Annotated in this window: 57 protein-coding genes; 28 read left to right on the forward strand and 29 right to left on the reverse strand. The window is 48.0% G+C overall.

Translation table 11 applies throughout. The features are described 5' to 3' along the window. Positions 1 to 92: 92 nt before the first annotated feature. Together C8R14_RS09365 and C8R14_RS09370 are read right to left on the reverse strand one after the other, a co-directional pair. Positions 93 to 452, reverse strand: a complete 360-nt coding sequence (locus C8R14_RS09365) for an SPW repeat domain-containing protein (protein ID WP_011630677.1) — start codon at positions 450 to 452, stop codon at positions 93 to 95. 106 nt (positions 453 to 558) lie between these two features. After that, positions 559 to 1,218: a Crp/Fnr family transcriptional regulator gene (locus C8R14_RS09370; RefSeq protein WP_011630678.1), complete on the reverse strand. Its 660-nt coding sequence runs from the start codon at positions 1,216 to 1,218 to the stop codon at positions 559 to 561. A 570-nt stretch (positions 1,219 to 1,788) separates the two neighbouring features. Between C8R14_RS09370 and C8R14_RS09380 the strand changes: the two genes are divergently transcribed. Both C8R14_RS09380 and C8R14_RS09385 read left to right on the forward strand, forming a co-directional pair. Then, entirely contained in the window at positions 1,789 to 2,403 is a 615-nt protein-coding gene (locus C8R14_RS09380) for a recombinase family protein (protein ID WP_011630679.1), read from the forward strand. A gap of 84 nt (positions 2,404 to 2,487) precedes the next feature. Further along, positions 2,488 to 3,126 carry an SOS response-associated peptidase gene (locus tag C8R14_RS09385; protein ID WP_011630680.1) on the forward strand — a complete coding sequence of 213 codons (639 nt, stop codon included), beginning with the start codon at positions 2,488 to 2,490 and terminating at the stop codon, positions 3,124 to 3,126. Positions 3,127 to 3,305: 179 nt separating this feature from the next. Here C8R14_RS09385 and C8R14_RS09390 read toward each other — a convergent pair whose 3' ends face one another. Next, positions 3,306 to 4,364, reverse strand: a complete 1,059-nt coding sequence (locus C8R14_RS09390) for an endonuclease (protein WP_011630681.1) — start codon at positions 4,362 to 4,364, stop codon at positions 3,306 to 3,308. Between C8R14_RS09390 and C8R14_RS14420 the strand changes: the two genes are divergently transcribed. The 6 genes from C8R14_RS14420 to C8R14_RS09415 all read left to right on the forward strand — a co-directional run bounded on the left by C8R14_RS14420 (position 4,304) and on the right by C8R14_RS09415 (position 7,865). Next, the gene (locus C8R14_RS14420; RefSeq protein WP_373605813.1) at positions 4,304 to 4,486 is read left to right on the forward strand and encodes a DUF4158 domain-containing protein; all 183 of its coding nucleotides are present in this window, start codon (positions 4,304 to 4,306) and stop codon (positions 4,484 to 4,486) included. The genes C8R14_RS09390 and C8R14_RS14420 overlap by 61 nt on opposite strands. 51 nt (positions 4,487 to 4,537) lie before the next feature. Beyond that, a complete protein-coding gene (locus C8R14_RS09395; protein ID WP_258333071.1) occupies positions 4,538 to 4,882 on the forward strand; it encodes a type II toxin-antitoxin system RelE/ParE family toxin in 345 nt (114 codons plus the stop codon). Between the two features lie 10 nt (positions 4,883 to 4,892). Beyond that, a complete protein-coding gene (locus C8R14_RS09400; RefSeq protein WP_041353920.1) occupies positions 4,893 to 5,207 on the forward strand; it encodes a HigA family addiction module antitoxin in 315 nt (104 codons plus the stop codon). A 273-nt stretch (positions 5,208 to 5,480) separates the two neighbouring features. Further along, positions 5,481 to 5,798 carry a ParC family partition-associated protein gene (gene parC / locus C8R14_RS09405; protein WP_242500257.1) on the forward strand — a complete coding sequence of 106 codons (318 nt, stop codon included), beginning with the start codon at positions 5,481 to 5,483 and terminating at the stop codon, positions 5,796 to 5,798. 184 nt (positions 5,799 to 5,982) lie between these two features. Next, positions 5,983 to 7,341 (forward strand): hypothetical protein, encoded by a 1,359-nt coding sequence (locus C8R14_RS09410; RefSeq protein WP_011630685.1) that lies wholly within the window; start codon positions 5,983 to 5,985, stop codon positions 7,339 to 7,341. 218 nt (positions 7,342 to 7,559) lie between these two features. Continuing rightward, a complete protein-coding gene (locus C8R14_RS09415) occupies positions 7,560 to 7,865 on the forward strand; it encodes a hypothetical protein (RefSeq protein WP_011630686.1) in 306 nt (101 codons plus the stop codon). A 440-nt stretch (positions 7,866 to 8,305) separates the two neighbouring features. Here C8R14_RS09415 and gapS1 read toward each other — a convergent pair whose 3' ends face one another. Then, a complete protein-coding gene (gapS1, locus tag C8R14_RS09420; RefSeq protein ID WP_166485037.1) occupies positions 8,306 to 9,832 on the reverse strand; it encodes a GapS1 family protein in 1,527 nt (508 codons plus the stop codon). A 566-nt stretch (positions 9,833 to 10,398) separates the two neighbouring features. Next, entirely contained in the window at positions 10,399 to 10,656 is a 258-nt protein-coding gene (locus C8R14_RS13370) for a hypothetical protein (RefSeq protein ID WP_146208368.1), read from the reverse strand. A 195-nt stretch (positions 10,657 to 10,851) separates the two neighbouring features. On the opposite strand from C8R14_RS13370, the gene C8R14_RS09425 reads away from it, so the two are divergent. Beyond that, the gene (locus tag C8R14_RS09425; protein ID WP_011630688.1) at positions 10,852 to 11,286 is read left to right on the forward strand and encodes a hypothetical protein; all 435 of its coding nucleotides are present in this window, start codon (positions 10,852 to 10,854) and stop codon (positions 11,284 to 11,286) included. A gap of 180 nt (positions 11,287 to 11,466) precedes the next feature. On the opposite strand, the gene C8R14_RS09430 is transcribed toward C8R14_RS09425, so the two are convergent. The 4 genes from C8R14_RS09430 to C8R14_RS09445 form a co-directional block, all read right to left on the reverse strand. After that, positions 11,467 to 12,762 carry a Y-family DNA polymerase gene (locus tag C8R14_RS09430; protein ID WP_011630689.1) on the reverse strand — a complete coding sequence of 432 codons (1,296 nt, stop codon included), beginning with the start codon at positions 12,760 to 12,762 and terminating at the stop codon, positions 11,467 to 11,469. A 31-nt stretch (positions 12,763 to 12,793) separates the two neighbouring features. Continuing rightward, positions 12,794 to 13,147: a hypothetical protein gene (locus tag C8R14_RS09435; RefSeq protein ID WP_041353921.1), complete on the reverse strand. Its 354-nt coding sequence runs from the start codon at positions 13,145 to 13,147 to the stop codon at positions 12,794 to 12,796. A 46-nt stretch (positions 13,148 to 13,193) separates the two neighbouring features. After that, positions 13,194 to 13,598, reverse strand: coding sequence for a LexA family protein (locus tag C8R14_RS09440; RefSeq protein WP_011630691.1), 405 nt, complete (start codon positions 13,596 to 13,598; stop codon positions 13,194 to 13,196). A 236-nt stretch (positions 13,599 to 13,834) separates the two neighbouring features. After that, entirely contained in the window at positions 13,835 to 14,023 is a 189-nt protein-coding gene (locus tag C8R14_RS09445) for a hypothetical protein (protein WP_041353918.1), read from the reverse strand. A 125-nt stretch (positions 14,024 to 14,148) separates the two neighbouring features. Here C8R14_RS09445 and C8R14_RS09450 point away from each other — a divergent pair, with 125 nt between their 5' ends. Beyond that, positions 14,149 to 14,493 (forward strand): hypothetical protein, encoded by a 345-nt coding sequence (locus tag C8R14_RS09450; RefSeq protein WP_011630692.1) that lies wholly within the window; start codon positions 14,149 to 14,151, stop codon positions 14,491 to 14,493. Positions 14,494 to 14,742: 249 nt separating this feature from the next. On the opposite strand, the gene C8R14_RS09455 is transcribed toward C8R14_RS09450, so the two are convergent. From C8R14_RS09455 to C8R14_RS09540, 18 genes are all read right to left on the reverse strand, one after another. Then, positions 14,743 to 15,873 (reverse strand): KfrB domain-containing protein, encoded by a 1,131-nt coding sequence (locus C8R14_RS09455; RefSeq protein WP_011630693.1) that lies wholly within the window; start codon positions 15,871 to 15,873, stop codon positions 14,743 to 14,745. 72 nt (positions 15,874 to 15,945) lie between these two features. Beyond that, entirely contained in the window at positions 15,946 to 16,188 is a 243-nt protein-coding gene (locus tag C8R14_RS09460; protein WP_011630694.1) for a hypothetical protein, read from the reverse strand. A gap of 26 nt (positions 16,189 to 16,214) precedes the next feature. After that, the gene (locus C8R14_RS09465) at positions 16,215 to 18,215 is read right to left on the reverse strand and encodes a type IV secretory system conjugative DNA transfer family protein (RefSeq protein ID WP_011630695.1); all 2,001 of its coding nucleotides are present in this window, start codon (positions 18,213 to 18,215) and stop codon (positions 16,215 to 16,217) included. Then, positions 18,208 to 19,326 carry a P-type DNA transfer ATPase VirB11 gene (virB11, locus tag C8R14_RS09470; protein WP_011630696.1) on the reverse strand — a complete coding sequence of 373 codons (1,119 nt, stop codon included), beginning with the start codon at positions 19,324 to 19,326 and terminating at the stop codon, positions 18,208 to 18,210. Before virB11 ends, C8R14_RS09465 begins: the two co-directional genes overlap by 8 nt. A 3-nt stretch (positions 19,327 to 19,329) precedes the next feature. Continuing rightward, positions 19,330 to 20,460: a type IV secretion system protein VirB10 gene (virB10, locus tag C8R14_RS09475; RefSeq protein WP_011630697.1), complete on the reverse strand. Its 1,131-nt coding sequence runs from the start codon at positions 20,458 to 20,460 to the stop codon at positions 19,330 to 19,332. Next, positions 20,457 to 21,212, reverse strand: a complete 756-nt coding sequence (locus tag C8R14_RS09480) for a TrbG/VirB9 family P-type conjugative transfer protein (protein WP_011630698.1) — start codon at positions 21,210 to 21,212, stop codon at positions 20,457 to 20,459. The genes virB10 and C8R14_RS09480 overlap by 4 nt, the downstream gene beginning before the upstream one ends. After that, positions 21,209 to 21,919 (reverse strand): VirB8 family type IV secretion system protein, encoded by a 711-nt coding sequence (locus C8R14_RS09485; protein ID WP_011630699.1) that lies wholly within the window; start codon positions 21,917 to 21,919, stop codon positions 21,209 to 21,211. Before C8R14_RS09485 ends, C8R14_RS09480 begins: the two co-directional genes overlap by 4 nt. 76 nt (positions 21,920 to 21,995) lie before the next feature. Beyond that, complete coding sequence (locus tag C8R14_RS13375; protein ID WP_146208369.1) at positions 21,996 to 22,229, reverse strand: hypothetical protein; 234 nt, start codon at positions 22,227 to 22,229, stop codon at positions 21,996 to 21,998. A gap of 51 nt (positions 22,230 to 22,280) precedes the next feature. Further along, a complete protein-coding gene (locus C8R14_RS09495; protein WP_011630700.1) occupies positions 22,281 to 23,447 on the reverse strand; it encodes a TrbL/VirB6 family protein in 1,167 nt (388 codons plus the stop codon). An 11-nt stretch (positions 23,448 to 23,458) separates the two neighbouring features. Next, complete coding sequence (locus C8R14_RS09500) at positions 23,459 to 23,788, reverse strand: hypothetical protein (protein ID WP_011630701.1); 330 nt, start codon at positions 23,786 to 23,788, stop codon at positions 23,459 to 23,461. After that, a complete protein-coding gene (locus C8R14_RS09505; protein ID WP_011630702.1) occupies positions 23,785 to 24,498 on the reverse strand; it encodes a type IV secretion system protein in 714 nt (237 codons plus the stop codon). Before C8R14_RS09505 ends, C8R14_RS09500 begins: the two co-directional genes overlap by 4 nt. Next, positions 24,495 to 26,915, reverse strand: a complete 2,421-nt coding sequence (locus tag C8R14_RS09510; RefSeq protein ID WP_011630703.1) for a VirB4 family type IV secretion/conjugal transfer ATPase — start codon at positions 26,913 to 26,915, stop codon at positions 24,495 to 24,497. The genes C8R14_RS09505 and C8R14_RS09510 overlap by 4 nt, the downstream gene beginning before the upstream one ends. Before the next feature lies 1 nt (position 26,916). Continuing rightward, entirely contained in the window at positions 26,917 to 27,237 is a 321-nt protein-coding gene (locus tag C8R14_RS09515; protein WP_011630704.1) for a VirB3 family type IV secretion system protein, read from the reverse strand. 4 nt (positions 27,238 to 27,241) lie between these two features. Next, on the reverse strand, positions 27,242 to 27,541 hold the full coding sequence (locus C8R14_RS09520; protein ID WP_011630705.1) for a TrbC/VirB2 family protein: 300 nt from the start codon (positions 27,539 to 27,541) through the stop codon (positions 27,242 to 27,244). Next, positions 27,534 to 28,211 (reverse strand): lytic transglycosylase domain-containing protein, encoded by a 678-nt coding sequence (locus tag C8R14_RS09525; protein WP_011630706.1) that lies wholly within the window; start codon positions 28,209 to 28,211, stop codon positions 27,534 to 27,536. Before C8R14_RS09525 ends, C8R14_RS09520 begins: the two co-directional genes overlap by 8 nt. A gap of 251 nt (positions 28,212 to 28,462) precedes the next feature. Beyond that, positions 28,463 to 28,870, reverse strand: coding sequence for a hypothetical protein (locus C8R14_RS09530; protein WP_011630707.1), 408 nt, complete (start codon positions 28,868 to 28,870; stop codon positions 28,463 to 28,465). Then, positions 28,863 to 29,567, reverse strand: a complete 705-nt coding sequence (gene stbB / locus C8R14_RS09535) for a StbB family protein (protein WP_011630708.1) — start codon at positions 29,565 to 29,567, stop codon at positions 28,863 to 28,865. The genes C8R14_RS09530 and stbB overlap by 8 nt, the downstream gene beginning before the upstream one ends. Continuing rightward, a complete protein-coding gene (locus C8R14_RS09540; RefSeq protein ID WP_110332607.1) occupies positions 29,545 to 30,015 on the reverse strand; it encodes a hypothetical protein in 471 nt (156 codons plus the stop codon). Before C8R14_RS09540 ends, stbB begins: the two co-directional genes overlap by 23 nt. 445 nt (positions 30,016 to 30,460) lie before the next feature. Between C8R14_RS09540 and C8R14_RS09545 the strand changes: the two genes are divergently transcribed. The 3 genes from C8R14_RS09545 to C8R14_RS09555 are packed head-to-tail and all read left to right on the forward strand — an operon-like array spanning position 30,461 to position 33,778. Further along, positions 30,461 to 30,823, forward strand: coding sequence for a plasmid mobilization protein (locus C8R14_RS09545; RefSeq protein ID WP_011630663.1), 363 nt, complete (start codon positions 30,461 to 30,463; stop codon positions 30,821 to 30,823). Continuing rightward, positions 30,807 to 33,569: an LPD7 domain-containing protein gene (locus C8R14_RS09550; RefSeq protein WP_011630664.1), complete on the forward strand. Its 2,763-nt coding sequence runs from the start codon at positions 30,807 to 30,809 to the stop codon at positions 33,567 to 33,569. Before C8R14_RS09545 ends, C8R14_RS09550 begins: the two co-directional genes overlap by 17 nt. 14 nt (positions 33,570 to 33,583) lie before the next feature. Further along, complete coding sequence (locus tag C8R14_RS09555) at positions 33,584 to 33,778, forward strand: hypothetical protein (RefSeq protein WP_041353914.1); 195 nt, start codon at positions 33,584 to 33,586, stop codon at positions 33,776 to 33,778. 82 nt (positions 33,779 to 33,860) lie between these two features. Here C8R14_RS09555 and C8R14_RS09560 read toward each other — a convergent pair whose 3' ends face one another. Next, on the reverse strand, positions 33,861 to 34,490 hold the full coding sequence (locus C8R14_RS09560) for a TrbM/KikA/MpfK family conjugal transfer protein (RefSeq protein ID WP_082211284.1): 630 nt from the start codon (positions 34,488 to 34,490) through the stop codon (positions 33,861 to 33,863). Positions 34,491 to 34,657: 167 nt separating this feature from the next. Between C8R14_RS09560 and C8R14_RS09565 the strand changes: the two genes are divergently transcribed. The 14 genes from C8R14_RS09565 to C8R14_RS09625 all read left to right on the forward strand — a co-directional run bounded on the left by C8R14_RS09565 (position 34,658) and on the right by C8R14_RS09625 (position 42,163). Then, entirely contained in the window at positions 34,658 to 35,464 is an 807-nt protein-coding gene (locus C8R14_RS09565) for a ParA family protein (RefSeq protein ID WP_011630666.1), read from the forward strand. Further along, a complete protein-coding gene (locus tag C8R14_RS09570; RefSeq protein WP_011630667.1) occupies positions 35,461 to 35,832 on the forward strand; it encodes a DUF7673 family protein in 372 nt (123 codons plus the stop codon). Before C8R14_RS09565 ends, C8R14_RS09570 begins: the two co-directional genes overlap by 4 nt. Before the next feature lie 24 nt (positions 35,833 to 35,856). Then, entirely contained in the window at positions 35,857 to 37,014 is a 1,158-nt protein-coding gene (locus C8R14_RS09575) for a ParB/RepB/Spo0J family partition protein (protein WP_011630668.1), read from the forward strand. A 132-nt stretch (positions 37,015 to 37,146) separates the two neighbouring features. Continuing rightward, the gene (locus C8R14_RS09580) at positions 37,147 to 37,689 is read left to right on the forward strand and encodes a hypothetical protein (protein ID WP_146208370.1); all 543 of its coding nucleotides are present in this window, start codon (positions 37,147 to 37,149) and stop codon (positions 37,687 to 37,689) included. A 531-nt stretch (positions 37,690 to 38,220) separates the two neighbouring features. Further along, positions 38,221 to 38,481 (forward strand): hypothetical protein, encoded by a 261-nt coding sequence (locus tag C8R14_RS09585; RefSeq protein ID WP_011630670.1) that lies wholly within the window; start codon positions 38,221 to 38,223, stop codon positions 38,479 to 38,481. A 130-nt stretch (positions 38,482 to 38,611) separates the two neighbouring features. Next, positions 38,612 to 38,890, forward strand: coding sequence for a DUF6573 family protein (locus C8R14_RS09590; RefSeq protein WP_041353915.1), 279 nt, complete (start codon positions 38,612 to 38,614; stop codon positions 38,888 to 38,890). Beyond that, positions 38,887 to 39,432: a hypothetical protein gene (locus tag C8R14_RS09595; protein WP_011630671.1), complete on the forward strand. Its 546-nt coding sequence runs from the start codon at positions 38,887 to 38,889 to the stop codon at positions 39,430 to 39,432. The genes C8R14_RS09590 and C8R14_RS09595 overlap by 4 nt, the downstream gene beginning before the upstream one ends. A 142-nt stretch (positions 39,433 to 39,574) precedes the next feature. Next, positions 39,575 to 40,006, forward strand: a complete 432-nt coding sequence (locus C8R14_RS09600) for a hypothetical protein (RefSeq protein ID WP_011630672.1) — start codon at positions 39,575 to 39,577, stop codon at positions 40,004 to 40,006. A 21-nt stretch (positions 40,007 to 40,027) separates the two neighbouring features. Continuing rightward, a complete protein-coding gene (locus C8R14_RS14135; protein WP_258333072.1) occupies positions 40,028 to 40,162 on the forward strand; it encodes a hypothetical protein in 135 nt (44 codons plus the stop codon). Further along, positions 40,159 to 40,455 (forward strand): hypothetical protein, encoded by a 297-nt coding sequence (locus C8R14_RS09605; protein WP_011630673.1) that lies wholly within the window; start codon positions 40,159 to 40,161, stop codon positions 40,453 to 40,455. The genes C8R14_RS14135 and C8R14_RS09605 overlap by 4 nt, the downstream gene beginning before the upstream one ends. A gap of 33 nt (positions 40,456 to 40,488) precedes the next feature. Next, positions 40,489 to 40,722, forward strand: coding sequence for a hypothetical protein (locus tag C8R14_RS09610; RefSeq protein ID WP_041353916.1), 234 nt, complete (start codon positions 40,489 to 40,491; stop codon positions 40,720 to 40,722). A gap of 94 nt (positions 40,723 to 40,816) precedes the next feature. Then, positions 40,817 to 41,227: a DUF192 domain-containing protein gene (locus C8R14_RS09615; protein WP_049753170.1), complete on the forward strand. Its 411-nt coding sequence runs from the start codon at positions 40,817 to 40,819 to the stop codon at positions 41,225 to 41,227. A 19-nt stretch (positions 41,228 to 41,246) separates the two neighbouring features. After that, entirely contained in the window at positions 41,247 to 41,471 is a 225-nt protein-coding gene (locus C8R14_RS09620) for a hypothetical protein (RefSeq protein ID WP_041353917.1), read from the forward strand. Positions 41,472 to 41,641: 170 nt separating this feature from the next. Then, positions 41,642 to 42,163, forward strand: a complete 522-nt coding sequence (locus C8R14_RS09625; protein WP_011630675.1) for a JAB domain-containing protein — start codon at positions 41,642 to 41,644, stop codon at positions 42,161 to 42,163. 114 nt (positions 42,164 to 42,277) lie between these two features. Here the strand turns inward: C8R14_RS09625 and C8R14_RS09630 are convergent, their stop codons facing one another. Beyond that, a complete protein-coding gene (locus C8R14_RS09630) occupies positions 42,278 to 42,466 on the reverse strand; it encodes a hypothetical protein (protein ID WP_041353918.1) in 189 nt (62 codons plus the stop codon). A gap of 326 nt (positions 42,467 to 42,792) precedes the next feature. Between C8R14_RS09630 and C8R14_RS09635 the strand changes: the two genes are divergently transcribed. Then, positions 42,793 to 43,590, forward strand: a complete 798-nt coding sequence (locus C8R14_RS09635; RefSeq protein ID WP_011630676.1) for a DUF3560 domain-containing protein — start codon at positions 42,793 to 42,795, stop codon at positions 43,588 to 43,590. The last annotated feature ends 820 nt before the right edge of the window (positions 43,591 to 44,410 follow it).

Raw genomic sequence — 44,410 nt, forward strand, 5'->3', positions numbered from 1 at the left:
GTGAGCATGAACAGCTTTTCATTTGCAGTTATTGTGAGCCAGAAAATGCGTCAAATGCGAGCAGAGCCAGTTTCAAACGCGAGCTATTACACCTAGTATGAGCGGTTCTCCTCTTGATAGTCTGTCAGCAACCCTACTGCGATAATAACAATTCCCATGACAACGTAGAAATTTCGGGCAATAGGTTCCTCAGCAAAACCAAGGATAAAAGGAACGGCAACTAATACAGGCCCAACAATGCGTTCGATCCAACCTTGCAGTATAAAGGGAATGATCTTGATGGTGCTGACAGGAAATCCGGAAGCCAATGTAACCGCAAGATGAACGAAAGCCAATACATAGGCAAGTATGGCAGGTACTTGGCTTAGGTTCAGCAGTACTGGCGCCAGTAAAAATATAATCACTGTCAGAAAATCTAAATATCCATGGGTACGGGGCGAAATTATTTTCATTCGATGACTCCTTGCTGAGTAGTTGATAACACCGGCACTTTATAGGGTGTTATCAACTGAGTCTGTTAGCTGGAAAACATTTGTTGACTCAGGAGTAGTTCCAAGCCTAGCGGGGATCGATTAATGACAGTGCTGTATCGTTAACACAAATATGTTCACGGGTATAGTCAAGCATGCCCCGGTTTCTGAACTGGTTCATGATAGTACTAATGACAGGGCGACTCGCGCCAACCAAGTCTGCCAGTTCTTGTTGAGTAAGAGAAATTTCCAATGCATACCCGTGCATGCACCGTATTCCAAATAATTTGGCAAGTTCCAGAAGCATTACGATAAGCCGTTGTTCAACCGATTGAGTAAGAATAGCGCGCAACTTGCGTTCTATTTGCTGTTTATGGGCATATACCGACTCAAGAATCTGCCATGATAAATTAGCTTGTGAGGTAATTAATTTTTTAAAGTCAATGTATTCAAGACGATAAAAATCGACCTTTCCAAGCGCCTGTGCGTTTTCTTCCATTATTTGGTTAGTGAAGTCACCTACCTGTAAGTAACCGATGATATCGCCGGTTTTTAAGAGAGTCAGCGTTAATTCGTTTCCCTGTTTGGTGAGATGGGAAAGTTTGACGATCCCATTTTTTATCCAGAAAAAACTTGAGCAACGATCACCTTGTCGATAAAGAAAAGCTTTGTCAGGAAGGCTGGCCAGTTGAATAGAAGGGTACTCTTTTTTCCATGTTTCCCAGGTACAGCTGAGAAATGGGTTCATAATTTTTCATATCCTTTTTCAGAAGACGACTGCACCAATTGATGAGGTATGAAGCCTGTTGTGCATATGGCTCTTGACAGCATAATATCAGTACTCATATGCACGAAACTCGTATATGTTCAATACTCGTATGCACCAAAGCACGGTAAGCATGGCGACTGATTTCGCACTGATTACCGAGCACGGCGTGACCACTCTGCCAGAACAGGCATGAGAGCATGCGCTAGATCATTGAGCCGCTGGCACTGTCGGAAACAGTATGGCATGAAGCGGACGACGCGGCAGTTCAGGCTATCAATGAGTCGATCATTGAAGCACGGCACAACCCCGAGACGGCGCACTCTCTGTTCGCGTTAGCTTCCTACGGTCGGCACGATCCGGCATCACTGGAACAGTTACGCACCACCCTCGCTAAGGAAGGCATTCCCCCAGAATTTTTGTCACATTACGAGCCCGATTGACCCTTTGCATGCCTTAGACAGAATGACGGGTTAAGTGACAGTTTTTGACGATCAGTAATTCCTGATTCATACTGTCACATAATCGAACGTATATGTGACAGGTGATAAAGTGCAGATTGGCTACATGCGAGTATCAAAGGCAGACGGATCTCAGGCAACTGATTTACAGCGTGATGCTCTTATAGCGGCGGGTGTCGATCCGTCCCATCTTTATGAAGACCAGGCCTCTGGCAAACGTGAGGATCGTCCTGGTCTGGCAAACTGTCTGAAAGCGCTTCGGCGTGGCGACACATTGCTGATATGGAAACTGGACAGGCTTGGTCGGGATCTGCGTCATCTGATCAATACCGTACACGATCTTACCGCGCGTGGCATTGGCCTGAAGGTATTAAGCGGGCAAGGTGCGGCCATCGATACCACGACGGCTGCTGGAAAACTGGTTTTTGGCATTTTCGCGGCTTTGGCTGAATTTGAGCGGGAACTGATTGCAGAACGCACCAAAGCGGGCCTGGCTTCAGCCCGGGCACGCGGAAGGAAAGGTGGCCGTCCGTTCAAGATGACTACTACCAAGCTGCGTCTGGCGATGGCTGCAATGGGTCAGCCAGAAACAAAGGTCAGCGATCTGTGCCAGGAACTCGGTATTACACGACAAACCCTGTACCGACACGTTTCCCCCAAGGGAGAGTTACGTCCGGACGGGAAAAAATTGCTGGACGGGCAATAGATCGGTGAATTAGTCGTAAAATCGGTGTAGACCTCTTAAGATCTGATCTTAACTAGATTCAGTCACTTAAGAAGGGTGAAAACAATGTGCAGCCATTATGAATCAATCAGAGACGCAAACCGCCTATTGCAATATTTTGGTGTCGAACAACCATTGGATATTTGTTTTGATGTATGGCCGACTTATTGCAGCACGTTCATTATCAAGCCTGATGAAGTGGATACCGGAGATGAAGCGGTAGCGGCGTGGATAGCATTATCTGGTCAATTTGGTTTGTTGCCTCATTGGGCAAAAGATACAACATTCGGGCGCAGGACATTCAATGCCCGTTCAGAAACCGTTTCAGAGAAACCCAGCTTTAAAGAAGCTTGGCGCAATGGTCATCGATGCATTATCCCTGTAGAAGCCATTTATGAGCCTGATTGGCGCTCAGGTAAAGCGGTACAGACTCGAATTGCAAGAAATGATGGTGAACCAATGGGAATAGCTGGTTTGTGGTCTACCTGGGGGCAAGGATCACAAAAAATTGATTCATTTACTATGTTGACCATCAATGCTGACGATCATGCTCTGATGAATCAATTCCATAAGCCAGGAGAAGAAAAGCGCATGGTAGTCATATTGCCAAAGGCATCATACAAAGACTGGCTGTCAGTGCCAGTTCACGAGGCTAAAGTGTTTCTGAGGCAATATCCGGCTGATAGGCTTGGAATTTCATCGTAGTTCAATCAAATGAGGTAATTTCAGCTCTGATTAACAATTGATCATGCTATTTTCATCTTTAATAACAGCATACTAAAGAGGTTATTCACAGAACCATCCAAGATTTCAGTGGATAAAGAGATAGCCGAATCCAGGTTTCTGCAAAGGCGCTATCTCCTGAGAGAATGGAGCCCCTCACTTCAACGGCAGTTTCCTGCCAGGCGATACCCGGCTGCTTCAGCTTCTTTTTGCGAAGAAAACGGAATCTGATTATTTTTGGATACCCGGTCATAACTCGGGCAACCGTCTGGCAGGTGATAAACGTTACTTTTCTTGTTGCCAATAATCTGCCTGCCGGTATTTATCTTTATCGCTGATTGCTGACTGCCTTGTAGCCCTTCACGAGAGGGTTTCTGATCCAGTACCCATGTTTTTTCCCGGGAAACGTAAGAATTATGATGTCCCATAAGCCTGGCAATACGATTATCACGCTCTCGCTCCCATTCTGTGACCGGATATTTGTGATCCCACGCCATAAGAATACGTTGCTGGGTTCTGGACATGGATAGTCCATAGCGGTCGTACATATAAAAGGTAGTTCGTGCCACAAATCCTTTTACTGCGTCTCTAGGCTCGGTTGTCTTGTCTTTGAAATCCGTGCGCGTTGTGCACTGTCCATACTGGTTAGGCATCGTTTTTGAAACCATGCCATACAGAAAGTGACTGCGATCCCCATTAACCTCTCCTATCACTGGAGTAAGATTGTGGAGATTTGCTTCCATTGTCCGGAAGACTGGATCCTTATCGGTGCAATTCTTTCTGCCCCCCTGTTGCCAGCACTGACGCTGATGGCCCATCACCCAGGCGGGAACAATATGCTCCCATTCAATACGGGAAGCCCGGGAGGCATTTCTGCGCGGTGTATACCCACAGGATGCCAGATCAACCCTACCACCTGATTTACCTGTCCATCTCCATTTACAGCCACAATATAGCGTCCCCTGTTCCGATTGATTCTGATCGTGGTAAACACCTCGACGTGCTTGTACTTTTGCCTCACTAAAAGACTGGGGCGCTGCATGGACCGGAGAATAAAAATAAACGCCGATAATGGCAAAACTGACCAGCAGCTTTATCACCAGATTGTTTCTCAAATGAAGTGCCTCGGAAGTTAGTAATTTGTTGCTAAATATTTTGTATGTTGTTGGGACGAACCCAAAGAAGGAAAGAAAAATATCTTCGTACATTGCAGTTGGCACGCTACTTTCACCTGGATGAGACCGATCTTGCCTTCATCAGTAATCGTCGCGGCGATAAACTGTCTTGGTGTCGGAAAACATGTGTTTTCCGGTATTCAAATTGTCCAACTGGCGGCTGGTGACACGACTGTTGGGTCTACCCCTAATTAATTAGCCTGATCAGCAAATAACACTTGAAACGCGAAGCGCGTCACGTTACATTATCAATTAAACAGAGAGCAAAGGATACCTGCTTGATTAGGAACTTTAAGCACAAGGGACTAGAGACTTTTTTTAAGACCGGCTCGACCAAAGGTATACAGGCCGAACATGCAGCGAAATTAGGCCGCATCCTGCGGGCGCTGAACGTGGCACAGGCTCCGGCTGAATTGGACTTTCCTGGTTTTCGACTGCACCCGCTCAAGGGCGATTTAGCCGGGTACTGGTCAATTACCGTTAACAAAAATTGGCGGGTTATTTTTGTTTTCGTGGGCGTCGATACTGACCTGGTTGATTATCTGGATTACCACGACAAATAGGAGCGAAGGTATGGACATGATGAACCATCCCCACCCTGGCATGATTTTGCGCGAAGAAGTATTAAAGCCGCTTAATCTGACCGTGGGCGAGGTAGCAGATTGCTTAGGCATGGCGCGTGCGTCGATTTCTCGTGTGGTCAATGGGCGCAGCGCCATCAGCTACGACCTTGCCATCAGGCTGGAAGCGGCGGGCGTCAGTACAGCCCGCTTTTGGACGGCATTGCAGTGCGAATACGACCTTGAAAAGGCACGGAACGCAGCTCAAGGCGCAGAACTATTAAAAATTGTGCCACTGCTTACGAAGCACGAATTAACGCAGGGATAGAAGGTGGGCCTGAATACTTGCGATATTCAGGCCCTTGTCGCGGACTCATGAAGGAAAACACGAAAGGTCACGTGACAATCATGCCATCAACTCTCAGAGAATTTTAAGCATGATTAGATATTATGGCACATTCGCGCACTTGCCAGCTCGACCATTGAGATTAAATAATAATCAAAAACAATTAAAGAGATACTATAATAATACACTCTTATCACACTTTGGTATCCGAGGTTTAATTGCGGCTTGTTTTATCGGCGCAGGTAAGGCATGATTATGAGCATAGATTCAATGAGTATTGTTGGTCCTATGGGTTTCAAAGAATTGTTAGCGGCCAACAGCGTTCAAGATACGATTATACAAGCCGGTGACAAAGGTTTGGTTATCGCCCTGAAAGTGGGCGGAAAGGATTTTGTTTTAGGGCGGCGGCGCGGTGGCCCGCGCTACTTTTATTCAGTTGATGGCGCGGCATCAGTGCTGATTCAGCACGGTATCACCGGCTTCTATGTGGACACAATAGGCTGGCTGCCGCGAACACTCACCAAGAACCAAAAAAGGCTGTCTTTACCGGGTGGCACCAGTGGAGACATTTAGAAAAGCAAAAGCCCCGTGGCATCGGGGCTTTTGCAAAACTCAGGAACACATACTTGAATTGTTTGGCGACAATTAGAGTATGGCCGCCGTAGAATACACGACGTAATTTGCTAATACTATTCTACGGCCTTGTTCCTTCTTTGACAAGTCCATTGCGTTTTTGCGCATGGCTGGAAGGAGCTACATGGCGGCAGATCAACAACTTTCCCTATTCGATCGGGACGAAGAAGCCAGGGCGTATCATGACCCTGAACAGGCAGGTTTTTTTTCTATCTTGGTTAACGCCAAGGGCGATAAGCGCCAATCATCCCACCGGCTGATCGATATGCCCACGGTGTTGGGTTTAATCGACAAGAACCGTGACACCTGGATGACGCAAGCCGAGTTTATCCGGCCAAACCGACGTGTGGTTAACCTTGCCCGCGTCGGCCTACTTTTTGCCGACTTGGACACCTACCGCAAGCCGTGGGCCTCTGGCCGAACGCCGGAGCAGTTAGTAGATTCCGTACTGTACCACTGCACCCAAGAAGGCATCCCCCCCCCCTCAATATTGGTTTTCTCAGGCCGTGGCATACAAGCCAAATGGCTTCTCGAAGGGACGTTGCCACGACAGGCATTACCCAGGTGGAACGCTTGCCAGCGTTACCTTATCGACCGATTGGCATACCTTGGAGCCGACCGCCAAGCGAAAGATGCCAGTCGCGTGCTGCGTGTTGTACAGACCGTTAACGAGAAAAGCGGGGAAATCTGCCGAGTTGTCCACGTTCAGAACGAGCTGAACGGCCAGCCGGTACGCTATAACTTTGAGTACATGGCTGAAATACTGCTGCCGGTAGCTCGCTGGACGATTGAACAGCAACGACAAGAGCGGGAGAAACGTGCCATTCGGCGACAACTCAAGCTGCTGCCAGGCGACAAGACGGACAACTTACGCGGATTCAGTGGAAGGCAATTAGCCTGGCACCGGCTTGAGGATTTGCGCACGTTGGCCGAGCTGCGCGGAGGTGTCCAGGAAGGTGAGCGTATGCAGCACCTATTTTGGCGCTTGAATTTCTTGCTGCTATCCGGTGCGACTAACAGCAGGCTGATGTACTACGAAGCAAAAGCTCTGACTAAAGAGCTTGACCCGAACTGGCAAGAAAACAGTAAAGAGCTGATGACGTTGTATTCCAAGGCAAAAGCCTACGAGGCGGGCGAGAAAGTCAGCTTTGGCGGCCGCGAGTACGCCCCGCTGTACACGCCCAGGAATGACACCCTCATCAACTTGTTTCAGATCACCGATGACGAGCAGGCCCAGCTACGCACGATCATCAGCCGGGACATGGCAAAGGAGCGCGACAGAGCGCGCAAGGAGGCCGTCAGGCGGGCAGCGGGAGCAGTAGACCGGGAAACCTACGAAAGCCAGTCTTTGAGCCGCCAGAAGCCATGGGAAGCCCTTGGTATGAGCCGTGCAAGCTGGTATCGCGCCGGTAAGCCTATGCCTGCGAATAGTGAGACAAGTCCATCCGTATTACAGAAGGGCAATGGCCGCTTTTTGGTTTGAGACAAGTCCGTCCGTATTACTAATGGCGAAGCCTACGCCCGGCCCGTAGGGCCTGCTTTTGCGTAGCCCTGCATTGTGAAAATGCGAGTAGCCGCAAGGGGGGTGGGTAACTTGCTTGCAAGTTATCCATGCCCCGCGCAGTGCCGAAGGCACGGAGTTTTTCAGGATGTTCAAAGTCCCTCCCCTATTACTAATGGCGAAGCCTGGAAGGTGTTTGTATGGCCAGAACAAGAAAATTATTTCCGCCTGAATTGCTGGAAGAGCTGCGAGTAATGCCGGTGGTGGCCGCGCTCGATGCCCTGGGGCTGTACTGGAAGCATGACCCTGATTTTGTGCCGGTGAAGGATAAATCCACTGTCCGGCTGAATGTGTCCCTGGGCGGTGGTGGTGTCGAGCTGTTGGCTACCGGGCCGAAGTGGTACGACACCAGGGCAGAGAAGGGCGGCGGCGGTGCGGTCGATCTGGCCATGCACCTGCTGCGCTTGGACTTCGTGACAGCGGTGAAGCGGTTCCAGTCAAATTAATCAAAATTTAGCCGCTAAAAATCTGGCGGCTGGCCATCACCAAATATGACCCCACAGAACCGCTCAAGCTGCACGTTTGAGGCGGTGCTAATACGTTCTCCTAACCTTTCCCTTTGAAAATGCGTCTACGGGCCTTGTAGGCGGCGTGTGGCCGTTCGTCTTTGCGTCTGGTTGGAACGCCGGTGGTGTCGGGCCGTTTTGTAAGGTTTTACGCAAAGAAGAGGGAGGGGCCGCCGTTATCAAGTGTGGGCGACTAATAAAGTCGGTAACAAATTGTGGTTTACAACCGCAATATTATGTCTTTCCTTAATCCCAAGGAAAAATAATGTTGGTAACTTTTGTCAGCTATTTAGTAATTCTTTACCAAAATTATTTAATAAAGTTCGTAACTATTATAAATAGTTATCATCTTTATTTACTGGTTCCCAACTTTATTCGACTCAGCTGTTAAACATTGTTTCCGCTCGCGCTAGTACGCGCTCTTTGGCGCTATTGAGCATCTCAGAAACATAGAACTTCTCGACATACTTCTCAATCACTTGTTCTGCCACCATCGTAGCTGTCGCTGGATTGATTGCATTCTTTGCTAACTGCTTCACAAACGACAAGTAGGTCACATTTCCAGATTTTACTGCACCCACCAGTTGTTCAAACTCTTCTATTGAAATAATCGTGATGTTCTGTGGGGGCATTCTCGATAATTGTTCTTTGCTGGGCGACATAAATTTAGAATCTAGCAATATTTGATCAAAGAATTGCTCATCTACCCATTGTTTCAGTTGTAAGCCATTACCAAAGAGCAATTGGCGACTTGTCACGACAATCAGGTAATCGTTATCTGCAGATTTTGCTTCACTCAGATCAATTTCATTGCTTCGAAGCAAAGTCCCCACTTTCCAACCTTGAACAATTGCCTCTCGAATACGTTTAAGTTTTGATTTAACGAGTTGGGGATGATCGGAGAGAAGTACATCGTCTGGAAAGAGGCTCATTTTAGATTCGATAAAAACGTTACCACCGGCGCTTGGAATTAATGCATCCACCGCCGACATCGATGAATTACCGAGTCGTTTAAATTCTTTGTCAGTGATAGGGTGAGTTCCAGACTCTTTGATGAGTTCAATTACATAATCCTCGAATACCTTGCTAAAGCTATCCGTGTAGTCTTGGCTAAATTCAGACATTCGAATATGTACGGACTCTTCCAGTCCGTGATAAAAAATGGTCGGATTCCAAGCAAGCACCCTTGTTTCATCTAATTTTAAGAGAGGATATTTAGCCAACCATGGGAATTCGAATCGTTCGCTCTCCGGCCTGCAATTAAATTTATCTTTTTCTCTTCGAGAATGAAGCTCTCCTTGAAGCAGAACCCGCAGCTCACTTAGATCCTTGGAAAACAATTTAACTAGTTGGTACAGCGGCTTTGTCAATTCCTCGGGTAGTGCTGAATAAACGCGCAAGTCTAAGGGCTGTTGGGGAGCTGCTGTTTTTAATTGCGACATTAATAGAATTGCCGCTAACATAAAATCATCGGGTGTCATGCAAAATACGCTCTCAAATCGGCTTCGACAGGGGTTTGTTGCGTCAAGACGTGAAATCAACGCAGCCCAACGCAAAAATCCAAAAGTCTCGGGACTTTGGAATATTAATTGCGCATGCATTGTTGCCCTCACTCTCAGTAGCACTTCTTGCTCATTTTTATATGATCCTAGCTTCGCTTTCCAGATTGCGTTACAGCAAGCATAGAATTCTTCGGTGGGACAAGGATCTCCTTTATCCAAATGAATCATCTTGTCTTCTATCGCTAATTTGATGACAAGTGCGGGCAACCACGGCATTGCTTCAAGAGATTCTTTTTTATTCTGGTGCTGCTGAGTCAGATGATTCACTCCTATATAAATAATCGATCTCAGGGAGTAGCGTTGTAGCCGACGCTTGATGACTTTGGCCACATCCGCGTAACTCAATGTAGAGGGATCCGGGGTAAATCTAATAGGCGTATTGAGAGCGATAGAGCTTGAAGGTCGAGGCATTTGAATAGTATCGCTCCTGATTTAATATATGACAGGTGCACAGCGGCCAAGCAGAGATAGTTTTAACGACCTGCATTCAGCGCGATTTTAAGCCAGGAGTACCGCATCTATCCGCCCCCTAAAAACGAAAATAACTGCAAATAAACCCGCATTTATCTTCATCGACCAGCATTCGATCTGCGCAAACCAACAATAAATGCGACTGTTCGTTAATCCATGAAGTCGTCGGTAGCGCCATTTATTGGATGTAGTTTTTGAACCGAGTTTGTGGAAGCAGTTCACCACATACTTCCATGCTGAGAACAGGGGCATCAATGGGTTGTAACAAACGGCCGTTTGTTGCACTGACAACTGCGCTCTGATTTTCACTTATTCCTGGTTATAAATCTCACTGAATGCAGGTTGATCCAATTATAAATGCAGGTTGTTAGAGATAGTGGCAGGTGAAGCAACTGTTGGTTTCACCCATATTCAGGGGGATATTCGTGGGCCACATGATTCTAATATGACTCGCTATCATCCTTAAGCGTCCATCCATGAGACTCCATACAACTGTCGTAGAATTCCTGGCGTAATAATCCTCCTGCAATTCCCGGGCCAAAGTCGGATTGACGGGCATCTTTTTCGCACTGGTAACTATCCTTGCGAAGATCCGAGGTTGATGCTTCTGGTTTTTTCCAAACCTTTGTGCTTGAACAGCCAGTTATAAATACAGCCAAAACAAGTGTGAGCAGGCGCTGGTTAATAGATTTATTCACATTTTTAATCCAAAAATATTGGCCTATAACAGGTCTTACTATATAGGGTTAAAATAAAGTAGGTAACACCGGAGATAATGACGGACTTTATTTAAATAAATTTAGTAAAAATTTACATAATAGCCGATAAAAGTTACCAACTTTATTTCCAAGTTACCGACTTTATTTCGATCCTACATCAAGCTGGCCCAGGCCGTGACCAGGGCCGAGCGGGCGGAAACGAAAGCCGATGAGGTTGAATGCCGGGCTGGCGATCTACGCGCCGAACTTGACCGCGCCCATCAGGATGCCGACCAGGCGCGAGTCGCGTACCAGGAACAGCAGAAAACATCAGACAAGTATCTTGCGGAGCTGGAAAAGGCGCGGGATGCCGCCGCCGAGGTTGTCGCAAAAAATCGGCAACTGGACGCAGACCTGGCCGGAGCAGTGGCATGTCAGGAAGGTATAGGGCGGGAGTTGGAAGCGGGCAGGGCCGAGCTGTTGGAAGCCAAGCAGCAGGCGTCAGCGTTGCGTGAAGAAGTGGCCCGGCTCAACGGAGCGACGGCGACCTATAAGGAAATGCTGGAGCGGTTCGAGGTGGCGGCAAAAGCAGCGACCAGGGCGAGAAAGCAGCCAAAGACCGAGGGCTGAAATGGTCAACATCCCGAGCGGCTGCCCCTCAAATGTTAATAGATTGCCTCTATGAAGGGTGCTGTTTCCGGGGTCGCTTTCCAGGTGTTCATTGACACTTGAGGGGCGGGCTATGCCCCCCCTCTTGGCGTCCAATTCGCCCCTTGGGGCGTCAAAACAAGTCCGCTTTGTTCTGGCATGTTATCCCACAGCAATCGGGATATCTCTGATTTTCGCAGTATAGGAAGGCGTTTTACGCTGCTGGCTCATAGACCATGTTTTCTTGCCAGTACCTGTGCTGCCGTAAATGATTGTCCCTCTTCCAAACTGGCTATTAATCTGGTCAATTGCCTGCATTAACTGATCGGCTTTGTTTGACATCGAGGAGCCGAAATCCAGCTCGATCTGCTGAACCGTTGTAGTGGATAGATCCATAAGAATCACACCAGCCTTTATAAAATCATACCCAGGCTTGTAAATCGTTCTTAGACCGCGTATAGCCGCCGATAACAGGCTATTAGTATCAGATGCAGGGCGTACCAATGGCACAGTGATTGAACGAGCATATTGCGGGCCGGCGCGATGTTTGCTGGTATGTATGAATACCAGAATTGCCGAAGCAAAACTTTGTTGTCTACGCAGCTTTTCTGCCGCGCGTGAGGTGAATTCTGTAACCGCTTCGGTAAGTGATACGAGATCTCGTACAGGCTGGCCAAAAGTACGGGTGTAAGCAATTTCTTTCTTTGGTGCCGGGATTTCTTCCAGATCGATGCAGCTTTGGCCGTGTAACTCGCGCCAGGTACGTTCCAGCGTTACACTGAATCGTTTTCTAACTGTTCCAGGATCAAGCTCTACGAAATCTTTTACTGTCTTAATACCAGCGTCCTTGAGCTGCTGGCCGATCCGCCTACCTATTCCCCAGATTTCACCAATATCAGTGATACCAAAAAGATACATTCTCTGGCGTTCAGTGAGTTCAACCAGGTTGCAAACCTGCGCCAAACGGGGAGGGTAGCTGCCGGGCTTTCGTTCTGCATCCTTGGCAATATGATTGGCAAGCTTGGCCAGGGTTTTACTCGCGCCTATTCCAATGCATGTAGGAATACCGATCCATTGCAGAATCTTGGCGCGCGTATCTTTGGCACGTTGAGTCACATCTGGAATGCCTTGCAAGCCAAGGAAACACTCGTCAATGGAATAGATTTCCTGGGAATCGCCCAGCTCGGATGCCAGGCTCATCATGCGATTGCTCATATCGCCGTACAGTGCGAAATTGGCGGAAAGTGAAATCAATCCGGCAGATTTCTCCAGGTGTTTAACCTGGAACCATGGATGTCCCATTTTAACCCCCAGCGCTTTTGCTTGTTCGCTGCGGGCGATTGCACAGCCATCGTTATTTGACAATACGATAAGTGGCTTATTCTGTAATTGTGGTTGAAACACACGTTCACAACTACAATAAAAATTGTTGCCATCGATCAAGGCAAATAACTTCATGAACTAAGTATCCTTATGCTTGAAGGCGTGGCTACGGGGCTTTGTTAGGTGTGAAATTTCCAGCCACGAGACGTTTGCGGATTATCTCTGAGTCTTTCTGTATCCTGCTTGCTAATTTCTTATCTTCTGCAGATTCCCAACTGACAACCTCTAGCTTGGTCTCATTGCCATAGCGTCTTTGTAAAGATGGAGTACATGCCTCTGCATACTGGTGTGCCAGAGTAGCCGATTCAATGTGTGCCATTCCGGAAAATCCGCAAAGACGAACGTGAGGGCCAAGAAACAGCTCGTCTTTCTGATCTTGTGCAAACAGTGAAATCGGTGCAACTTTTGGTAGTTGAGGCTTGATTCCATAATAGGTAATCTGCCGAGATGCCTTAATCATGTCGATCGCTGTTAGTTGTAACAAAAAAATGGATTAAACAAATGATTCAGAACTGTTTGATACAGGAAGTCACAACCCCCCATACTTCTAAGGTTTGACCATCTTTAAAAACCATATCTTCATAGTCTGGATTGGCTGCCTGTAGCTTGGTTATGCCATCCATCATATACAAGCGCTTGCACGTAAATTCTCCATCGATGCAGGCAATCACGATTTTTCCGTGCTCCGGATTAACGGCTCTATCAACAACGACAATATCCCCGTCATCGATCCCGGCCATTGCCATTGAATGACCTTTAATCCGCATCAAGAAAGTTGCTTCCGGATGCTGGATCAGCTCGTCGCTCAGATCGATACGCTTGAGCAGAAAATCATCTGCCGGGCTGGGAAATCCAGCTCGGACACCCGAATAAAGCGGGATAAAGATAGGTTGGCCGATTTGAACGGACACGGGGCGGTTATGGTCTGGGATTAACAAGATTCTTGAGCCACTTAAAAAAGTTCAATGCGGTGATCAATTATTAATCACTCCTATCACTTCCTGCAACACCAATAGGTTAAGCAGGTTATCCACAGATATATTCATGGTTTTTGTGGATATATACGCAGATGCATACATATTCATTCATAAGCTACTGATTTTTTTCAATTCCTGTCTCGCGTTTTAAGTCGTGAAAGCCGTTCGCATTACTCCATATCATTTGCCAATTCCGGTCGATCTGCATTTGGAGCCGCCTTTTCCCGACGCATAGCTACACGGCCATTTTGTTCAAGGGAAAGCCCCGCCTGCCCCGTGTCCTCACTGCGTTGCGGGCCGCACCAGCCAGGCGGGTCCGCTTGGCGCCCTTGCACAACTCTGCCCGCTTTGCTGTTCATGCGTCAAGGCGGCTCCAAGAAGCAGATTTTAACCAGGCAAAGGAGGAAAACATGATCAATACGACCAATCACAACCACAATAACAGCAAAAGCAAGGCTCACCAAGAAGCAGGGGGGAACAGAAAATGAGCATGGGGGAACGACAGAATATTGAACGGCAGATTGCCCGTAGCGCTGTTAATGCCTTAATTAAGGCCGGTTACAGTGTGGCTGTGTTCGACGGCGAGGAAATTGCTTTGGAGGCAGCCAGGGATATAGGCGCAATCATGGACGCTATGTTCAGCACAGACGAGGATTGCCTGTTTGCCATGATAACCATGAAAGATGGAAAAAAGAAGCGGGTGGGGTGGGTGAGTTTTGTCTATGGTAATGCTGGCTATGACGTAATCAGCGACTACACGACAAACCTTGAAACAGTATTGGCCGATACTACGGCATTGACAGAACGCCTTGAAATGCAACGCGGCTAAACGAAGGGAAAACCCATTGTAAAACGGAGTTTTCCAGAATCGAAGAAATATAATCGCGTTGAATGCGGGTTAGTCCAGTTTGAAGGAGTAATCACGTATTTAGGCGATAACTGTCTCAAGTTTTATTCTGCTTGCCAAGATTAGGTCAGATAATATCTGTCTTTAAACAGGGCGGATACTCCCGCCCTGTATTGAATTGGGGTTTTTACCTTGGCCAACTTTTTTGGCCATGTCTATCCCCTATAGACGTTAGCGGCCGCGCTGTTGCTGTTGTGGCGCTTGCGTTTTCTCGGGGGCTTTGGCCTTGTTTGGCCGAGTCTTTGCAGGCTCTTGACCTTTGGCCATATCTTGCGCAAAGGTACGAACGTGTTTCAAAAAAGTCTCACGACTTTTTGAATTGGTAATGTTTTGTTCTGCCCATTTCTCTGCTTGTGTCTGCACGGTTTCAGCTCGCTGCTGGTTATACGTCACAATATCAGCTTTGCCCCTATCCTGGCCATATTCAACCTTAATATTGGTTCGTCCGGCCTTGATTTCACCATTGTCGAACTGGCGTTCAAGTTCAGGGCCATTTTCGAGTATTGAAAGATCATGCGCCACGGCGGAATTTTTACCGACTTGCTGAACCAGGTGAGTGTCGCTCATCATTAGAACTTTTCCGGCGTATTGCGCGTTAGGCTTTGCCAGGTAGACAAAGCCTTTACGATCAGCGCTGCTGACAAGATTGCGGGCGGTTTCCCAATCAGGCTTGGGCAACCGCTCCCCGATGTACTTAATTGTATCTTGTGCTTCTTTTTCCATGGTTACCACCTTATTTAAATTAACACCCTTAACGTGGGCAGGAACGCCGCCAGATGGCGGTTCGGCTATGCCATTGCGAGCGGTGCTTTGTATCTCATGCAATGCATCAATCGTGGACACCTTCGGAACGTCTGGCAGCAAGCTGTTCAATCTATTTCCACCAGAAAGTGCAGCCAGCATGACGGCAGCTTGCGTTGCCGCTGCTTCATTCTGAAGATCGTAAAGTGAAGCACTGCCTGTGCCGGTTCGAATATCGTAACCGATAAGTTTCCAACGATGACTTTCGGCCTGGTCGGCTGCGACTTCGCCGACTAGGTCCTCATAAAGGCTGTTAAAGTGGGTCAGTGCCTTTTTCGCATCCGTGCCTACATTGTCTTTACGCTGCGCGGTCTGCTCCAGAAGATCTAGAAATCGTAAACCGATTTCCGCATCTTCTTCTTTGACGGTCAAATCGTGATTGGCACGCTGCACAGCATATAATTCGCCGCGATTAGCTTGATCGCGCAGCAAATTTGGATCGTTTGGAAGCTCCATATCCTTGAGCTCGGGGAGATTGCCCTCACTTTGTTGTATATCCATGGTTATTACCTTAATTTAATTAACACCCTTAACGCGGGCAGGAACGCCGCCAGAAGGCGGTACGGGTAAGGATCACAGATACAGAGGCCACAAGTGCGCTCGCAAGATACGCCGTAAGTTCCTCATGAAAGTACCCGGTAATCCAGGTTCTTTGCCAGCATCGACAAGCGCGGCAACACCAACAGCAAGCCATGCACAGTAAGCAGCACGCGCCCACATCGGCATCCAGAGTGCCGCCATGTTGAATGCCAATATAAGGCCGAGGAAGTACGCAAGCGGAAGCAGGTCGCCCCGAGGCGGAATGATGTTCTTCATAACCAGGTCAAATTGGGTATGCCGACTTAGCGGTCAAGCACACCTGTATCAGTAGTTCCGAGGCTGTCAAACAGCGCGGCAAATTCATTAACTTTGGCGAGGGCTAAATCCTCACAGGCTGCATCACGCAGCGCTGCATCCTGGGGATTTGGGTCATCCTCAACCATGTTTACTATATCCACCAGCATTGAAACGCTATTTGTTTCTGCGGGATGCGCCAAATCGTCCAATTGCGAATCCACATAGTAATCACTGCGCTGAACCTGGCCGCGATAGAGACGCCAATTTGTATTTGGCAATGGCAGCGGCAAAGGCACCTTGCGCACTTCACCGCCAATAGAAACCTTGTGCATTTCAACTGCCGTGAACCGACGCATGAAATAATCATCTTCGTAATATCGGATCTTGTTGCCGAAGATGATAGGAATGCCAGAGCGATGCACCAATTCCTTTTCCTTGTCGAGCTGCATCAATTCTTGTGGCAACATCAAGGCACGAGAAACCAGCGTATCGGTTTCTGACTTGCTGTAACGGCCAACATTCAATGGCCCAATGTTGGAATGCTGCGTTGATTGCGCGATCGCCGTAATGTTCCCTAGCATCTTAGAATATTCTTCCGCCTCTTTTACTTGAGATGGTGTATAAAAAATCTTGACGCCCATGTTATCCATAATCGAGTGGGCATCTTCTTTGCCGTAGGTTGATTCAAGCTGTGAATTGTTTTGAATAACCAGTGCTAGGCGCATGTTGTACCCGGCCATAAAGCCGACACCCTTGGCGAGAATTTCAATTTTTCTGGCAGCGGTAAATTCATCCATCATAAGCAAGCATTGATACTTTAAGGCCGGGTTTTGCTCGGGCAATTCTTTGACGTTTTCATTGATCAACTGCGAGAAAAACAGGTTGGTAATGAATTGTGCCTGCATCACTTCCCCGGCAGAAATGTGAATATAAATTGACATTTTACGTTTGCGTATATCACGCAAATCAAAGTCGTCTGCACTGGTGGCTTTGTCCGTGACCGGGCTGCTGAACACACCCAGAGCAGATGTGAACGTAGACAGGATATTTTTTAATGTGTCGTCAGAGCCATTCAAGAACCGATTAATTGCATCTTTGCACTCACGTGATAGTGGTTTTGCCGTGTTTTGCCTGACCGCAATCACTTCACGTAGATATAAGGCCGTGTCTTTGCCTTTACCCGACGCCTGACGCAGAATTTCGCCCATGGTATGCGGTAAGCGTGGCGTTTCGAGTACCAGCAGTGCTATGGCAACAAAAAGGTTACGCGCACTGTCAGACCAAAAAGGATCGCTGCGTTCAGGTGTCTTAAAAATGATTGCGGCTAAAGCCCGCAGATCATTGACACGAAAAAGTGGATTTTCAGAAACATATGACAGGGGATTCCAGCGGTGTGTTGTTTCCGAGAACGGGTTGAAATAAAAAATCTCGTTGCCCAGGTGTTTTCGGCGAAATGCAGAAGTCAGGTTGTAGTTTTCCCCCTTGATATCCAACACCACGGTGGATTCACGAAACGTAAGCAAATTAGGAATAACAAACCCCACACCCTTGCCGGTACGAGTAGGCGCGGCTAGCAGCACAAATTCATAACCAGGCAAATGCATCAAATCTTGGGCGAAACGGCCTAAACAAATGCCCCTTTCGGCAAATAGCCCCTCATTATCAATATCTTTTCGATTGGCAAAGCGGCCCTTTCCGTACACATCAGGGTCATGCCGTCGATAGGCCATAATCATGCCAAATGGAATAGCCAGGCATAAAAAAAAGCCGACAAAATAACTACCTATAACCTTAACCTTCTGGCGGTGCGTTTCGATAGACGCAGTGGCATCGAAAATCGTGTGAATATTGGCCTTCAAAGGATTTTCATGGAAAGAGGCATACAGCACCATTCCAGACACCCAAAATGCGCAATAAACCAACCCACCGAGCGACAGCAGACCAATCATCACACCGATCCATTTTTTTGGGGTCATATCTGCAAATACGGAGGTTTTTTTAGGCATGATCTTTCCCTTGGGCAATGGCATATTTGCGCTGCGGGTTATAGTCGATTTCTACAACACGTCGCTGGCCTGTGTGCCTATCAACTTCGATTTGCACCACGATATCGACCGTTAAATGAATCAGGCGCTTGATGACGTTGTAATCTAGCCCAGCACCCACAGGATCGGATTTCACCATCATCATCATCTGCTCGTAAGCCATCGCGGGATTTTCGCCGTGGCAGCTCGTGAGTGTGCCGGGATGCCCGCTTAATGCAGCGCGAAGAAAATACAAACACTCTGAGCCGCGCATCTCGGCCAGCAGGATTCTGTCTGGCTTCATCCGAAGACAACTAAGCAGTGCATCTTTAGCCGACAAAACCGGTGTGTCAGAGCCCGGCCGCGTTTTGGCGTTGTCATAGAGCAAATGCACTACGTTAGGTTGTGTGAGGCTCAATTCGTGAGCATCTTCGATAGTAATGATGCGTTCGCCAGGGTCGATTACATCGACTAGGGCTTTCATCACGGTTGTTTTTCCGGAGCCAGTAGCCCCGGACAAAACAATATTCTGGCGGTACTGAACCGCCTTTGTTAGAAACTCAATGATCTTGCGCGACTTCACCAAGGCCAGCAGTTCTTTTTCATGCGGTTTAATAGTGAATGTGGATTGGGTAGTGCCCTGAAACATACCCTGTTCTTCCATTTCCTTTAAGGAAATACGCGCTCTTGATGGTTGGCGAAGCGTAAACGAGACATGCCCGCGCAGTACGCCAGGCTCCATCACAAGTTGTACCCGAGAATTGTCTTTTAAAGAACCGGATAAGATCGGATAGGCGGCATTCCAACCTTGTGCCGAATTGGTATAGGTCGCAATAGCGCCCCCGAGCGACAACAAGCTGTGCTGATTGATCTGCGGCACGTTGTAGCTATCCCATTGGTTTGTGTACACCCAAACCCTGCCATCATCATTGACGGCGATTTCTGTTACACGGGGATCTTCGCGCCATTGCTTGTATGGGGCAAGATACGCCTGTATTGCGGCGTCATCTTGCAACGGAACATATTCTGAATCTGGAAACAGGCCCGCAGTGCCAAGATTGGTTTCCAAAGATTTCAAAACTGTTGAGTTCATATTTTAATCCCCGTAAACATCGTCAAACCAGAGGTCTTTGCTGACATAAATCATAAGGCGAGCACCACGATTCGCGCTGAGTGTGGGCTTGATATTGATGGTGGCATTCAACACTTTTTGAGAAACATTTTTGCTGGATCGAGCGGTTGAGTTGCCATAAACGGTCCCGCCCGAACCGCGCTGGCGTGCTATAGCAATGTCTACTGCATCATCAATTAAAGACAACAGCAGGGCCGCGCCCAAGCGTTCAGACCAATGGTTATCGATGAAGCCACCAACGCCCATCGTACCCACGCCATCGGCAGCGCCGCTGTCTACATCGATGACAAAACCGTCCGTGGTTTTAATGCGTTCCCATACCACAGCAATGCGAGAATCGCCGTTCTGCAATGTCTGCCCATATTGGCCGACAACAGTAGAGCCACGCGCGACAAGTAACCGCGATCCATCATCGGAATAGATATCGTCAGGAATTACACACCCGCTTTGGCCTGGTATATTGCTGAAGAGCTGCGTTTGCAAAATGCATGGGATATACGATCCGCGCGTGATAACGAGCGAACGATCCCCTAACTCAGCGGCACTTGCCTGTTCGGTTTTTGAGGGCATCTCTTTCCGGCTCGTCATACGCGCCTGATCCTGTACTGTGGCAGGCCGGTTATTGTTTTCACCCGAGAGCATCATGGGCGGTAATACAGGCACGTTAGCGGGAGCGTGCCCAGGCTGGCCTGCTGTACCACCAGCCAAATGAATAGGCGGAACACTCGTCACAGGGCCGGGTTGATAAAAGTTCTCGGGCAATTGTTTTGGTGCTGGTGTTGCAGGTTGTTCCGGTGTCGGGCTGGCAAGAAAATCACTCAGGTCAAAGTCACGCCCCCGGCGTTGATTCGCGTTTAGGCTGGCAACGGCTTGTTTGGCTGATTGATCTGCTTCACGTTCAGCCCGCCAATCAGACAATTTCGTTTTTCCGAACCAGATAACCAACAGTAAAGCCACGAGAAAAACACCGAACATCAGTGCCAGGGTAAATACCCTGGAGCGCAACACCCCGCTCTTTTTGGTTTCGCCCTTAAATTCATGTGACTCTTGCAGTGGTTCCTGATTGAAATCTTCTTCTTTAATAGCTTCACTCATTTATGCCCCCTTGTGTTATGAGACGATGTTTCTACGGGGTATCCAGATGATTTAAAGCCATCGTTGAAAATACCGATGATGGCTTTGTCCAGACGAAGATTCCATTGTTTAGCAATTCCATGTACCACAATGGCACCATCTTTCGCTTTGTGAAAATTAGTTAGCCATTCATCACGACTGCCGGGCGATGACTCGTAGATGACGGGAATGTCTGTATTTTCAGGAAAATAAAAATACGTGAATTTGCCGTCATCAAAGACCCGCAAAGGCCGGATATCGACGCTGGTATTCACCAGCTCCATCGAATAACTCATGTTCGCCTGGCGAACATGGTCTTGAGTAGCGTTTCTTTTTGGTTCTTTGGGTGTGCCGTAAGAAAACATGACTTTCGAAACACGGTTAGAGCGCACTGTGCCCTTATAGGCCGGCACAATGTCAAGTACATAGGAATGCTTGCTTGTTGCAACAATGATTGTGCCGGGCTTGGCCGTCTTGAGTGGTGCTATAAAAACGCGGTTGCCGACCTTTGCAATATCCCAGTCGATGATGCCACCGCCTGCAACGTCCTCAACAGTTTCCGATTTGCCGAATTCAATAACGGTAGGACTACCCACATAGCCCACAACACGAACGACCATATTGTCTGTATAGCGGACAGTGCGAACCCGAGTATTATCAGGGGCCGCGCTAAAATCCAATCCATGAGCGGTGAGAGGCAGAGCCAGGGCCAATGCAATCATGATTCTTTTCATTGTTCACCCCCTATGAATTCGTTGTCGGTTTGATAGCCCAAGACAGTGAAACCAAACGGGTTATCAATCGCAGCCTGTTCACTAATGAACAAACGTGGTTCATATTCATAGCGAAGCGTGGCAACTTTATGGACTGCACGTAACTTGGATTCTGTACGTAGGTCACGTTGCTGAACCGACAGACGTACCGTGGCAAATTTCTGACCGCCCGTTTCCGTCAGCGAGATGCTGATGATTTTAGGGGTGAACAGGATATTCTTGCCGAATTGCCGATCAAGGGCTTGGGGGCCGCTAAAAAGTTCGTTGTATTGTTTCCACGGCGTATCACCAGCAAGACTCTTAACGGTGTCATAGTCATCTTGTATTAAGTGGTAGTTATAGCGTTCACGCGCAACAACAAACTTATTCACCCAGTGTTTATCGGCTAATTCAGATTCCGCTACGTAGTCCTGTACGGTTTGACCGATAGAAGTTGCCCCGGTCAAATTGTCAACGCGCACAACATAGGGCACTAACTGTTTAAGTGGCATGAGTACAGCCAGGGCTATTGTCAGAGCAGCAACCGCGACCGCGAGTACATAATTAAGCGCTGCATGGCGTTTCAGAGAATTACGCAAAATGGCGTTTAATTCTGCTTCCCAAGTAACGTCGCGCAAGTCGTCGTTCGGGGTGATATCGCCGGGTTTTTTCGTGTTTTCCTTGTTCATGTTTTTTCCTTACAATCCGCGTTTTGTGGAATAATTTCGGTTGCGATTTCCGGAATTATCAAGTCTGAGAGAAGGATTAAGAGTCGTTCCGAGTTGAGGAGTTGATACTTTTGTTTGTTGGAGAGACGCTGTTGATCTCCGGGTTTAAGCCTGCGGGCGCGGCTTTTAATGGAACAGTCTCGCTCAATGTCGGATGTAAAACATTGATCGGTTGCCTGACAGATTCCTTGCCCGTTGGGTACTCAAGTTTTGGTGCGGAAGTGCAACCAGCAGCAAAAAGAAAAAAAAGAGCCACCTGCAAAATTTTCATAGCGAAAATTCCTTTTAAGTATGCGAAACAAGAATGAGGTACTACATGGATTTATTTTGTGATCATGCCTGTTCCTCGTTTGACAGATGCACCAGACTGAAATCCAGTGCGAGCAGCACTGAGAGCAGAACGATGGCTCAAGGCAGAACGGGTACCACTGCCAATTTGTGCCATGGTATTGATACCTGCCATTGCGTATTTCATGGCAGAAGAAGAACCCGCTGCTTTACCTAATCCTGTTTGGGATGCACGACCGGCCATGTAACCCGTACCAGCGCTGGCAATTTTGCTGGCAGCGTGGGTTGCTTTTGCAGTATTTGATAATGCAGCCCCGGCTGGGTTGATTGCCCAACGGGCAGCTTGAGCTAACGACATAATATTTAATGCAACACCGCCCGCCAGATCAGCGCCGATCTGTGCACCTTTGAACGTCAGGTAAACCAAGATACCGACTGCTAAAACAGCACCTAATGTTTGGCCGGTATAATCAATACTTTCTGGTGACTGTGCGATAAGTGCCGCCATATACCCCTGCATAATCCCTAGTCCCAAGCCAACGATGGCGGAAATCACCACAGCAGTAAAAATGTACTTGAGTACGCCGCTTAGCCAAGTATTAAAAAATTGGGCCGTTCCCTGGAAAGCCAAACAAGCAATGAACAGAGGCCCAAGTGCAAAGAAAATAGCCAAAGCAAAATCTATGACAATCATGTTGATGGCGGCAACAAAGATATACAGCACCATGAAACCAATCATGAACGTGCCGCCTGCCAAAGGAACGATACCGGTTGTATCTGAGCCGGTTACTCCAAAATCCAAGTGTTCCAGCCCGTAGTCAATGATTTCCTTATAAACATCAGCGGATTGATTCAGAATGATATCTAACTGCGTATAAACATTCGCAGTTGTTCCACTAAACAATCCGGTCAAGCCTTCGCGCAATTCTTGCGCGATAACCATTACATTGCTGGCGTAAGCCCCCCCCACTAAACACACAGAAAATATAAGAAAAACGCGGATGGAGTTGAAGAACATATCCAGTAAATGATCTTGGCCTCCTGCTCCGCGAATCACCTTATAGCCCTGCCACATGATTAAGATCGTCAGGCCGAGGAGCAGTACCGGAGTAACCCACGTAATCAACGTATTTGGTATGCCGCTCCATGACGCGACCATGCCGAGAACGGTATCCGCCTGAGTTTTAATTACACCAGCCATGATTTTCTACCTTATTCCAAGCTACCAAATGGTTGGCCGTTAGGCTTTGCCTTGTTGGTATCGTCCTTATGATCTACCTTCTGATCACGGTGACTCCCGCCAACCTTTCCGAAAGGACTTCCAGTGTTTTCACGCACTGCGCGCTTACCTTCTTCTGCTCTCTCTTTCACGCTCTGAGTTTTTTTCTTGCTGGTTTCGTCTTTCTGATCAGGGAAATTACCGCCAACCTTTCCGAAAGGACTTCCAGTATTTCTAAGGACTTTTCTTGAGTCCTCGCCATCACAGGCTGAGATCAGAAAAGCTGCAAAGATGGCCCCAATCAAAAAATGAAATTTTTTCATCTCAAACTCCCAAAAGGACTTCCAGTATTTTCACGCAGTGCGCGCCTACCTTCTTCTGCTCTGGCTTTTATAATCAAAGCTGATTGTGATTGACGTTGCGCCAGTGCTAAATTCACGAGTGTCTGTTCGTTCTGTAACAGCGATTGCTCTGCCGCGATTCGGTTAGAAAGATCGGTTGCGGCCTTTAAATCGGTAGCGCTGTCTATCTGCGATACCAATTGGTGCAATTGCGCAGCACGTTCTTGTGAGGATTTAAGAGCGTTGTTAATGAAAACAGCGTTTTCAGGTTCGGCATAAGCCTGAGCCTGGCATTGCAGCTTCGCATTTGAATCTTGAAAGCGAGCGCAATCCAGTTTTTTTATGGTTTCATAGATGATCCGAGCATCGTTGCTTGCGCCGCCTTGTCCCAAGGTCAAAAGCCGGTGGTAGCTTTGTGTAAAGTCAGGGGGCAGCACATGGCGCGAAACATTATTCATGAGCTGACCCATGCCCCGAGAACCAGTAATGGAGTTGTATTGCATTCTAAGTTGAGAATATTGTTGCTCCATTGCCTTCAATTGTTGTGCCCACTTTGCTATTTCTGCCAAATGAGCAGTCCATGATTTCGATATAGCTGCCGTGTCAGTTACTGGTATCTGAGCGTGGACAGAAGCCATACTCAAAATACCGGCGACAAAAATGCCAGAAATAATAGATTTAATAGTTTTCATGATTCACCATCCAAGAAAGGTTGTGCCCACTGCGCCGGGTCATCCCCGTACTTATGCCGTAAGCGATCGAGTCGTTCTACTTCATCAGTAGAACCAGAAAGAATCTTGATTTCGTTTTTAAAATCACCTAAATCAAGACGTGCCAACGATACACGATGGCCCTGCTTGATCAGAAACATGCGGGATGAATCCTGTAATTCCCGAACAAGTTTAAATTCGGTTTCAGTGAGCTTGAAACCGTTCACATAATCATCATGATCTGCCGCTGGATTCGGCAAGAAAATGAATGTGGCTGTTTGTTCAATCAGCGCCCTTGCAATGTCACTTTGCAGTGTGTCATGCGGGCTTTGCGTCATGTAAACGCCAAGGCCATTTTGCTTACGAATCGTTTTCTGCTTGTTCTTGGCAAAGTCCTTGAAATAATCGACAGACAACGCTTTCCAGTATTCATCCATGAAGAACGCAAACAGACGGCCATCGATTTGTTCTTCCACCCGATACATGAGATACATCATGATCGGGCCACATATTTCTTCATTATCGAGAAAATCCGTATAGTCGAATCCATACGGGCGACCTTCCTCAAATTGCAATTCGTCGCGCTGGCAATCAAGTGCCCAGCCGAGATTACCGCGAGAGATACTCCATTTTTTCAGGCGCTGCGCTAGGCCATTAGGATCGCCAACGGGCAAAAATTGCAGCACAGCATCGATACAGCGCTGTTGTACCGGCATTCCAGCGACCGACCGTACTGCCGAAGCAATCAGGTTTTCTTCTTCCGGCGTATGAGCGACATCTGATCTGCGGGTGCAATATTTAATAAGTGCAACCCAAAACAGAATGTTTTTTTCTGTTGTTTCCATCTTGAAAGGTGCAAACCCCGTTGGTTTGCCGTTTTCAAGCGCTAGGTACTTACCGCCAACGCGACGAATAGCAATTTCAGCACCACGATCTTTATCGAAGAAAACGCATTGTGTACCGTACTTCAAAAGGTTCAGCATTAAGAACAATGCCAAGACAGTTTTACCCCCCCCCGATTGTCCGATGATCTGACAATTGCCAAGGGCCTTGTTACCGGTTGAATCAACGCCGAGAGGCGTGTCATGGAAATTGAAGTAGAACGGCGCACCGGCAGGAGTACGGAATAATGTCACCGCTTCCCCCCAGGGGTTTCCATTTCGTTTGCCGGAATCAAAAGTATGAAACGAACATACGCCAGTGAAATTCCGGCTACTGATACGCGCTTCCCTTGGCCGTGATTTCCAATTGCACGGTAACTGAGCCGCATAAGCCGAAGCAGTGACCTTTTCCAGGTCAACCCCAAGAAAATTGGCGTTGTTTAGAAGCTGGGATGCATTACTTCTGAATTCTCGTGTTTGATCGGGTGTCTCGCCCTTAACCAACAACGAATAATGATATTCGCCCAGCACAAAATTACCGCTGATTACAGAATCAATCGCCTCATCTATTTCAACGATTTGACTCAGTGCGTTATCCTCGGACGATATCATTTGATTGCGCTGTTTTTTCAAAGCGCTTTGTGCATCAAGCGTCGTCATAGGAGAAAAAGAATGCGTCTCGATGTACTCGCAATCCAGCGCGAGAAGCGTGTTCAAAACACCGGGTGTCGTGTAATCCGCGTAATCTTTCAGTTCCAGAAATGCGCCAAATTCAGATCCGAATGTATCCCTGTATTCGATGATTTCATTGCCGAATAACAGTCGTGAAACCGGAAGGTACTTATACAGCGGCAAGTTTTTAACCGGAATTCTCCACCAGAACCCATTGATTAGATATGAATAAAATTCAAGCTGACAGCTAAATGTTCGCCCCGCGAACACGTAATTGCCCAGTTGTTGCGGGCGATATTTCGTCAGGGAGGACATAACCGTTTTGCTGACAATCTCGACGCGCTCAACAGCTGCTGCGATTTCGTTCTTGATTTCATCCACTGTCCGATGCAGCTTTCCAAACACGCCGCCTCTGCCTAGCGGGAAAGGCCGATAAACCACAGTCAGATAAAATTCACTCGACATCATGCCCTGATCGGCCAATTTCTCATAATACCGTCCCATTAAATCCTGGCTGAAATCGTTGTACTCCGGTACTTCCAGCTTATCGCTGGCGTAGCGCCTGATACGATGCACCCAAAATGCATATTTGCCTGTTGCAAGGCCACGAATAAACAGATTCAGGGCTTCCATGCGCGAATAGACTTCTTCCTCAGATAATCCTTCAAATGACATGCCCTCGACACGCCAGGTACGCACATAATCACCGTTCTTTGTACTTACAATGCCATCATCGATAATGCTTGAAAATGGCACGATTCGCTCTAGCGAATCTTCCTCATTGGCATATCTGCGTTGCTGCGAAAATATGTCCTCTTTCTCTTTAGTTGCTGTGCTTTTACTCATTTCATTTCCGCTTTTTGTACGTGACTGGCCCCATGCTATGGGTGCCCCAATAATGCTTATTGGTGCGATGCCCAATATCACGGAAATACATGAAGGTCTGAGCCAGTTTAAAGTTATCGTCCGCGTTGACCTGGCGTAGCACGACTATGATGAATGCCAGCAAAACGAATACTGCAACCGAGACAAAACCGGAGAGCAACACGAACGACCACAACGCCACAAGGATATGTGTTCCAACAATCAAAATGAACGGCACGATAGGGATGCCAAACATCATTGGAGGTCGCGTAGCACCCTTAAATACCCTGTCTCGACTGTCCATAACCTTAACCGATTAACATACCGGCAATACCTGCCGCACCGCCAATCAAAACGCCCCCCCAAAAAACAGGCGCTACGTCTTTCCATTGAGCGGCTTGGAACATCATGCGAAAACCAACAAACATTAACGCAATTGTCAGCACGACTACCCCGATAGACAAAAGCCACATCGAAACGCTATTGAGCATCGTTGTGCCGCGTTCAAGCTGCGCGAATGCGGGTGAACTTGCCAAAGCCATACTGATTGCGAAACTCTTATTACGCACTGATTTTTGAAGCAAAAATGCCTTAAAGTTTTTATTCATATTTAATCCTTTGGTTGATTAACATCATTGATGAAGTGGTGTTGCTAACAGAAGAATTGCCAGATAAAAGCATACTGGCTGATTGAGGCTTAACGACTTTAACGCGCACGCCGGTTTGATCCGTGTTGACGTTAGTTATCTTGCCTTTTTCCGAATCGGCCAACGGGATGGCAAGTGATGCGGAATCCATGTTGACCGGGTTCCTGGGTGTTGAAGAAATTACTTTGTTGATATAGCGGGTCACATCGGGGTTTGTTTTGCCAGCATTAAGTTTGCCGGAGTAATAGCAACTCAGAGCCGCATTGGTTGCGCTGTATTCTTGTGTTGCATTGAATCCAGAACCGAGCGCCCAGGACTGGCAATGTTGAAAAATTTCGTATGCTGCCACAACGTTGTTGCACACATCGAAGCCTGCCTTAATATCGCTGTCCCAGCCCAGACGCACAAAATGGGTTTTATTTACCTGCCCCTGTCCAATGCTGAAGTTTCGACCCAGGTTAGTCAGGTTATCGGCTGTCGCAACCGCCTCGGCAAGATTCTTTGGTTGGCGCACCAAGCGCCCTCCCACAACCCCAATAGCAAACGGATTAAACCCTGATTCAACTTGATAAATCTGTTGCATCACGGGTTCGCGCAGAGCGGCTTGGCAATCTGGAGGCAAATCAATCATATAAAAAGTAACAAAAAAACTTTACCGTTAACATTAGTATTTTCCATGATTGTCCGCATAAAGTCAATAAAAAATAATACTTTTTAATCAAGAAAAAAGTATACTTATTGAAATGTATTCACTGAGGTTGAACAGACTGATTTCAGTAGCCTGTATCCGTGATACAAGCATTGCGCAAGGCGCAAAAAAGGCGGCATAGAGCCGCCGTTCTTTACAAACAAAAGGGATGTTGCCTTGCAAGGCAAGGCGGATTACTTCAGTAGATAGGCCAGTCCAAAGGCCAGGCTGATCAACAAATTGCAGCCAACCAGCGCGCTTAATAACCACAGGTGTTTGGTGAATGGAGAAAAACCTGACGCGATGGCTTTTGCGTTTGATTCGGCTTGTTTGCTTATTTTGGCTTGGAGTGCTTCTGACTCGATTTCAAAATCAGATTTTGCTTTGTTGGTATGGATGGCCAGAGCACGCGCCATAGACTCCATATCCTTGAAAGCATCCTGAGCAATTTTTGCCGCGTTTTCTACGTCGCCAGTGACGCTCTTATACAACTGGGGCAAGTCTTTTTTCAACTTCTCGGTTTCAAGCAAAAGTTTTTGTACATCGAGGAGCAAGTCGGCATGGACTTGCTCCAAGATTGTTGATGCAGGTCGCTCATTCATTAAAGAGTGTCCCGAAGATTTCATCGAAATGTTTCTTCACGCCTTTTGCCATGCGCCCGCTTGTTCTCAGGCCGGAAAGTTCCCGTAATTTTTTCTTGTTTTGTTCTTCAGCGGGTTTGGCCTGAATTTCTTTTATGCGTGCGGTCACATCATCCAGGTTGGCCACGACTTGATCCACCGTGCTTTTAGTAAGTAATTCAAATACCTCGTTGTAATACACAGTTGCCCAGCCGATTCCCATTTCCGAGCAGTAACCAACGATGGAAGGAAATAAAGATTCCGGCACTTCATCACGAGGCACATAATTCAGAATGACTTTGATTTTTGAGCCGGGTATACCGAACTCCTGCAATTGCGTTAGCAATTCCAAAGTATCGTTTTGTTGCTTGCCATCAGGCACGCAGGGAACTACGAAGTAATCAAAATCCTCATGGGCATCGTCAAGGTCTTTTAGTGCTGTGAATGCCTGCTCGACGTTTGATGATCCTACATCTACAACGACATTCTGGTGCAAGGCGATTTCTTCAATAACCTTCTTGAAATGTTTGCCGCTCACTTTTTCGCCATCGACATTTGTTGTGTTGATGCTTTCCACCTGAATGACTTCGCAATTTGGAAGTCGAGGGGCCAGCAAATGTTTCGTTAGCGTGGACTTCCCTACATTGCCAGAGAAATTAACGACTGCTATCTTCGTCATCGTGTTTTCCTATTCCGTGTTTATCTAATTGATCTTCATAAGAGGGCGTTTTCCATTTTTTTAAAACGTCCCTTGGTGAAGGCTGTTGCTCCGTCTCTGTTGACGGTTCTGTAACACTCGGCTTCGCTTTGCGACGTCTAGTAGAAGGTTTCGTTTTTTCTCGTTGTGTTCGCGGGGCGAACATTTCATTTTCGCTTGTCGCTGTCTCGCCAGAAGTATTAGGGCAATCGTCCGAGTCTTTCAGATTCTCAGTGCCACTTAAAGGCGGACGAGGGTCAAGCGCTCTGAATTCACTTTCATGCTTACGGATTTCTGCGACGAAATCAACGTTTCGACGCAGCCAGCTTGTGAATGACGAATACGTGCCTTTGTATCCCTGTTCAGCCGCATATTTGTGAATCTCTTTAAACGGCAGCCCCAAATAACGAAGGAACACTATTTGTTTCATTATCCGGTGCAACCCGCCCGACCTGGTTGTTTTGGTGGATTTATAAAAATCCAATGGACTATTTAAATCGCTCATAGAGACCAAAGACGGTTTAGAGCAGAACAAAACGATAAAAAACGAAATGAAACATATATAAGCTGAAATCAAAACTGAATACTAAATTAATAAAACAGAATTATCAAGATACATAAAACCATAAAAACATAATAAAAATGAATCAGAACGATAAAAGCGCATTTAATGCGAACTTTAATGGCGGCTGCCTTGATATTAGTCTATGATGAAAAAAGGCACTACTGGTATGTTTACACTTTGGCTACGCCTCGGTAAAATACCCTGTGCCAAAGGTTCCACCTTTGAAACCGGAATGCCTGGCTGGGATACCAAGCACAAGCAATATGCTGACTACGCCAGTACCTGAAATGTTCGCGGGGCGAATACAATAATGAGACAGAAGCGCGCATCGACCAAGACAGCCGTAGTTTCATTCCGAATCGGAAATGAAGCCTATAACCGGCTAATTGAATCCAGTGACCGGGCAGGAGTATCTACCAGAGAATGGCTAGAAGAAGCCATCTTGAACAACCGTACCCGAATTGTGGAGCGGTCAAAGCCAAATGCCGATTTACGTAGCCTGGTTACGCAGGTCAACCGTATGGGCAACAATCTGAACCAGGTTGCCCACACGCTGAATAGCGCCCAACTTGCGGGCAAGCTGGCTAGGGACGAATGCTTGCAAGCCATCGAACGGCTTGACCATATTCGCGCCCTGTTAAACGAAACGATTACCTATGCTCGCCAGGGTTAACGCCGCAGCGGGTGGCATCCGAGAATATCTGGAAACAGGGCGCAAAAGGGGCCGCGAATACGACCGCGACCTGATAGATGATCGTATCCCCTTGGCGGGCGATATAGATCTGATGGACAGCACAATTAACCAGATTGAAACCAGGCAGAAAGGCGATAGCCGTTACCTGCATATCACCCTTAGCTTTGCCGAGCAGTACACGGAAAGCAATACCCCGGCCCAGGGCCAGGTGAATCTGAAAACGATACACGCCGTAACCGAACAGTACCGGCGCGATCTCATGGCTGCGTATGACGCCGAGGAATATGTTTTCTACGCGGAAGCGCATATTCCAAAAGTCACGCATGACATTCATGCGACAACCGGCAAAGCCTATGAACGGCTCCCGCACGTTCATATAGTTATCCCAAAGCGAAACATCAGCAATGACGCCTACCTAGACCCGCTAGGCTACGGTGCCGCGAACCTGGCTTTTCACGACGCTATGCAGGAAAAAATTAACAATGATTTTTCTCTGAAAAGCCCGTATGACGCGCTCCGTGACGAACCGACACCTTTCCCTCTTGGTCGGCATAAGGCCGACCCTGAAAAACTGTCGGCCAAGGAAGTGCGCGCCTACATTCAGCGTGATGCCATCGAGTCCGGTGCGCGGAGCCTTGAAGATATAGCCCGCATTGCCGAGCAATACGGAACCGTGCGAGTGCGGAACGGGCGCGATGGCGATTACCTAAACGTTAAGCCTGCTTGGGCTGACAAAGGGATAAATCTTAAGGACATTACCCCCGAATCTTTACAGGCCGTGGCCGCTGGCGTAGCCTCAGCTACCATGCGCCCTCCAGCAGATATAACTGCCACAAAGGTTGAGCAATGGACGCAGCATCGTGCTCTGGAAGTGCGCTATATATCCAGCAAAGGCCGATGGGCTGCATATAAGCAATTGGATGAACAAGGCAAGACAGACTGGCTTGCCGAAAAACGGCAACAATCACGCGCAGCATTGTTGCGCACTTTAAACCGAGGACTGTATGAACATCGAGGACGAACTGATAGCGAGGATGGAGGGCTTGGGCCAGTTGCTGGCGACCATGACCGAACAGAATCTAGTCATCACGCAGGAATTAACCCGCATCACGCAGGCGCTGCAACGCGGCCAGGAAGCAGCCAGCAGCCCGGACGTGATCGTAGAGCAGATGAACAAACTAATGGAGCCAATCACGCACGAAATCGCGGCGATTCGGCAGAGCCTAGAATAACCAAGGAGAATCGACATGGCAGAATACGACTCAACCGTTATAAGCCCCGTATTGCAAAGGTTGGAATCTTCCCGCCTCCCGACCGAATTCACCATTTGTCAGACATGTCCTCACTCGGTATGGTTTTCGACGAAGGACAGACTGAAATGCTATTGCAGGGTGATGTTCCTAGTAAGTTGGGACAGCCTGAACCCGGTGCCGATGATGGAATGCGACGGCCCGAGCATCGGCCAGGAGCAGGACGAGCCGAAGGAGTAGACCTTGAAAGCACACCAAATAGCCGCGCTTTGCAGGCAATGCGAAAGTGTGAAACTACATGCCGCGAGGCACTTGCACAGTCAGCAAGAACTCTTGAAGGCAATCGAGCGGTTACGCTTGACGTTGAACCCGCCCAGCTTGCCGTTGGCCGACTTCGCAGGGCTTTGGATCAAGAAGCGATTCGAGCTGGCGACCCTCAAAAAAATGTTGGACGACAGATAAGCGTAATCCGGGCGCAAGTGCGAGAAGAACGCGGCCCGGTCAACGCGTCACGGCTAAAAGCCGAGACAAACCCGGCGCTGGTGATCGAGGCCGCAGCCAGGTACTACAAAATCGACCCGGCCCAATACTCAACAGGCGTAGGGCGCGATGGCACCCCGCGCATATTCCACGATGGCAAGCAGTACAACTTGGGCGACTTCTTCACCAAGCACCTGAATAAATCGTGGCTGAACGCCCAGTCTATTTTGATGGAGTGCCACAAGGCATCGTTATCAGACGCCCTACCCCAGCCAGACTTGGAAATATGGGTAGCTTTCAACGAATGGCTTAGCCAATCGTACAAGCACCGGCAAATCGAACGTGACCACGCTAGAGAGCATTTCCGCGATGAAACGCTGGCTGTGCGCAGTCTATACAAGGAACAGAAACAGGCCGCGCAGAAGTTAACCGGCTTGATGCGTCAAGGCGCAATGGCCGAGGCCCGCGCAGCGCGTGTTATCGCGCTGGAAGAAATCGCCCTACAGCGCCAAACCGTATACAGCACCCTAAAAGCACCAGGGCGCAATGCCGAATACCGCACGTTCCTGCACAACCTGGCCGAACATGGCGATCTGGCCGCGCTGGGGGAACTGCGAAAAATGCAGCAGGCCCAGCCCGAGACAGGCGGGCCGGATTTTGTTCAAGGCCAGGGCGAAGACAAGCCCGTTTTCGCCCTGCCCAATTATCGCGTAGATATTGGCGGGAACGTCATCTATCAAGACCAGGGCAAGACCATCATTAAAGACGCCAGGCGCGGGGTTGAAGTGCTTAACCCCGAGCAGCGTACCTATGATCTTGCCCTAAAAGTTGCTGTGAGCCGATACGGAAAATCTCTGACATTGAACGGGGATGCCACATTCAAGCAGCAAATGATCGAGGCCGCACGGCGCAGCGGCCTGGATTTTGAAATCAAAGATGCGAGTAAACCGCTTGCGGCCCCTATTCGCGTCAACGCGCCAATTCGTAAACGTTAGAAGGAAAACACGATATGTATACAATTGCTCAGATCGAACGAGCCAATGCAGCGATACACAACCAAGGTGGCGACACGCCCCAAGCACTGGCCCGTATGAAAGCTATCAGTGATATTTATTTGAACGCGCTGGCCGCTGGAGTGGCAAGGGTCGAACAGGAAAGCCTAACCGAGCAAGAAATTGAAGTGATCAATCATTTTCTGAAGTAATATTTTAAAGAAAAAAAGCCCTGCAATAACGCAGGGCTTTTTCAACTGGCGATGTTCGCCGAACGAACATCGTACAGCGCACTTAGCGCTTCAACCATGGATATTCTTCTTGCTTGGGCGGATGCATTTGTTCCCATCGCGCTTGTTCCGTCACAAAGTCTTTGTTAGGTACCCACCTGCCGTTCTGTTCCATCGTTCCTACGTACTTGGCAGCAATGTCCACGTCCGTGTAGTTATTGCCCCAGTACGTCTCACAGTGATTAGGGAGTGAGTTCTTAATTCCGTAATACGTTTCGGTATTACAAGAACTGCTTATAAAGCTATTATCCCAACCCTTGCATACCTTGCGTTTAAGTTGAACCCGTTGGGTACGATTCAAATAATCGGCATTGCAACGGCCTGCGCCATTTACAATATCCTCAACAAGCTGTGGCATGTTTGCAGATACATCCTTTGCAGTAGGACACAAATTCAAAAACGAGCGCCTTGCCTTGACTGTATTACTCCATTTCAAGCGCGTAATATTGAAATACCGACTCAGCGAAGCGCTGCACTCATCGGGACGCTGTGACGAGGACAGGCACAAGATCGCCTCACATGCCAAACGCGTATCACCTGTAAAAAATTGTTCTACTGTTTCTGTTGTTGCGGCACCCGAAGTTGAAGCAGTTAGTATTCCAACGCTGATTATTCTTATAACAATTTTCTTCATAAATCACTCCTAGAATAACGCCGCCGAAGCGGTACAAATACAGTTACTTAATGCAAACAACATGAGTTTACTAAAAATTGAATTATAAGTGTACTTTTTTATAGACCTATGGGAAGTTTTTCGGATAAAATTAGACCTACAGGTAGCGTTTAAAAAGGAAAACACGGATGAAAACAATTGCAGTAGCAACCCAAAAGGGCGGGCAGGGCAAGACAACCATCGCATTACACTTGGCATTTGCCGCGGAAGAAGCGGGTTTAAAAGTGCTATATGTCGATATGGACGAGCAGGGTAATGGTAGTCTGGTTCTGGCAGGAGACAGCAAGATAGCCCATGAGTCAGGCTATTCTGCTTTGACGGTCAGCACATTATTTGACCCTGCCACCGGGCAGCACCTCAAACCCCTGGTTACCGAAAAAAATATTGATCTCATAGCGCCCGATAGTCTTTTGCCCCAATACATACAAGGCACGTTCGAACTTGGCAGCCCCGCACTGGCTGCACCCCGCACTGTATTGGCAAGATTCGCGAATGATTACGACTTGTGCATAATAGACGCACCGCCCGCCATGGGCCAGGTGCTTGCCGCGCTTCTGGCTGCATCTGACGCAGTTATATCCCCCATGAGCATCGATCTTTTTTCTATTGATGGTGTTGCTAATTTGCTAGAAACGATCACTAGAATACGCGACGCCGAGAATCCAGCTCTCATACAACTTGGCATCGTTCCCAACCAAGTGAACACCCGCAGCAAGTACGAAATGAATACACTGGAAGATTTACGTAGCGCCTATGGAGCGCTTATCACACCCTACGCCTTTAGCTTACGGTATGCCGTCAAGGCTGCGATTTCTGCCAGAAAACCCGTATGGCGGGCTGTCAGCGGTTCCAGCCATCGCAAAGCTGCACAGGAATGGAAAGACAATTGCCGAACTGTGCTTGAACAATTGAATGTATTGGAGAGCCAACAATGACCAGCGATAAAAAACTGAAGACCCGAGGATTATCGACGATTCCCCTGGAAGCAATACAGGCTATGAGCTACAAACCATATCTCCCAACCAACGCACAACAGCAGGCGCTAGCGCGCCTAATTGAAGCAGCCAAAGGCGATACAGGACAAAGCCGCTGCATTGCAGAATTCTTGCTGGCATGGTGGAATGCAGATACCTATGGAGGTTTCGACCTCACAAAACTATGGGCTGTGGACTTATCTATATGCCACGATATGCAAACTGTCTTTAGCCTGATTGCAGAACAACACCATTACCCTGATCATTTCGAGCTGGCCGACGATTTTAAAGAAATTATCAGACAGTGGCGACCCGAGAGCCTTGACTGAAAACCGTACATTTAAAGGATCAACATGAGCAATCCTATCATTAAAGCTGCCGCTGGCAAGTTTGGTAAAGGCATTCAATCGCTAGCTGTTGAACAGTCAGTGGCCAAAACTCCCGAAATCCCATTAGACCTCATCATTATCAAAAAACAGGTGCGCGATGAATTTGAAGATGAGGAAAACCCGCTTTCTGAAATGGCCGATGACATGAAAGAACTTGGTATTTTGCAATCCATACTGGTACGGCCAGTTCAAGGCGGCAAATACGAACTTATCGCTGGCGAGCGCCGTATCCGCGCCGCGAAGATAGCGGGGCTAAAAACCATTCCGGCCCTGGTTAGGACTTTAACCGATGAACAGGTTGAACGTGCCCAGTTCATTGAAAATATCAAACGCAAGAATTTAACTCTTAACGAGCAAGCCAAGCGTATCCAACGTGACCTGGACGCTTGTGGCGGCGACGTTGAGGCCGTATTGAAAAAATACGGCAAACCCAAAAGTGGTCGCGTATGGATTTACAAAATGCGGGGGCTTCTGAACCTGTCCGAACAGGCACAACGCCTTATCTCGGAGAACATCACCGCCGATATGGAAGTCATTAACGATGTACGCCAGATCGAGAAAGTAAATCCAGGCAAGGCAAAGGAAACGGTAGATGCACTCAAAGCAGCCAGTACTGCAAAAAAATCCACAGTTACAACGGATGCAAACGGAAATAATAATGCCGCTGCAAAACCTACCAAATCCGGCAATCTGCGCGAAATTTCGCGCAATGCCAAAGCCGAGGTAGCCCCGACCAAACGTCAGATAGCCAAGAAAGACGACGATAAGGTCAAAGAAAACCAGGCCACGCCGCGTAACCGAGACGCCGGGGTACCCGGCCAGGTTTTTACCATTTCACCCGCCGCATCAGCCTCCATCCCGCTCGACAATGAAGCAAGGGACGATATTTCACAGGTTGACGACGAAGCAGGCCGCGCCGCTCTTGAAGAAATGCTACACGGGTTTTTCGACAAAGGCGCGAACACTGTAGAATGGGTTGCTGCGGTTTCTGAAGGGATTCGGAAAAGAGATTATGACGACTCTTCCATGGGTAGGCTAAAATTAGCCGCCCTTTCAGCAGGCTTCGCCAAGTCAGGGGATTTCAACTTAGATGTGTTGATAGACAGAGCGAAGAATCTTTAAACACCCGAATGCATGACCTTAAAAAAACGTTTTTATTATTCAAAAAACCGGATGCAAGCGCCCGACTTTGATCGGGCGCTTGCTTTTACACGTACACGCGAGAACACTCAGGCAATTGCCAGAGATTATCTGGTGGCACGTCACTCACTTGATACGATAACTGCTACATTCGACACCACGAAACAAAACATATTTAGAGCTGTTGCTAGACTGATCGAAGATGCGCAAACAGCCCAGGAAACCATCATTAAAATCAGGCGTGTATTCAACAGGCTGAACATTCCCAAGAAGCAATACAATACAGCGCGTGAGTTTTTTTTTACGTCAAAAAGTCTGGATGAAATTGCTCAACAAGCAAATTCAACAATTGAAGATGTTTTAAAGATCGCACGATGCACGATCAAACATTACCAGCTACATGCGAACAAAGACGCCATTAAAGAGCGGGAGGTCGAATTCGATAAAATTCTTCGGTATAGCAGAGCGGGAGAGAAATCCATCCAAATCTGCTACGATCATTTTGTGATTCAAGACACTTTGACAGTGATTGCGAAAAAACATGAAATCACAAAACAAAATACATACAACATCATCAAACGTTTTGAAGAAGCTCAGATCCGCTATGAAGCTGAAAATCCACTCAAAAACAGAAGACGCAGAATAACAAAACCCTGAACCGGGAAATTTTCTTATTCAGCTTCCTTCGCACTGATCGAAAGACAAACCTACTACAGCTAACGCCAGATGTTCGCCTGGCGAACATGATAAACGCGCGAGGCGCGCCCAGGTCGTATCTCTACAAAACAAAATTTGTCAGGTACATCGCGATAAATCGCCGTGTTGCATGAAGTATCAGCAGTCTCATTCGAGATTCTTACCGGGTACGCTCTAAATCCAAGGCAGGCGCTGCTCACCTGCCATAGCGGTTTCCGCTGAATTTAAGTGGATCATGTCCAAGTCGCCTTTGGCGCGTTGTGTAGCTTTGCTGATTCCCTTTCGCCTGCCCTAAACGGTAGACCAGCCAAGCCATCGCTCCAAGGGCCGGGCAAGCCCTGAAATCCTCATCTGTTCGCACTCGCTGCGCTCGCTTGCGCTGCAGCTTCCGGTTTCTCCCTTTCCGCACTGTCCTGTCCGGCCCACCTACGGGCAATCACGGCGAAAGGCACTCAGCGAAGCAGATTTACACAACAAAAGGAGAATATTGTCATGAATCACCAAACGAAAATTCAAAAAAAAACCGGCAGTGCATCTAGCAAAGCAGGGGTTGAAAAGCGGGAAAACGAGCGTGAAGCGGCTTTCAAGAACGTTTGGCGCGGTACACACAAGGACTATAGAGGCTGTTTGCCCGATGGCACTTTGACGGTTATGAGTTGGGCTAAATACGGCGGCGGCCTTGTAACTGCTTCGAGTATTTGCGTTGCCGAGTTGGCAGAGCGTCAGGAATTCATCAAGCGCCGCGCACGCTGATTTTGTTTTGCACTGGAGAGCCAAACACTATGACCGGCACCGAATACCGCCAAGCCCGCCTCGCCGAGCGCTAGAACATCGCCTGCAACACCCGCCAAACCGCCTAACAACACGAACAGGAGCACATAATATGAACGAATTTTTCCAGGCGTCCGACGTGATCCACACGCACACCCGCGCGCAGCTCATCGAGGACGGCGACCTGATTGACGTGAGTGAGACGGCACGCGAGGCCGGCTTTATGGTGCCCGTCGCCATCACCCGCGCCGTGTGGCGTTGGCGATGCACATCGGCCCAGGCGATGACTTGTCCCCGGTTATCACCATTATGCAACCTGACGAAGACTAAACCAGCCAAGTGCCCCGAAGGGGCACCTTATCTGCCAAAACCCAAGGAGATACCACTATGACCCGCTTTATTCCAGAGAATGCCGAAGCACGCGAATTTCCCACTGCCGCAATCGTTGCCTATTGCTACCAGAGCAAGAAGGGCCCGGCGTTAGTTGCATACAAAGGTCGCCAAAGTAAGCCGTGTCGTTTTATTGCATTTACTGATGACGAGCGCCGCGATAGCTATTTAGCCGAACTGGTGAAGACTGAAATCGAGATCGAAGACTGGAAGCGTTCCCGGCGTGAAAAAGGCCATGGCTTGGACGTGGGCGACATCGTTTATTCATCATGGGGCTACGAGCAAACCAACGTCGATTTTTACGAAGTTATCCGCGTGCCGTCTGGCCGGTCAGCAGTTGTTCGCCAGATCGAAAAAGACACAACGAGTGCACCAAGCCGCATGTCTGGCCTGGTAACTCCGAAGCCGGGCGCATTCGTCGCCACAGCAAAAGAATCCACCCGACGCGCTGCCGGGCTTCACTGTTTGAACGGCGGAAATCTGACCATCGGCAGTTTGCAGAAATGGGACGGAAAACCGAAAGCCGTTTCTTGGTACGCCTAAAGTAGAATGTATTTAAATAAAAACATAGCGTGGTTGCACACAAAGTGCTTTATAATAAAGTGTACTCTCGTGTTGACTCTTGAGATAATCACTTTAATCTAATTAAAGTGATTATCTGCCATTTCAGGATATATCCAACATTATGAGCGAATACGAATACGAGCAACAAGAAGCCCAAACCGAGGTTTACACCAATGCAGCAGAGGTTGAGATTCAGAAAGAATGGCGCTGGGTGAACCGTTTGCCGGGATATGGCGGCGAGTACACCCAGCATATTAATGAAATTGCACAGGACTACCAGCAAGCCGTGAATCTTGAAATAGAAGCATGGCGAATCCGCAACGGACAAGAACCTGGTGCAGATAATACGCTGGATATATCCGCACAAGACCAGGCACAAGCGCAATCGTTGCGGGCGCAAGCACATGATTTGCGCATTGAGAGCGTGAACAAGGCTGGGGCTATCGCTCAATCTATAAAATCACGCTGGAATGAACAACAAATCAGCCTGGCACGGACAGGCGAAAAACAGATCCACCTGAGCTGCGACATTAATCGCGATATTCAACGCTAACACAAACGAAAAGAGAAAATCATGAATCAAGCACAAATGCAGGAAGCAACCGACCGGCTGCGCAAGGAAGAAAAAAAGGGAGAAGGCAGTTTTGCTTCTGGTCTGCTGTTTTGGGCTTTTGTTCTATCAGCGCTATACAGCTATTTTTTTAAATGAAACGATTGCTTGAGAACAGTACTGGAAAAAAGGATCAGAAGTTTACCGAACGTGCAAAGTTGCGCCTGCGCTTGGCTGCTGGTTTGATTGGCGGGCAAGGGCGCATGTTAAAACTAGATCGAGCAAATTTCTATCCGGAAATGCTCGAAGTGATCGAAAGGCAAACTCCCGAGCAGCGCGACAGTATTAAAACACTTGTCGATTGGCTGGAAGATTATGAGAATGCGGCCAAAGCAGTGGGAATCAGCACGCAACCACTCAAAAAAAGCAAAGGCGGCAGCGATAGCGCCTAAATGCTTTAGAACATACTTTTCAAGGAATAAAATATGAATATTTATACGAATTACATCAAGCTTTGTGTGACATTGGTAAACCCTCTTTTGCGGGTGGTCAAAATGACCCGTGGTCTGCCCGACTGGTTTGCCCTTCTGGTATTGGTGGTTCCATTTTTGGCGTTGGGTATGGTGTTTCCAATGACTGTCTATGTATTCTGCTTGTTTTTTCTCACGGCGCTGGCCAGCATGGTTGTGGATGTTTGCCGTGTCGCCCGATTGTTATAACCCGCGGATTGATAAGATTGTGAACTACGATGCTTAACAGTTTTATTTATCATTTTAAATGATAATGAAAGTCGCACGCTACACATGCCTATTAATGCTTACTGTGGCTTGCTCGACCGGCGTAGCCACAGACGAGCAAACCACGAAATGCACACTGCATTTTTCTACCGGCCAGATTCTTACCAACGTACCCGTTGCGGAGACTCAAATGGAACAAGAGCGCGGCCTATCCAAAACACACGATGTTAGCCGGGGTATGCTGTTTATCTGGCCGCAAGCGGCTATGCGTGTTTTTTGGATGCGTGACACCTGGATGCCACTGCAAGTTGGATTTTTTGACAGCAGCGGAAATCTTTTCCAGATCGAGGACATGGAACCAAATACAGACACTCTACACGAGTCGAAACAGGCCGCTAATATGGCGCTAGAATTGGCCTCGGGCCAATATCAAGCGATGGGATTTGTGGCCGGTAAAACCGTCCTGTTACGCGGGCAATGTAACTAATCAGTGAATGGAAAATATAATGAGTGATCCGATCGCGATAAACACCCTGTACGGAGTGAAAAGCATCAACCTTGAAAACCTGATGCAAGCAGCGAAAGAGCAGCCTACACAAATCATTCTGGACGAATTGCGTAGGCGATGCCAATCAGAGGCTGACAAACTGGTCAGCCTGTATCAATTGGCCTACGGCAAAGAAGCTGCGAAAATATGCAATAAAGACATAACGCACAGCTTCGGGAAATAAACTGTGTCTGCATTGCCTGTACTCAACATAGTACCACGTCGTTCTCGGATTCAAGGGCTACGCGCATCGCGCTTGCGGCCAAGGCCGTTTCACCCCTGAGTCCTGCGCTGCGCCGTGCTGTTTCGTCTTCAAACCGGCAATCCCGCCCGGAACTTGAAAGGAGAAATAGCATGTCACAACAAATCTTATCTTTTGAAGCTGCTCACGTCGATACCACCCTATACGTTAAAGATCTTGAAGGGCGGTATACCGTTGCCAGCGATGAAATGATTTTTACAGCGACTCGCGCGGCTATTGAAAGAAAATACCCGGCAAATACTGCGATGACCAAACCGGAAATTGCAGCTGACTACTTTAAAAACAAATTAAATGGCTTTGAGCATGAGGTTTTTAGCATCATCTTCCTGAACTCTCAGTATAGATTGATCGCGTATCGTGAAATGTTTCAGGGAACATTGACGTGTGCCTCGGTATATCCGAGGGAGGTCGTCAAGGCCGCTATCAGCTACAACGCTGCTGCCGTTATTTTGGCTCATTGTCACCCCTCAAAAGAAACAGAACCCAGCCAAGCCGATAAAGCAATCACAAAGCGCTTGAAAGAGGCTTTAGACTTGATTGATGTATGTGTACTTGATCATATTATTGTTGGAGGCAACACAACCAAATCAATGGCCGAAATGGGATTAGTCTAAGGTTTTCGCCAATAAAAAAGCATCCCACAAAAGGGGTGTTTTTTTTTGCTTCACAAACTGCTGAAGTAGCAGGCTTTACCTGTCTCGCGTTTTAAGTCGTGAAAGCCGTTCGCATTACTCCATATCATTTGCCAATTCCGGTCGATCTGCATTTGGAGCCGCCTTTTCCCGACGCATAGCTACACGGCCATTTTGTTCAAGGGAAAGCCCCGCCTGCCCCGTGTCCTCACTGCGTTGCGGGCCGCACCAGCCAGGCGGGTCCGCTTGGCGCCCTTGCACAACTCTGCCCGCTTTGCTGTTCATGCGTCAAGGCGGCTCCAAGAAGCAGATTTTAACCAGGCAAAGGAGGAAAACATGATCAATACGACCAATCACAACCACAATAACAGCAAAAGCAAGGCTCACCAAGAAGCAGGGGGGAACAGAAAATGAGCATGGGGGAACAACCAAGGCGAATGGCTGGAATATTCGCGCAGCGGCAGATTTAGCCGTGTGGCAACCGCACCAGAAGAATCAACATGGATTTGTAACGATTGCGGCAATCCGGACGCAGATCCCCACGGAAAATGCTGTCTTTTTTGTGGCTCAGTAGCAGAAATTAACTAACAAATCAGGGGAAAGGATAAGAGATGAACTCATACGAACAGAAACAAGAAGCCCGCAAAATCCGTTTTGAAAAACTGGCTGATAAAGCTCAAACGGAGGGGGAGCGCAGCTACAACCGCGCCAGAGACATGGCCCAGGCGATCCCCTTCGGCCAGCCGATCCTTGTCGGCCATCACAGCGAGACACGCGACCGTAAGTATCGTGACCGCATCCATACCACCTATGGCAAAGCCTTTGCCCTGCAAGATAAGGCTAGGCGTTACGAGCAGAAGGCCGCGAGCGTAGGCACTGGGGGTATTTCCAGCGATGATCCGGACGCCATCGAGAAATTACGCGCCGAGCTGGCAAACGTCGAGCAGGCCCAGGAGCGCATGAAGGCCGCGAATAAGGCCATTCGCACGCATAAGACCGATGAATCACGCATTGCCGTACTGGTTGCCCAAGGCTTAACCGAAACCCAGGCAGTAGAACTCCTGAAGCCTGACTTTGCGGGCCGTGTCGGCTTCCCGTCCTACACCTTGAGCAATAACAACGCGAACGCTCGCCGTATCGCTGGCCGTATCGCCGAGCTGGAAAAGCGCCGCCAGCGTGCCGATGTAGAGCAGGAGGGGGATGGCTACATCTACCGCGAGGACGCCGACGAAAACCGCGTGATGTTTGTGTTTCCTGGAAAGCCAGATGAAGCTACGCGCGGCCTGTTGAAACGTCACGTCTTCAAGTGGTCGCCGTCTCGGGGTGCCTGGGTTCGCCAGTTAAATAATGCCGGATTATGGGCCGCTCGCTCCATCCGGGAAGCTCTGGATAAGGGCGCTGGACTTTAACTAACCACCCCGCTCCGAAGCGGGGATATCATTCACACGGGCACAAAAGATTTTTGCTGAACATTTTTATCGTTTTATTGACGATATAAAGCTGATTAAATTTAGCATAATTTATTATCATAAATTACTTTACATACACTCTTAAGAGTATATGAATACTTCCATGGTTGAGATGTACTCAACCCCGCCCCGGCGGTTCCGGGATTCCAAAAATGGAGCAAATCATGAAAAAAGTTATCGAATGGCAAGCAGGTAACGGATCAAAAATATCACTGGCAGTTTTCGAATACCTCAACGCAGCTATTGTCGATGCAAGAACATGATGCTTATGTACATCTCCGCGTGCCAGCGGAAACAAAAGCCAGATGGGTGCAAAAATCAAGAGAAGCAGGCATGAAACTTACATGTAATAGCTCTTGTTTCGTCTCGACCCAATTTTTCAACGATATTCCAAAAACTTTTTTCATGATTTTGATCAGGCAAACTAGCGAGCAATGTATGTTGACTGTTAGCTCTATTCCAAATATTAGTTTGCCTGATTTGCATCCAAACCAAATATAGTCCTGCCGTTCCTATCAGAGAAATGACCAGCTGTAGTAATGGAACCATATCTCTTGAGAATTCCTGTAAAGACATAGTAAACACCCCCCCTTTCGCTAACGCAATATATAAGACATTGTGCACAAGAGTATCAAGCATAGTTGAGATTGGTGCAGCCAGCTACTTGTAATAGCTTGCGTTTGAAACTGGCCATGCTCGCAATCGACGTGTTTTTCTGCTCACAATAACTGCAACTGAAAAGCTGTTCATGCTCACGCTA

Source organism: Nitrosomonas eutropha (assembly GCF_003201195.1).
GTDB classification, from domain to species: Bacteria; Pseudomonadota; Gammaproteobacteria; order Burkholderiales; family Nitrosomonadaceae; genus Nitrosomonas; species Nitrosomonas eutropha.

Coding starts and splice junctions, on each gene's coding strand:
- C8R14_RS09625 (WP_011630675.1), top strand. CDS start 41,642: ATGTCACAACAAATCTTATCTTTTGAAGCTGCTCACGTCGATACCACC.
- C8R14_RS09550 (WP_011630664.1), top strand. CDS start 30,807: ATGCTCGCCAGGGTTAACGCCGCAGCGGGTGGCATCCGAGAATATCTG.
- C8R14_RS09555 (WP_041353914.1), top strand. CDS start 33,584: ATGTATACAATTGCTCAGATCGAACGAGCCAATGCAGCGATACACAAC.
- C8R14_RS14135 (WP_258333072.1), top strand. CDS start 40,028: ATGAATCAAGCACAAATGCAGGAAGCAACCGACCGGCTGCGCAAGGAA.
- C8R14_RS09480 (WP_011630698.1), bottom strand. CDS start 21,212: ATGAAAAGAATCATGATTGCATTGGCCCTGGCTCTGCCTCTCACCGCT.
- C8R14_RS09445 (WP_041353918.1), bottom strand. CDS start 14,023: ATGAACAGCAAAGCGGGCAGAGTTGTGCAAGGGCGCCAAGCGGACCCG.
- C8R14_RS09540 (WP_110332607.1), bottom strand. CDS start 30,015: ATGAAACAAATAGTGTTCCTTCGTTATTTGGGGCTGCCGTTTAAAGAG.
- C8R14_RS09615 (WP_049753170.1), top strand. CDS start 40,817: ATGCTTACTGTGGCTTGCTCGACCGGCGTAGCCACAGACGAGCAAACC.
- C8R14_RS09460 (WP_011630694.1), bottom strand. CDS start 16,188: ATGAAGAACATCATTCCGCCTCGGGGCGACCTGCTTCCGCTTGCGTAC.
- C8R14_RS09400 (WP_041353920.1), top strand. CDS start 4,893: ATGGACATGATGAACCATCCCCACCCTGGCATGATTTTGCGCGAAGAA.
- C8R14_RS09575 (WP_011630668.1), top strand. CDS start 35,857: ATGAGCAATCCTATCATTAAAGCTGCCGCTGGCAAGTTTGGTAAAGGC.
- parC (WP_242500257.1), top strand. CDS start 5,481: ATGAGCATAGATTCAATGAGTATTGTTGGTCCTATGGGTTTCAAAGAA.
- C8R14_RS09530 (WP_011630707.1), bottom strand. CDS start 28,870: ATGAATGAGCGACCTGCATCAACAATCTTGGAGCAAGTCCATGCCGAC.
- C8R14_RS14420 (WP_373605813.1), top strand. CDS start 4,304: ATGTTGTTGGGACGAACCCAAAGAAGGAAAGAAAAATATCTTCGTACA.
- C8R14_RS09370 (WP_011630678.1), bottom strand. CDS start 1,218: ATGAACCCATTTCTCAGCTGTACCTGGGAAACATGGAAAAAAGAGTAC.
- C8R14_RS09565 (WP_011630666.1), top strand. CDS start 34,658: ATGAAAACAATTGCAGTAGCAACCCAAAAGGGCGGGCAGGGCAAGACA.
- C8R14_RS09635 (WP_011630676.1), top strand. CDS start 42,793: ATGAACTCATACGAACAGAAACAAGAAGCCCGCAAAATCCGTTTTGAA.
- C8R14_RS09365 (WP_011630677.1), bottom strand. CDS start 452: ATGAAAATAATTTCGCCCCGTACCCATGGATATTTAGATTTTCTGACA.
- C8R14_RS09520 (WP_011630705.1), bottom strand. CDS start 27,541: ATGAATAAAAACTTTAAGGCATTTTTGCTTCAAAAATCAGTGCGTAAT.
- C8R14_RS09595 (WP_011630671.1), top strand. CDS start 38,887: ATGACCCGCTTTATTCCAGAGAATGCCGAAGCACGCGAATTTCCCACT.
- C8R14_RS09510 (WP_011630703.1), bottom strand. CDS start 26,915: ATGAGTAAAAGCACAGCAACTAAAGAGAAAGAGGACATATTTTCGCAG.
- C8R14_RS09430 (WP_011630689.1), bottom strand. CDS start 12,762: ATGAAGTTATTTGCCTTGATCGATGGCAACAATTTTTATTGTAGTTGT.
- C8R14_RS09410 (WP_011630685.1), top strand. CDS start 5,983: ATGGCGGCAGATCAACAACTTTCCCTATTCGATCGGGACGAAGAAGCC.
- C8R14_RS09630 (WP_041353918.1), bottom strand. CDS start 42,466: ATGAACAGCAAAGCGGGCAGAGTTGTGCAAGGGCGCCAAGCGGACCCG.
- C8R14_RS09415 (WP_011630686.1), top strand. CDS start 7,560: ATGGCCAGAACAAGAAAATTATTTCCGCCTGAATTGCTGGAAGAGCTG.
- C8R14_RS09465 (WP_011630695.1), bottom strand. CDS start 18,215: ATGCCTAAAAAAACCTCCGTATTTGCAGATATGACCCCAAAAAAATGG.
- stbB (WP_011630708.1), bottom strand. CDS start 29,567: ATGACGAAGATAGCAGTCGTTAATTTCTCTGGCAATGTAGGGAAGTCC.
- C8R14_RS09600 (WP_011630672.1), top strand. CDS start 39,575: ATGAGCGAATACGAATACGAGCAACAAGAAGCCCAAACCGAGGTTTAC.
- virB10 (WP_011630697.1), bottom strand. CDS start 20,460: ATGAGTGAAGCTATTAAAGAAGAAGATTTCAATCAGGAACCACTGCAA.
- C8R14_RS09435 (WP_041353921.1), bottom strand. CDS start 13,147: ATGATTAAGGCATCTCGGCAGATTACCTATTATGGAATCAAGCCTCAA.
- virB11 (WP_011630696.1), bottom strand. CDS start 19,326: ATGAACTCAACAGTTTTGAAATCTTTGGAAACCAATCTTGGCACTGCG.
- C8R14_RS13375 (WP_146208369.1), bottom strand. CDS start 22,229: ATGAAAATTTTGCAGGTGGCTCTTTTTTTTCTTTTTGCTGCTGGTTGC.
- C8R14_RS09450 (WP_011630692.1), top strand. CDS start 14,149: ATGAGCATGGGGGAACGACAGAATATTGAACGGCAGATTGCCCGTAGC.
- C8R14_RS09385 (WP_011630680.1), top strand. CDS start 2,488: ATGTGCAGCCATTATGAATCAATCAGAGACGCAAACCGCCTATTGCAA.
- C8R14_RS09605 (WP_011630673.1), top strand. CDS start 40,159: ATGAAACGATTGCTTGAGAACAGTACTGGAAAAAAGGATCAGAAGTTT.
- C8R14_RS09560 (WP_082211284.1), bottom strand. CDS start 34,490: ATGAAGAAAATTGTTATAAGAATAATCAGCGTTGGAATACTAACTGCT.
- C8R14_RS09455 (WP_011630693.1), bottom strand. CDS start 15,873: ATGGATATACAACAAAGTGAGGGCAATCTCCCCGAGCTCAAGGATATG.
- C8R14_RS09525 (WP_011630706.1), bottom strand. CDS start 28,211: ATGATTGATTTGCCTCCAGATTGCCAAGCCGCTCTGCGCGAACCCGTG.
- C8R14_RS09590 (WP_041353915.1), top strand. CDS start 38,612: ATGAACGAATTTTTCCAGGCGTCCGACGTGATCCACACGCACACCCGC.
- C8R14_RS09570 (WP_011630667.1), top strand. CDS start 35,461: ATGACCAGCGATAAAAAACTGAAGACCCGAGGATTATCGACGATTCCC.
- C8R14_RS09495 (WP_011630700.1), bottom strand. CDS start 23,447: ATGGCTGGTGTAATTAAAACTCAGGCGGATACCGTTCTCGGCATGGTC.
- C8R14_RS09545 (WP_011630663.1), top strand. CDS start 30,461: ATGAGACAGAAGCGCGCATCGACCAAGACAGCCGTAGTTTCATTCCGA.
- C8R14_RS09610 (WP_041353916.1), top strand. CDS start 40,489: ATGAATATTTATACGAATTACATCAAGCTTTGTGTGACATTGGTAAAC.
- C8R14_RS09620 (WP_041353917.1), top strand. CDS start 41,247: ATGAGTGATCCGATCGCGATAAACACCCTGTACGGAGTGAAAAGCATC.
- C8R14_RS09505 (WP_011630702.1), bottom strand. CDS start 24,498: ATGAAAACTATTAAATCTATTATTTCTGGCATTTTTGTCGCCGGTATT.
- C8R14_RS09515 (WP_011630704.1), bottom strand. CDS start 27,237: ATGGACAGTCGAGACAGGGTATTTAAGGGTGCTACGCGACCTCCAATG.
- C8R14_RS09585 (WP_011630670.1), top strand. CDS start 38,221: ATGAATCACCAAACGAAAATTCAAAAAAAAACCGGCAGTGCATCTAGC.
- C8R14_RS09485 (WP_011630699.1), bottom strand. CDS start 21,919: ATGAACAAGGAAAACACGAAAAAACCCGGCGATATCACCCCGAACGAC.
- C8R14_RS09500 (WP_011630701.1), bottom strand. CDS start 23,788: ATGAAAAAATTTCATTTTTTGATTGGGGCCATCTTTGCAGCTTTTCTG.